This window comes from Frankia sp. AiPa1, assembly GCF_023243075.1.
GTDB lineage: Bacteria > Actinomycetota > Actinomycetes > Frankiales > Frankiaceae > Frankia.
Map to the genome: position 1 here is coordinate 1 of NZ_JALKFZ020000176.1, position 57671 is coordinate 57671.

Sequence of the window (57671 nt, forward strand, 5' to 3'; positions counted from 1 at the left end):
CCCCCCCCCCCCCCCCCCCCCCCCCCCCCCCCCCCCCCCCCCCCCCCCCCCCCCCCCCCCCCCCCCCCCCCCCCACGTTCGGTCAGGCGAGGTGCCAGCGCTGGCCCTCGCGGGTGTCCTCGATGGTGAGCCCGGCAGCCTCGAGCCGGGCGCGGATCGCGTCGGCCTCGGCGTAATCCCGCCGGGAACGCGCCGCCGACCGCAGGTCCAGCACGATCTGCATGACCGCGTCCAACGCCGGGCGAAGTTCCGCCCCGGCCATCGGCCACTGCTCGAGCGGATCAAGCCCGAGCACAGCGAGCATCCGCCGCGTCACGTTCACCCAGCCGGCCAACGCCCGGCTGTGCGACTTCGACAGCACCTGGTTTCCCTGCGCCACCGCCCCGAACAGGGCGGCCAGGGCCCGACCAACGGCCAGGTCGTCGTCGAGGGCCGCGGCGAAGTCCGCCCAGGCCCGCGCCCCAGACACCGCGCAAGCCCCGTCCCGCCCGCCGGACCCGACGCTGCTGGTCCGCTCTCGACCACCCGGCTCCGGACCGTCGTCGGCGCCGAGCGCGGCGGCCTCACCCGGGCCGCCGAGGATGTCCAGCGCGTTGCGGACGAACGTCTCCACCCGGTCATGGGCCGCGGTCGACTCGGCGAGCGCCTCCGCGGTGTACTCCAGCGTCGAGCGGTAGTGCGCCGACAGCAGGTGGTAGCGCAGAACCTGAGGCCGCACCGCCTCCAGCGCATCGGCGACCAAGACCGAGTTCCCGAGCGACTTGGACATCTTCGTGCCACCGGTGGTCAGTAGACCCACGTGCATCCAGTACCGGGCCATCTCGTCCGTGGCGCCAGCCGCGCACAGGGTCTGAGCCCGCTCGTTCTCGTGATGGGGGAAGACCAGATCGAGTCCACCGCCGTGGATGTCAAAGGTCGGCCCCAGGTACTTGCCGGCCATCGCCGAGCACTCCAGGTGCCAGCCAGGCCTCCCGACGCCCCAGGGTGAGGACCAGGCCGGCTCGCCCGGACGGGCGGCCTTCCACAGCGCGAAGTCCCGCGGGTCGGCCTTGCCCGGCTCCGCCTCGGACGAGGGCAGCATGGACTCGGGCCGCTGGTGGGACAGCGCCCCGTAATCCGCGAAGCGACCGACGCGGAACCACACCGACCCCTGCCCGGGATAGGCGTAGCCGGAGTCGATGAGCGCGGCGATGAGCGCGATCATCTCCGGGATGTGGCCGGTCGCCCGCGGCTGGATGGTCGGCGGGAGGATACCCATCGTCCGGTACGCCTCGTCGAAGGCCCGGGTCTGCCGGGTCGCGAGCTCCCAGACTGAGGTGCCGTCCCGCCCGGCATTGACGATGATCTTGTCATCGATGTCGGTGACATTCTGGACCAGCGTCACGTCCTGCCCGGACTGCTCCAGCCAACGGCGCAGCAGGTCGAACGGCAGCGCCGTGCGCAGGTGCCCGACATGCGGCGCCGACTGCACGGTGGGCCCACACACGTAGACGCCCACGTGACCGGGGCGTAGCGGCTCGAATGGCCGCACACGCCGCCTGCGCGTGTCGTAGAGGTGGAGACCCATCTGTCAAGGGTACGGCTCCGGGCGGGCAGCCGAGCGGTCAGGCCGCGCCGAGGGGATGTCAGCCGACCGTCAACACCCGGTCCGCGACTACCCGGATGACCACTCGGGTCTCCTCAGGATCGTCCCAGCGGTAGATGTCCCCGGTGTACTTCAGCGACAGCCGGTTGATCAGTTCCCGGCCCCCCTCCTCAGCCAGCGTGGCGGTGCCGCGCACCTCCACATAGCTGTAGGGATCGTTCTGGTCGAGAAACATCAGACCCACCCGCGGATCGCGGGCGATGTCACGTTCCTTTGCCCTGCCACGCGCGGTCGACAGCAACAGGTCGTCCTCGTCACGATCCACCCAGAGCACGGTCATCCGGGGCGAGCCGTCCGCCTGCACTGTGGCCAGAACGACATAGGTCCGCGCGTCGGCAAGCGCCCGCAACGGCTCGGGAAGGCGTTCAGCCATGAGACTCCTCGGGAGCAGCCAGTCACCGCCCACCCTTTCACCCCGCCACGGCACGCCGCCGTCCGATGCCCGATCGGCATACCCGATCGGGTCATTGGTCCCTCTTTCAGGCCCGCACGACGAGCGCGGTGGCGATCGCCGCAAGGCCCTCGCCACGTCCGGTCAGCCCCAGGCCGTCGGTGGTGGTCGCGGACAAGCTCACCGACGCGCCGAGCGCGGCCTCCATGGCCTCCTGCGCCTCCAGCCGGCGGGCAGCCATCCGCGGCCGGTTGCCGATGACCTGCACCGAGACGTTCCCGATCACCCAGCCGGCGTCGGCCAGAAGCCGCGCGGTCTCACCGAGCAGCACCGCGCCGGAGGCGCCGGCGTACTCGGGCCGGTCGGTACCGAACACCTTCCCGAGATCTCCCAGGCCAGACGCGGTGAGCAGGGCGTCGCAGGTCGCGTGCGCCGCGACGTCGCCGTCCGAGTGCCCGGCGAGGCCGGTCTCTCCCGGCCAGCGCAGACAGGCCACCCAGCACGGACGCCCCGCGGCGAAGGGATGCACGTCCACCCCGATGCCGACGCGGGGCAGAACCGCCGTGGTGACCGTGCCCGGCGCCGGCGCCGGCGCCGCGCGACCGGCGGGGATCACCGCGTCCCGTCCCCGGCTCCCACCGCTGCCTGCGTCACTACCCGAATCCACGCTGCTGCCACCGCCCGGAACCACACCGTCTCCGCTCGACACCACGCCGCCCGAAACGGCGCCGCCCGATCCGTGCGCCGTGCCCGCGCTCATCCGAGCCTCCGCGCGTCCGTACCCCCGTAGGCCTCCACCGCGCCACTGTTGTTCCCCGTGGCGCTGTTGTTCCCCGTGGCGCTGCCGTCCGCCGCGGGCAGTCGGGCCAGCAGCGCCTCCGCGAGGACCAGATCAGGTGGCCGGGTCACCTTGAACGCCTCGTGCGCGCCGGGGATGGTCGTCACCCGCACGCCGAGCGCCTCCACGAGGCCCGCGTCGTCCGTCACCGGAACGTCCCGCAGGGCGTACGCGGCGGCCAGCACATCCCGACGGAATCCCTGCGGGGTCTGCACCGCGCGCAGGCCGTCCCTGGGCGGGGTACGGATCACCCGGCCGTCCGGGTCCACCTCCTTGATGGTGTCCGCAAGACCGAGTACGGGGATCACAGCCGGATGCCCGGCGATCACCGCCGCGGCCACCGCGTCCACGAGGGCGGGCGGAGTCAGTGGCCGGGCCGCGTCATGCACCAGGACCACCGAGATGTCCTCATCAACGGCGCTCAGGGCCCGGCGCACCGAGTCAACCCGCTCCGCCCCGCCGGCGATGACCCGCACGTCCCGGCCGAGTAGCTGGGCAACCACCTCGACCAGCGTCGGCGGCGCTGCCACGACGATCTGGGTCACCGACTCCGACCGGCGCAGCGCCTCGACGGAACGCACCAGCATGGGCCGGCCGCCCAACGGCCGCAGTGCCTTCGGGGTACCCCCGCCCAGCCGCTCCCCACGGCCCGCCGCCGGCACGATCGCCGCGACCCGAGCACCTCTCGCCCCCAGCTGGGGACTTCCGCCCATCACCAGACCTCCCGTGTGCCATCCACCACGAGAGCATCGCCTATCCCGCCGACCCCATGCGAACCGGCCGACCGCGAAGGGCGTACAAACATGCGTGGCCGGACTGTTCGGCTACGCCATCTGGACTGGCCCACGATCCCCCCAGGCCAGACCAAGGGGAATCGCCGCATCGGACGACGTCACTCGGCTGGACCTCGCGTCCGCCTATGGCGAGGAGCCGAAACCCGCGGTCGCCACCGCGTGCGGCGGGCCGCCGGGCAAGATCCGGCCGCACAGGCCACCGTGGAGAAAATTCTGGGCATGATCAGCCCCAGGAACACCCTTTGGGATCTTGAGGCCGCACGGCCCCAGGATCGCCGTCACGAACCGTGACCCAGATCGACTCCGGCCGACCGATGGCACTGCGCCATCCGCTCGACACTGCGCCATCCGCTGGAACTACCGTCCGCCGGCAGCGCCATCCACCGAACCTGGCTACCCCACCGAGCATGCCAGCGGAGTCCATCGGGCCGTCGAAACCGGCCGGGCCGGACGACTGCGCGCCCGAACCAGCCGGCCAGGACGGCCACAATGAATTTCTGTCTGGATATTCAGACCGATCAGCCGGCGAGAACCTCGTCGAGCATCGCCTCGGCCTTGTCCTCGTTGGTGCCCTCCGCAAGCGCGAGCTCACTGACCAGGATTTGCCGAGCCTTACTCAACATCCGCTTCTCACCTGCGGAAAGGCCGCGTTCACGATCGCGCCGCCACAGGTCACGGACGACCTCGGCAACCTTGTTCACGTCACCCGAAGCGAGCTTCTCGAGATTCGCCTTATAACGCCGGGACCAGTTTGTGGGCTCCTCGGTGTGCGGTGCACGGAGCACCTCGAACACCCGTTCCAGCCCGTCCTGCCCGACGACGTCGCGCACCCCGACCATGCCGACGTTGTCGGCCGGAACCCGGACTGTCAGGTCGCCTTGCGCGACCTTCAGCACGAGATAGAGTCTTTCCTCGCCCTTGATGACGCGGGTTTCAATCGCGTCAATCAGAGCAGCACCATGATGCGGGTAAACAACGGTCTCGCCGACTTGGAACGCCATGTGTCACGTGCCCCTTCCGCCTCTACCAGCGTAACACGCACGCATCGCCGCAGGTCAGACGCGCGCGGCGAGGGGCAACGCCTGCAAGGCCATGGTCATGACCACGACCGCGTCTTCCAGCACCGTTCGCTGCCACGGCACAGCCAGCCACAGATCGGCATCAGATCCACATCTGCGGACAGCAGCCACATCCCGCACTCGGTGGCCGACGGCGCTACCAGGTAAAACAGGACCCGCCAGGGTGAGGAGGGTTCAGTCAGACGCCCCGCCGTGCCAACCTGGGAAACGGTAGCGCGGGCCCGCCCCGACCACCCGCCGACACGGCGACACGGCGACACGGCGACGGCGACGGCGACGGCGGCGGCGGCCCGGCCCAGCCCAGCCTGCGGGTATGCCGCCCGCGGACGTCGCCAGCCGCCATACCGCGCACCCGTGACATCCCCGCGACATCCCCGTGACGTCCCAGCCATAGCGCCCCAGCCCCGAACCGAACGGGGCCGAACCCGCCAACCGACGCGCCGGTACGGCCGGTACGGCCGGTACGGCGGGTTCGGCCGGGGTGAGACTGCCCACGTCCCTGACCGGCCCATCGTGGCCGGTCGAGCCGGTCAGGGAGGTGCTCCGGCCCGTGCTGGACACCCGGGGACCCCCAGACCGGCCCAGATGCGAGCGGAACCCCTGCGCGGCCTGGGCACGTCCCGGTTCCGGATGGCTAGTGTTAGCCCCGCACGGAGACCCGCACCGGCCGACACCCGATCATCGCGATCATCAGGTCGTCACCGACCGGGTCTCCGCGTCCCGAGGGTGACCCGGCGGGCCGGTCCGACACGCCGGCGCCGGAATCGCCGTCGGGTGGGCCGTCCCCGCGACGGCTGTCGACCAGCACCGGTGTCTCCAGGCGCCGGTCTTGTGCATGAGGAGCCACCGAGCTGTGAGCCGCCGTCCGGGTGCCCGTATCTCGTCCGTCATCGCCGCCGGCGGCGCGCCGGCCCACCACGCGGCAGTCGGCGTCGGCACCGACGCCGCCCGGCCCGGCGAGTTCCGCCGCCGGATGGCCTCCCGTCGGGTGGGCGTCGCCCTGCTCGCCTCGGTGATCGGCGCGGCCGGCCTGACCAGCTGCGCCGCCGGAACCGACGCCCTGACCAACTACGCGCGCACCACCACGAACAGCACCGCGGGGGCCATCGGCGCCATCTCGCTGCGCAACGTCTATCTCGCTGGCCCGGTCAAGCAGGGCGGTTCGGCCCCGATCGTCTCGGCGTTCTTCAACTCGAGCGACTCGCCGGACACCCTCGTCTCGGTCACGTCGCCGAGCGCCGGCTCCGGCCGGGTGTCGTCACCCGCCGAGATCCCGGCCGGCGGCGGCCACGTCTTCATCGCCGACGGCTCGGCGCCGAGCCTGCAGGGCGTCCCCCGCGACCTGCTGATCGGCGCCCAGCTCCCGATCACGTTCACGTTCGCCAAGGCGGGCAGCATCACACTGCAGGTTCCGGTCGAGCCGGCCGCTCCGGGCGCCTCCGTCTCCCCCTCCGCGACCGAGGCCGCCCTGAGCCCGACATCGGCCAGCCCGCTGTCGACGAGCTCCGCCTCGCCGTCGACGTCAGCTCAGCCGGGCGCGTCCCTGAGCGCCGGGCCGACCACGCCTGCGTCCCCGGCGGCCGGGGCGAGCGTGCCCTCACCGTCCGCTGGCTGATCAGGCAGCGGACGCGGAGCCCCGAGCGAGCTTCATGATCTGGGTCCTGTCGAAGGCTGGAGAAGGGTCCGGCCCCCGGGTCCGCACCTGACTCTCGGCGTTTTTTCGTAGTCGGCTCGACCACAATCTGACGTCGCCGGCGGCCTCGCTATCACCGCGAGATCGCTACCTTTGGTGACCGAGATACGGAGATGACCGCGCGACAGCGGTGGCCGCGAACTGGGGTCACGCGGCATGCGACGTCCGGCACCGTCGGGCGGGCGCGGGCGCGGCGTGGACGCCGCGGTGGCAGCGAGGGCGCCGAAGTGTCGGACGCGGCGGCTAACGTGGCGGCCATGACATCGAGTCGGGCCTCCGGTGCGCCGCGTCCGTCAGCGCGGGCGGCCACAGGAGCGTTCCGGTGCGGCAGCTGTGGGGCGGAGTCCGTGCGGTGGGCCGGTCGCTGCGTCCGGTGCCAGGCGTGGGGGACGTTGGAGGCCCAGGCGCCGGCGCCGCGGCGCGGATCGGCGCTCGGCAGCAGGCGGGGTGGGCTCGGTGGTGGCGCCGGCGGCATGGCTGGCGCCGCCGCGGTCACCGCCCCGGCTCAGCCAGTGATGGAGGTCGATGTCTCGGCGGCCCACCACCGGCCAACGGGGGTCGACGAGCTGGACCGGGTGCTCGGCGGTGGGCTCGTCCCCGGCGCGGTGATCCTACTGGCCGGTGAGCCGGGGGTGGGCAAGTCGACCCTGCTGCTCGAGGTCGCGGCGCGCAGTGCCGCGGGTGGGGCGCGGGCACTGGTCGTCACCGGTGAGGAGTCGGCCGCGCAGGTGCGGCTGCGAGCCGGGCGGACGGGCGCACTGCACGACGACCTCTGGATCGCCGCCGAGACGGATCTCGGCGCGGTCCTGCGCCACGTCGAGGAGGTCGCCCCGGCTCTGCTGGTGGTCGACTCGGTGCAGACGATCTCCGTGGCGGGGGTGGAGGGCGCCCCCGGCGGGATCACTCAGGTCCGTGAGGTCACCGCCGCGCTGATCCGCACGGCGAAGGCGCTCGGGCTCGCGACGGTGCTTGTGGGGCACGTCACCAAGGACGGCGCGGTCGCCGGGCCACGGCTACTCGAGCACCTGGTGGACGTCGTGCTCCACTTCGAGGGCGAGCGGCACTCGACGCTGCGGCTCGTGCGCGCCGGCAAGAACCGGTACGGGCCAGCGGACGAGATCGGCTGCTTCGAGATGGACGACGCCGGCATCCACGGCATCGCCGACCCGAGCGGTCTGTTCCTGTCTCGTTCGGGCTCCGGCGTCGGCGCGGCGGTGCCCGGAACGTGCGTGACGGTGACGATGGAGGGGCGCCGGCCGCTGGTCGCCGAGGTGCAGGCACTGGTTGCCGACTCGTCCGCCCAGGTGCCCCGGCGCGCGGTCTCCGGGCTCGACCCGGCTCGGGTCGCCATGATCCTCGCCGTCGTCGAACGCCGGGTCGGGATCCGGCTCGGCCGCAGTGACGTCTACACAGCCACCGTCGGCGGGGTGCGCCTCGCGGAACCCGCCGCTGACCTCGCGACCGCGCTCGCGGTCGTGAGTGCGATGCGGGACCGGCCGCTGCCCGACGACCTGATCGCGCTCGGCGAGGTGGGGCTCGCCGGCGAGGTCCGGGCCGTGGGTGGGGTGCCGCGCCGGCTCGCGGCCGCGGCCAGGCTGGGGTTTCGCCGGGCTCTGGTGCCCGCCGGCTCCCTGCCGTCCGGTCTCGGCCCGGCGTCCAGTTCCAGGGCGGGTTCCAGCTCCCCGGCCGGGGCCTACTCGGGGGCAGGTCCCGCACAGGGCGCGCCGGGTCGCGAAGGAGCAGGCACGGGTGCTTCGGGCTCGACAGGTCGCCCCCTGCGTGCGGTCGGCCCGGACGACCAGGCCCGGGGGCGTACCGGCGCGGGGGCTGCCAGCACGGGGGCGGTCTTCGAAGGCATGACCGTCACCGAGGTGCCCGATCTGGTCGCCGCTATTACACATATGTACAAAACGTAGAAATTAAAGATGTCGCTTTCGTGGACTTTCGTTACCTTATGATTGCGGACCCCCAACTCCGTTCGCCCCGATAGCATCGCGGCAGAGGCGGAGACGGCGGGGGAACCATGGAGCTGAGGGAGCCTGATGGCAGGACCACCCGGAGACGACATCTTCCGGGCGACACTGGCCGCGGTCGCCCCAGGAACCCCCTTCCGTGACGGTCTGGAACGCATCCTGCGCGGCCACACCGGCGCCCTGATCGTGCTTGGGCACGACAAGGCTGTCGAAGGCCTGTGCACCGGCGGCTTCGAACTCGACGTCGAGTTCTCGGCCACCCGGCTGCGGGAGCTGGCGAAGATGGACGGCGCGATCGTGCTGTCATCGGACCTGCAACGCGTTGTGCGGGCCGCGGTCCATCTGGTCCCGGACCCGACGGTGCCCACCGAGGAGTCGGGAACCCGACACCGCACGGCGGAGCGGGTCGCGAAGCAGACCGAATACCCCGTCATCTCGGTCAGCCAGTCGATGCACATCATCGCCCTGTACGTCGCCGGGCGGCGCTACGTGCTCGACGGATCGGCCGCGATCCTTTCCCGGGCGAACCAGGCACTGGCCACCCTCGAGCGCTACAAGCTGCGCCTCGACGAGGTGGCGGGCACCCTGTCCGCCCTGGAGATCGAGGATCTCGTCACGGTCCGCGACACGATCTCCGTGAGTCAGCGTCTCGAGATGGTGCGCCGCATCGCCGACGAGATCGAGGGTTACGTCGTCGAGCTCGGCACCGACGGACGGCTGCTGTCACTGCAGCTTGAGGAGCTGATGGCCGGGGTCGAGACCGAGCGCGAGCTCACCGTGCGCGACTACCTGCCCGCCGGGTCCCGGGCCGGGTCGGCCACGCAGGTGCTCACCGAGCTGTCGGCGATGTCTCCCACCGACCTGCTCGACCTCACCGTGCTCGCCCGCGTGATCGGGTTCTCCGGCGGGGCGGACATTCTCGACCGGCAGATCAGCCCACGCGGCTATCGGATGCTCGCAAAAGTCCCCCGGCTGCCCCGGCTGGTCGTCGATCGGCTTGTCGAGCACTTCGGCACCCTGCAGAAACTGCTGGCCGCCGGCGTCCACGACCTGCAGATGGTCGACGGCATCGGCGAGGGGCGGGCCAGAGCCGTGCGGGAAGGGCTGTCCCGGCTCGCCGAGTCCAGCATCCTCGAGCGCTACGTCTAGCCGCCGCGGCCGGGTGCGCCCCGGGCCACGGGGACCTGCACAGGGATGGCACCATGGCCGGGATGACCAGCGTGACCCATGAGGTTGAGGCGGAACCGGCCGCGCACCACGCTCTGATGAATCCGGTCGCCCGCACGGACCCGGCGGCGCCGAGCACCCCGGTGGAGCGCGCCGTCGACTCTGCGGGGCTTGGCGGGCTGGTGCTGGACTGGTTCGCTGGGGCCGCGCGGGATCTGCCCTGGCGTCATCCCGGGACGACGCCGTGGGCGGTGCTGGTCAGCGAGGTGATGCTGCAGCAGACGCCAGTCAGTCGGGTGCTGCCCGTGTGGGGGACGTGGCTTGCCCGCTGGCCGACACCGGCGGCCCTGGCCGCGGAGGCATCCGGCGAGGCTGTACGGGCCTGGGGGCGGCTCGGCTACCCGCGGCGCGCACTGCGGCTGCATCAGGCGGCCAGCGCCGTCGTCGAGCGGCACGCCGGGGAGATCCCAGCCGACGTTGACGCCCTGCTAGCCCTGCCTGGCATCGGCACGTATACCGCTCGCGCGGTCGCGGCGTTCGCCTTCCGCCAGCGGCACCCGGTCGTCGACGTCAACGTGCGCCGGCTGTACGCGCGAGCCGTGGAAGGCCGGGCCGATCCGCCCACCACCGTCAGCCGCGCAGACCTTGCCGGCGTCGCCAAGCTGCTCCCCGCCGACCCCGAGAGCGCAGCACGCACCAGCGCCGCGCTGATGGAACTCGGTGCGCTGGTGTGCGTGGCCCGCGCGCCGCGATGCCCGGCGTGCCCGCTGCAGGAACAGTGCGCCTGGTTGCGGGCCGGCAGCCCCGCCGGCACTGGCCCGGCCCGGCGGCCGCAGGGCTACGCCGGCACCGACCGCCAGGTCCGCGGCCGGCTGCTTGCCGTCCTGCGTGACGCGGACCATCCCGTCGACCGGCACCTGCTCGACCAGGTCTGGGAGGAGCCGATCCAGCGCGACCGGGCGCTGGCCGGGCTGCTCGACGACGGCCTCGTCGTGCGGATCGCCCCGGGCGTCTACGCCCTGCCGTCCTGAGGCTCAGGACGAGCCGGAGGCGGCGCGGAAGCGGTAGCCGACGCCGCGGATGCTCTCGATGATCGTAGGTTCGCCGGCGGCCTCGCCCAGGCGACGACGCAGCCGACGGATGTGGACGGCCAGGGTGTTCGTCTCGGTGTGCGCCGAGCCCCAGACCTCGCGGAGCAGGGTCTCGCGTGGCACCACCCGCCCGGCCTGTTCCAGCAGCAGGGCGAGCAGCCGGAACTCTCGCGGGGGGACCGACACCAACGCGCCGTCGAGGCGTACCTCGTGCGCGGCCCGGTCGAGGAGCACCGGGCCACCACGCAGGACCTCGAAGCCGCCCCCGCGTGCGTACGCCGCCCCGGCCCGGTACGGACGCAGGCCGCCGACCATCGCCAGGACCTCGGTGACCCGGTACGGCTTGCTGACACAGGCGCTCGCCCCGGCGTCCAGACCCGCCGCGGCGGCCGGCCGGTCGTCGGGGCCGACCGCGAGCAGGATCGGTATGTCGTCGTGGCCGGCGGCGCTACGCACGGTACGCACCACGGTCACCCCGTCGACGACGGGCAGCCGGGCGCTGATCAGCAGGGCGTCGGGCTGGCGCAGGCCGATCTCCAGCAGGGCCAGGGCCCCGTCCGCGACCACGCTGACCGCCACACCGCCGCCGACGATGGCGGCGAGCATGCCGTCCTCGACCTCGGAATCGGCGATCAGCAGGGCCGGGCCGAATGGCCTTCCCGCCGCCCCGGCCGCCGCGTGCTCGCCCGGGCGCCCACGCTCTCCCGTCGACCTGTCCCTGCCCAACAATCCGTACTGACCCGATGGCACATGCTCGCCCGCGAACGGCGCACGTTCCCCCGCCGGCCCGCGGTCTCCCACCGGCCCGTGCTCCGCCGCTGACAGACCGGGGCCCGTCCGCGTCGGAACCATTCTTCCGACTCTCTTCTCCGGTCCGTGTATCCCGCCGGCGGTCAGCCGAACCGTCCGGAGACGTAATCCTCGGTTCGCTTCTCCGTCGGGTTGGTGAAGATCTTCGAGGTCTTGTCGAACTCGACGAGCCGGCCAGGGTCGCCGGTCTTCTCCAGCGAGAAGAAGGCGGTCGCGTCGCTGACCCGGGACGCCTGCTGCATGTTGTGCGTGACGATCACGATCGTGAAGCTGGACTTCAGCTTGTTGATGAGATCCTCGATCGCCAAGGTCGAGATCGGGTCGAGCGCCGAGCAGGGCTCGTCCATGAGCAGCACCTGCGGCTCGACGGCGATCGCCCGGGCGATGCACAGCCGCTGCTGCTGACCGCCGGACAGGCCGGCACCCGGCCGGTTCAGCCGATCCTTGACCTCGTCCCAGAGATTGGCGCCCTTCAGCGACTCCTCGACCCGCTCGTCGAGCAGCGCCTTCTTCCGCACCCCATTGAGCTTCAGGCCAGCGATCACGTTCTCGTAGATGGACATCGTCGGGAACGGGTTCGGCCGCTGGAACACCATTCCGACCGTGCGGCGGACGTTCACCGGGTCCATGCCGGCCCCGTAGAGGTCCTCACCGTCCAGGAGTACCCGCCCCTCGACCCTGGCTCCCGGGAGCACTTCATGCATCCGGTTGAGCGTGCGCAGCACCGTGGACTTTCCGCACCCGGACGGCCCAATGAATGCGGTGACGTTCTTCGGCTCGATCGTGAGGTTGACGTCGGACACGGCCTTGAACTTGCCGTAGTACGCCGTCAGCCCGGTTACCTCGATACGGGTGGCCATGACAACCTCGACTCACGCTCTGTGCTGGACGCTGCTCGGTGGACGGACGGTGTTCGCTGTACTAACGGTGTTTGCTGTACGGATGGTGCTCGACGAGCAGCAGGAGAGGCAGCGGACGGGCCGGCGACGGCGACGGCATCGGCGCGGCCGCCGGCCCGGGTCAGGATCACTTCAACCGGTTACGTCCGGCGAACAGCCGGGCGATGAGGTTGAGCACCATGACGATCACGATCAGAACGAGCGCGGCCGACCAGGCCCGGTCGATGGCGGACTGCTGCGGCTGACCGGCCTGCGAGTAGATGTACAGCGGCAGCGAGCTCTGCGGGCCGGAGAACGGATCGCTGTTGATGAGGTTCGACCCGAAGACGGTAAGCAGAACCGGGGCGGTCTCGCCGGAGACCCGGGCCACCGCGAGCATGACTCCGGTCACGATACCCGGCAGCGCGGTGGGCACGACCACCCGCAGGATGGTCCGCCACTTGGGCACCCCCAGCGCGTAGCCGGCCTCGCGCAGCTCGTTGGGCACGAGCTTGAGCATCTCCTCGGCCGAGCGCACCACCGTCGGGATCATCAGGACGACCAGGGCCAGCGACCCGGCGAACCCGGAGAAGCCCTGGTCCAGCGCCAGCACCCAGAAGGCCAGCACAAACAGACCGGCGATGATCGAGGGTAGGCCGGTGAGCACGTCCACGAAGAAGCTGATCACCCGACTGATCCGGCCGCGGCCGTACTCCACCAGGTAGATCGCGACCAGCAGGCCGAACGGCACGGCGATCACACTGGCCAGCAGGACCTGCTCGACCGTCCCGATGATCGCGTGGTAGATGCCACCACCGGCGTCGCGTGCGCCGATGCCGTTCATCGAGTGGGTGTAGAAGGACGCGACGTGGAACCGCTTCCAGCCCTTCATGACCACGCTGGCGATGATCGCGATCAGGGGAACGACCGCCAGCAGGAACGTGGTGTAGACCAGCGTCGTCGCGAAGCGGTCCCGGGCCCGGCGCGAACCCTCGATGGAGATGGAGCTCGCGGTCATCGCGATCACGAAGATCAGCGCGGCCATCAGTACAATCTGGATCTCGCTGTCGACCGGCGTCAGCAGGTAGATCAGCAGCGAGACGACCACGGACCCGGCGCCGACGGCGAGGGGGGTCCAGCGGGGCAGGGTCCGGCCGCGCAGGTTCAGGCGGTCCTCGCCCGCCACCGCGGGCTCGGGAACGGTCGCGGTGCTCATGCGGAGCTCCCGGAGAATTCACGGCGGCGCGCGACGATCGCCCGCGCGGCGATGTTGACGAGCATGGTGACGATGAAAAGCACGAGACCGGACGCGATGAGTGCGCCACGGCCGACGGTGTTGGCCTCACCCCAGCCGTTCGCCACGTTGGCGGCGATCGTGTTGCCGGCGGGTTCGAGCAGGTGTCCGGAGATGCTGAACGAGGCCGGCAGAACCAGTGCGACGGCGATCGTCTCGCCCATGGCCCGGCCGAGGCCCAGCATCGACGCACTGATCACGCCTGGTCGGCCGTAGGGCAGGACCGCGGTGCGGATCATCTCCCAGCGGGTGGCGCCGAGGGCCAGGGCTGCCTCCCGGTGCGCGATCGGCACCTGGAGGAAGACCTCACGGGACAGCGCCGCGACGATCGGAAGGATCATGATCGCGAGAACCACACCGGCGACGAAGTACGAGCGCCCGACCGAGTCCGCGTCGAACAGGGGGATCCAGCCGAGGTAGTCGTTCAGCCAGAGCTGGACGCCGGTCATGTGCGGGGCGAGCACGATCAGGCCCCACAGGCCGTAGACGACACTCGGGACCGCGGCGAGCAGGTCGACGACGTAGCCGAGCGCCGAGGAGAGCTGGCGGGGCGCGTACACGGTGATGAACAGCGCGATCCCGACCGCGATCGGCACCGCGAGGATCATCGCGATGGCCGCGGTGACGACCGTGCCGAACAGCGTGGCGCCGACACCGAACTTCGGCGTGGGGTCGTTCGGGAACCATTCCTTGGTGGTGAGGAAGTTGCCCTTGTTGACGTCCAGGGCATGGGTGGCCTTCAGCACCAGGAACAGCGCGATCGCGACGATCAGCGCCAACAGCGCGAACCCGGCCGCTCTGGTGAGGTTCTTGAAGACCACGTCGGCCGTACCGACCTTGGCATTTCCGATGGGGGCCTTACCGGTAGGACCCTTACCAGCAGGCTCAGTCAACGCGTTGGGTGACGCCGACGGCGACTCACCGCTCGGCGGCCCGTCTGTCGGCGGCCCGTCTGTCGGCGGGACTGTCGCCGAAGCGGCCCCCCGCGGCTCGGCGGTGTCCGCCGAGCTGTCCGGCTCCGTCGTCATGGTCCTCTCCTTGGTACCCGAACGGGACTTCCGATCAGGTCCCGGTCGCGCGGGTGCGGCGGGACGTCGCTGCCATGGCCGCCGTACATCGACGAACCCGCGGTGGGGCTGGTGCAGCCCCACCGCGGGTGCCGGCCGGGCCGGTCAGGTGGTACTTCAGGTGGTGCTCGGCCGCCGGGGCGGCGGTTCCGGCACCGCGGTCAGCGGAGTCCGGACCGTGCCCCGCCGGTGGCCGTCGGTGGCTCAAGGCTCAGCTGGCCGAGGGCCTGTCGGGCCGGGGATCAGGCGGGCCGGGGATCAGTCGGACCGAGAGTCAGGACAGCTTGGCGACGGCGGCGCGGACCTGGGTCGCGACGCTCGACGGCAGCGGCGCGTAGCCGAGCTCGGTGATCGACTTCTGGGCCTCGTCCGACGCCGTGTAGGTCAGGAACGACTTGACCAGGGCGGCCTGGTCGGCCGGCAGGCCGGAGGTGCAGGCGATCTCGTAGGTGACCAGGTAGATCGGGTAGGCACCCTTGACCGAGCTCGAGTAGTCGAACTTCAGAGCCAGGTCGCCGTTCGTACCCGCCACCGTCGCGGTGCTCAGGCCCAGCGAGGCGGCGTCGGTGCTCGGCTCGACGTACTCGCCGGCCGCGTTCTTGACCTTGACGGTGGACAGGCCCGCGTTCTCCGCGTAGGAGAGCTCGGCGTACCCGATGGAGTTCTGGGTGGACTTCACCGTCGAGGTGACGCCGTCGCTTCCCTTGGCACCCTGGCCGCCGGGAGCCTTCCAGTCAGAACCCGAGTCGAAGGTCCAGGCGCTGCCGCCGGCACCCTTGAGGAACTTGGTGAAGTTGTCCGTCGTGCCGGAGCCGTCGGAGCGGTGCACCGTGGCGATCTTGGCCGAGGGCAGCGAGGCTCCGCTGTTCTCCGCCTTGATCGCCGGGTCGTCCCAGCTCGTGATCTTACCGGAGAAGATCCCCGCCAGCGTCCCCGCGGACAGCTGCAGGTCCTTCACGCCGGACAGGTTGTACATCAGCGTGACCGGGCCCGCGGCCATCGGCAGGTCCACCGCCGAGCCGGGCGCGCAGCGCGCGCTGGCCTGAGTCGCCTGCGGGTCCTTGAGCGCCGAGTCGGAGCCGGCGAAGGAGACCTGCTTGGAGATGAACTGCTGGCGCCCCGTCGACGAGCCGGTCGACTGGTAGTTGATCGTCGCGCCGGAGCACTTGCTCTGGTAGTCCTTGACCCACTGGTCAACGGCGTTCTTCTGCGCCGACGAACCCGACCCGGTGATCGAGCCCTTGGCACACGAGATGGTGCTCGCGCTGGACGTGGCCGTCGTGGACCCGCCCGTGTCGTTGTTGTCGTCAGTTCCACATGCTGCCGCCACGGTGAGTAGAGCCACCATCGCGGCCCCGGCTGCGGCCTGACGCCTGCCTAGCTTCACAAGCAACCCTTCGTCCCAACGCCATGATCGGCGCCGAATGTTGTCCGCCCCCCGGACCGGGGTGCCGGCGAGAATCGAAGCGATCCAGAGTGAACGAAGGATGAACGGGCGCATACGCCAACTGGTCACCAACCAGAACACATCCATGTCGGAGGATTTACGACCCGGTGGCATCCGTCACCTCCCGCGTCACGACGACAAAAAGTATAATTAATCTCTACGGAGGGTTACATTCAAGCGCCGCACGCGGTCCCGACCGGCCGCAATCGAGCTCCAGCACGAGGGCGGTCCAGGCCGTCGCCTCGTCGGGATGATCACACCGCCGGACAATTCGCGGACTAGAGAGTGACAAGTAGGCGTGGCGTCGCGGACAGTGCCGATGTGGCGCCGCACAATTAGGCCGTAGGCAGCCAGCCACCGTCGAGATTCGTCCGCAGGCCGCTCTCCCACGCCTCGGCACCGACCGGCCACGCCGGCCGCACGTCCTTTTTGTCTACTTCATGGTCATGAAGGGACATCGAGACGGTCGAGCCGGATGTTCTGGCAGCACCGAATGTTCACCCACGCGCCACATGCCCACGCCTGGCCCACTGCGTCCGGCCGCACAGTGGGACGCAGCCGGCGAAGCGGCCAAGCCGCGCGCAGCGCTACGCAGATGATCAGGATGTTCGACTGCGGTTACCCGACGTCCGTTCTGCCCCCAGATCTCCCGTAGCCTTTCCCGCTCTTCCATGATTTGCTGTCAAGCAACATCGAAGTTGCTGAAAGTATTGTGGAGATATCCGCTGGGCTTATCCAGCGCGCTCATCAGTCGAATTAATCACTGAAAGGAATCATCCAACAACCGATAGCGACATATGGTGGCGCTGTCGGCGCCGGCACCTTCCTCGGCCGCCTTGCCGAGGCACCACGCCATTCGGCACCGCACCGGCTGTCACTCCGCCTGCACCGCACCGCCTGCGCCACCGCCGGTACACACCAGCCCGGTACACACCAGCCCGGTGCAGACCTGACCGGTGCAGACCTGACCGGTACAGCACCGCCCCCGCTACGCCCTGCCTGGCACAACCGATCTACAGGAGGACAGCCGAAAGATGAACACCGTCGACAGCGACGATCTCCTGCCCGAGCCTCGCCCAGGCTTCGGTGGTCGCCCCCCGTCCCTCGCCGAGGTGACCACGGTCGATGACGGCGGGGCCGTGCGACACGAGCTGACCCTTGCCCCCGGGGCCACGGCGGCGGACCTGACGACCGCCATGATTCTGGTCCCGCCGGCGGCGAGCCTGGTGAGTCACCATGGGGATGTCGACGTCTCGCTGGTGTTCCGGGAGGCGCCGGTCGGCCCGGACCGCTCCTGAGCTTGGCCCGGCCCACCGTCCCGGTCCTCCCATATCGCCGACCGGGCCGGGATCGGGCCCGGCCCAGCGCAGAACTGTCGTGCCGAGGCAATATCGTGGAGCGGTGGCTGTACTGACTCCCCGAGCGACCGACTTCCCGCGCTGGTACCAGGATGTGCTCGCCAAGGCCGAGCTGGCCGAGAACGGCCCCGTCCGCGGCACCCAGGTCATCCGACCGTATGGCTACGCGCTCTGGGAACGGATGCAGGCCGAGGTCGACGCCCGGATCAAGGCAGCGGGCGCGCAGAACGCATATTTCCCGCTGTTCATCCCGGAAAGCTACCTGCGCCGGGAGGCCGAGCATGTCGAGGGCTTCAGCCCGGAGCTCGCTGTCGTCACCATCGGCGGCGGGAAGGAGCTCGAGGAACCGGTCGTCGTCCGGCCCACCAGCGAGACCGTGATCGGCGAGTACCTCGCCAAGTGGACCCAGAGCTACCGGGACCTGCCGCTGCTGCTCAACCAGTGGGCGAACGTCGTCCGCTGGGAGCTGCGTCCGCGGTTGTTCCTGCGTAGCAGCGAGTTCCTCTGGCAGGAGGGCCACACCGCGCACGCCGACGAGGCCGACGCCAGCGCCTACGCCCGCCGCATCGCGCTCGAGGTCTACCGCGACTTCCTGACGAGCGTCCTCGCGATCCCGGTGTACGTCGGGGTGAAGACCCGACGGGAGCGGTTCGCCGGCGCCACGAACACCATGACCTGCGAGGGCATGATGGGCGACGGCAAGGCCCTGCAGATGGCCACCAGCCACGAGCTGGGCCAGAACTTCGCCCGCGCCTTCGACATCGATTTCCTCGGTGCCGACGGCGCCCGCCATCTCGCCTGGACGACGTCCTGGGGCTGCTCCACCCGCATGGTGGGCGGCCTGATCATGGCGCACGGGGACGACGGCGGCCTACGCGTCCCGCCACGCCTAGCCCCCACCCAGGTGGTGGTGCTCCCGGTGCGTGACGATGAGGCCGTGGTGAGCGCGGCGCGGGAGCTGGTCTCCTCGCTCACCGGCGCTGGCGTTCGCGTCCAGCTCGATGCCCGGCCCGGCCTGTCCTTCGGGCGACGGGTCACCGACGCCGAGATCAAGGGCATCCCCGTTCGGGTGGAGGTGGGCCCGCGCGATCTGGCCGCCGGCACCGCCACCCTGGTCCGCCGCGACATCTCCACCAAGACACCGGTCCCACTGGCCGAGGTCACCGTGCGCGTTCCGGCCCTGCTCGACGAGGTCCAGGCCGCTCTGTACGCCGAGGCCGTCCAGCTGCGCGAGAACCGCACCACGGACGTCACCACCATCGCCGACGCCGCGGCGGCCGCCGCGACCGGCTTCGCCCGCATCCCCTGGTCGACGGTGGGTGAAGAAGGTGAGTCACGCCTCGCCGAGGATGCCCTCACCATCCGCTGCCTACAGACCGCCGACGGCGAGATCCCCACCCCCGGCGCCTCCGCCGACGACCTTTTCGCCCTGGTCGCCCGCTCCTACTGACGCCCTCCCGGCCCGGCACCCATCCGCGGCCCAGGCCCACCAGCCCCCAGGGGGCCCCGCCCCCCGCCCGGGGGGGGGGGGGCGGGGGGGAGGAACTGGCGACCCCCTGCCCCCCCCGGCCCCCCCCGCCGGCCCCCCCCCGCCCCCCCCGCCCCCCCCCCCCGGGGCGGGGGGGGGGGGGCCCCTGGGCACCATCCCCGGCGCCGGCCGCCGGCCGCCGGTCACCCCGCAGGCGCAGTCTGCTCCCCGGTCCGGCCCGGCCCTCCGGTCCCGGCCGGACGGCCGGCGCACCCGCCGGTGGGGACCCACCCGGTCCTCGTCACCCGCGGCGCGCCCCGCGCAGAGCGTTAGCCGAAACGGGTCAGCGACATTGCGGTCGTTCCGCTGCCTTGCTAGCGTCACCAATGTCCCACCTGTCCGAAATCGTCATGACGTTTTGCCTTTCGCGCCCGCAGAACAGGTAGCATGCTCCGACCAGACGAATTCGAACAGCTCGTTGCCGGCAGGCTCGGATTTCCTGGCTCCACGGTGACCGCCGGCAGCCGACTGCACGCTGATCTCGGCCTCGATTCCTTCCGACTGCTCGATCTATGCCTTTACGTCACGGAACTGGGCACCGACCTTTCCGAGGCCAACTGGCTGGAGGTCGAGACCATCGGTGAGCTGTACGACCATTACCGCGCCGGGCGGCCCACCGATTCCGGCACCGCTCCGGCCGGCCAGGTCGCGACGGCCAGCGGGTCCGATGCGATGACGCCCGCGCCAGCGGCGGGAGTCGCACCGCTGGGATCTGTGGGACCGACAGCAGTGGGACCAGCAGCAGTGGGACCAGCGGCGACGCGGCCGGACGTGGGCATGACGGGCGCCGCCGGTCAGTCGCCGCCGCCACCCCGGCTCGCCGGGCGCTACCTGCGGCTGATGCCGGTGCTGCCGTCCTCCACGCCGTTTCTGTACGAGCTTGCCGTGACGCCCGACGTCGGCTTCCGCTGGCGCTACCGGGGATCCGTGCCGTCCTACCCACAGTTCGAGCAGGAGCTGTGGCAGGGTGTGCTGACGCAGTTCCTGATCGAGTCGGTTGAGTCGGGCCGGCCGGTGGGGCACGCCATCTGCTACAACCCGGAGTTCACGCTCGGCTTCGCGTATGTCGGCGCGGCGGTGGCTGCCGACTACACCGGTTCCGGCCTCGCGGTCGAGGCGCTGGATCTTTTCGTGCGCTACATCTTTGATATCTGGCCGTTTCGAAAACTTTACTTCGAGGTGCCGGAGTTCAACTATCCGCAGTTCTCCGGCGCCGACCGGGCGAATGCGGTGGGCGGTTCGCTCGAACTCGAGGGACGCCTGCGCCGCCACGACTTCTACCGCGGCCGTTACTGGGATCGCCTGGTTCTCGCCGCCTATCGGGATGACCCGGACGGGCCGGACGGGCCGGACGGAACCGGCGACAGCCGTTGACCACCGCGACCGTCCCCTGGTGCCTCGACCGTCCCGCCAAGGTCTGACCACCCGTCCAAGGAAAGCCGGCAACGATGGTCTATCTGCTGGATCGCATGAAACGCGCGAGCACGGGCCCGAACGGAGTGACGTTCCTCGCGCCGGACGGCGGTGAACGGGTCGGCTGGGCCGTGCTGCACAACGACGCCCGTCGCGTCGCTGCCGACCTGCAACAACGCGGGGTGCGGCCGGGGCGGCCCGTCGTCGTGCTGGCCGCGACCAGCCGCGCCACGGTGACCGCGGCGATGGCCGCCTGGCTTGCCGGCGGGAGCGTCACCATGGCCCCGACGCCGGCACGCACCGTCGGGCTCGCCCGGTATCTCGCCGACACCCGCGATCGCCTGCGTGCGCTCGGCGATCCGCTGGTGCTGGTCGGCGCCCCTTGGGAGCAGGCGATACCGATGCTGTCCGGCGGGTCCACATCGGTGGCTCCGCTGGCCGACGTGATCGCCGCACAGCCGGGCACGCCGTGGCGTCCACCGGCGCTGACCGTCGACGATCCGGCGATCCTGCAGCTCACCAGTGGCACGACCGGAGCGCCGAAGATCGCCCGGATCAGTCACGGCAACGTGGCCGCGAACATCGAGGGCATCCGGGTGGCGACCGGCCACGAGACGGTGCATGGCCGGATGCTGTCGTGGCTGCCGCTGTCCCATGACATGGGCCTGATCGGTGGGCTCATTCTGCCGATGGTGTGCGGGCGGTGCGACACCCTGCTGTCCTCCCCCGCCGACTACCTCGCCCGGCCGGCGAGCTGGATGCAGCAGATCTCCCAACATCGCGTCACGAACACGGTCGGACCCAGCTCCGCCTACGCGGTGGCGGCCAGACTGCTGCGTGCCGGTCCGCGCCTGGACCTGTCCTGCCTGAGCTACGCCGTGTGCGGAGGCGAGCCGATCGATCCGGCCATCGTCGACGACTTTCTGGCCGCCGCGGGCGAGCACGGGTTCCACGCGGGCGCCTTCATGCCGGCCTACGGCCTGGCCGAGGCCACCGTCGCCGTCACCTTCTCGGCCCTCGGCCGCGGGCCGCGCTACGACACCGTCGACGCGGACGTCCTCGCCGCCGGCACCGCACGCCCGGTCCGTACCGACAGCTCGGAGGGCGACGGCGCCGTGATCGGGCGGACCCGACGGCTCGTGCTGCTGGGCGAGCCGATCAACGGGCTGTCCGTGCGGGTGGTCGACCCCGACACCGAGACGGTGCTGCCCGAACGGACCGTCGGGGAGGTGCAGGTTCGCGGGACGTCGGTGGCGTGCTACCACGACGATCCGCGAGCGCCGGCCGACCTGCGTGCCCCGGACGTCTGGCTTGCGACCGGCGACCTCGGTTATCTGGTGGACGGGGAGCTCGTCGTCTGCGGCCGACACAAAGATCTGATCATCCTCGGTGGACGCAACATCTATCCCGAGGAGGTGGAACGCGCGGCTGCCCGGGCGCCTGGCGTCCGTCTCGGCAACATCGTGGCCTTTCGCCACGACCGGCGCGGCCATCCAGGCGGCGAGGGGCTTGCCGTCGTCGTCGAGACCCGAAGGGATGATCATGCGTCTCTGGAACGGGCCGTCGCCGACGAGGTGCGCACCACGCTCGGGGTGGCGCCACACCAGGTGATCGTGGTGGGACCCGGGTCGGTGCCGAAGACCCCATCCGGCAAGGTGCAGCGCGCCGAGGCCCGCCGCAGGTTCGCCCGATGAGCCGCCTTCCCCCCGCCCGGCAAGCTCCGTCCGGTGCCGGACTGCCGGGCGACGATCTGCACGCGGCCGAGGACGCACAGGTCGCCGCCCACGTCAGCGGGCTCGCCGACCGCCTTTATCACGCCTGGGCCCAGCCGGACCCGGTCCTGCGGAGCCGGCAGCTCGCCGAGTGCTGCGTCGCCGGCGTGAGCTATGCGAACCCGTTGGGCGCGGCGGTCGGCGTCGAGCGGTTCAGCGATCTGATCGGCGAGTTCCTCGCGCCCTATCCGGGATACCGCCCGTTGCGCACCAGTGCCGTCGACGTGCATCACGACCGCGCCCGCTGGGAATGGGGGCTGCGCGACAGCATCGGCCAGATCGTGCTCGCGGGCCTGGACGTGACCACGTTCGACGCGGAGGGCCTGGTGTCCATCAGCACCTTCTTCGGTCCGCCGCCCCGGCTGACCTCGACCATCACCTACGGCAGCACGCTGACCTGACCTGACCTGACCCGGCCTGCGACCCCTGTCCGATCTCGGCGCACCGGTATTCCCACCGGCGTCCAACCGTGCCTTTCGGCACCGACCCCACTCAGGAGGACACCTTGCCCCGGACCCGCACCGCACTGCGAACCGCGGCCATCGGCGCCACGGGCACCATGGCAGCGGCCTTCCTCGGCACGGCCACACCCGCGTCCGCCGTGACACCTGTCGGCGCGACCGGATGCAACGTCACCGCCTGGCCGCCCACCGGAGGCTCGACCGTTTTCGGCAACGGCTCGGTCACCTGCACCACCTGGTACAGCGGCTCGATCACGATCACCAACCAGCTGCGCAAATACGCGAACGGGAAGTGGTCGAGCGTCGGCGAGCCCGTCAGCAAGCAGTTCTGGGGCGGCACGGGAGTCGGTGACGGCGCATCGATCCCCTGCGGCATCTTCGGTACCCAGAGCCAGTTCAAGACGCTGACCACCGCGAAGGTGGACGGGGCGACCGCCTCGGACGCCTCCGGAGCCGCCGGCTACTCCTGCTGACGAGCGCTCTGGGCGGTCTCACCCGCACGGGTGTGCCCGTACCAGCGGTGTATCAACACCCATCGCGGCGCCGTCCGTCCGCCCCACGGGCGCGGGCGGACGGTGCCGGCAGGCGGGCGCCATCACCCCCCGCGGGGCGGCTCAGCCTACCGATTCGGTGGAGCCGGCCAGGGCCGCCGAGTTCGCGTCGCCGTCGACGCCGGTGCTGGTGATGACGGTGCCGCGGTGCTCACCCTGACAGATCGCCGTCATCGCGCCACGCTGCTCGATGTCGAAGATGTGCAGGGGAATACCAAAGTCGCGGGCGAGGATGAACGCCGACTGGTCCATCACCCGCAGCCCACGACTGATCACCTCGTCGTAGCTGAGGTGGGAGAACCGCTGGGCGTCCGGGTTGACCTTCGGGTCGCTGTCATAGACGCCGTCGACGCCGTCCTTGGCCGCCAGAACCGCGTCGGCACCGAGCTCGAGTGCCCGCTGGACCGCCGGGTAGTCGGTGGTGAGGAAGGGCTGCCCGTTGCCGCAGGCAAGAATGACGGTCGCGCCTTTTTCCAGCAGATGCGCGGCGCGGAGTCGAATATAGGGCTCGGCCACCGCGGGTACCGGCACAGCGGTCATCACCCGCAGGTTGTCCTCGCCGAGGGCGGTCAGTTTGCCGCGCAGCAACAGGCTATTGATCACCGTGCCGAGCATGCCGATGTTGTCGGCTTCGACCCGGTCGATACCCCAGCGTTCTGACTGGTTGCCGCGGAAAAGATTTCCTCCGCCCACGACGATGGCCACCTCGACGCCGGACTGGCGTACGGCAATAATTTCCCGGGCGAGATGCTCCAGCGCACCGGAGTCGAACCCGAATTCCTCGGCACCGGCAATTGCCCGACCGCTCAGCTTCACGACCACCCGACGGTATTTGGCCACAGTCTCCCGCTTCCCCTTTTCCATCGTGCGATCCTAACGCGCCGGACACCATTTTCGATCATGGGTCAAACGATCATGAACCTCGCCGGTGCTGGGTACACGGTAGAGCACTGGGGCCCGACCTTCGCCGACCGTCCCGCCCGGCGCGAACACCCTTCTCGATCACCGCGGCGCCTCCACCACGGCCGACCGACCGGAAACCGTGATACCGGGACATATCGTGTCAGAGCGCGCAGCCCGCCCGATTGTCACCATCCGGCCCGCACGAGGCCAGGCCGGACTCCGGTCTCGACCCCTGGGTCCGCGCGGATCGCCACCTCACACCCGCAGCGCAGCCAGGCCGGTCGCGACCGGTCACCTCGACGCGACCCACCCATACCTCCCGCATCCCTACTGCGACATCACCTGCGACGACACCGCGCATGCCACTTCCGTTACCGGCAATTCACCCCAACATCTAGACAGAGAGCTCTCAAAGTTGAGATTTTGTTGTTCTGCAGGTGTCTCATTCGCGGACGAGGTCGTCGAACATCTGATCCAAGTCGCTCCACGTGGGTGTAGCCGAACGAGGCTGGGCGACTGGCTTTCGATCGAGAACGGTGACTCGCACCGCGATGTGCCATAGCTGATCGGGCAGCCAGTTTGGCAGGTCAGAGGCACCGCTGTCGCACGAAGTGAGCTCCTGGCGTGACGAACGACACGTTCACTGATCTCACCGAGCCGACTCCCTTCCAGAGCCTCCTCATCGCCCACGTCGGCGCGGGGAACACGGCGAGCAACATCCTCGACACGGTAACCGGAATCCATCTCAAACGGGATGTGCGGGCCGAAAGGCACGGCACCAGGATCAGCGGCGAGACTGCGCTTTCTACTTCGACGCCGCATCGACCAGTGGTCGCCACTTCGAGGCTACGATCCACAGTCGGGGTTCCGTCATCGGGAAACTCGACTGCGAGGTCGTCAGGCCCGCAGTCGGCAGTGACGACTGGCCGTCACAGGTACATCTGGCAGACGAGACCCTGAGCTCTTCGGCAGAGTTCTAAAGCTTCTCCAAGATCCGGATCTCGTCACCGTCCATACGATTCCGGCCACACCCTCGCCGGCGGAGTCCTCTACAGCTCCCAGGTACCGCGATATTCCGTTCTCCAACTGGACCTGGGGCTCTCCAACTGGACCTGGGGCGATTTTAGCGAGTATGACATTTTCCGGGAGAAGCCAAAGCAGAAACCCCTGCGGACGGCCAAGCCTGGTTCCGGAAGATCACTGTTCGACTGGGTCGTACCTCGCCGGCCCATCGAGCGCCCCAGAACCGGGTGGCTGGCCTGCGACGACGGCGCGATGGAGGTCGCCGACTTTGTTCATCTGGATCTGGCAGGCAAGCGGCCGGTCCTCACCTTGCTGCACGTAAAGGGTGCTGCCAGCACCAGCTCTGGCCGTCGACTGTCCGTTGCGTCGTATGAGGTCGTAACAAGTCAGGCGGTGAAGAACCTGCGACATCTGGAAAGCGAACTGCTACGAGAGGCATTGACCCGAGGAAGGAAGCGGGAGGCCAGCGCACATGTCTGGTATGACGGCAGGGCGGCGGACAGAGACGGATTTACCCGAGCGCTGCGGGGGCTGGGGCGCGGCTACGAGCGCCGGGTGGTCGTCCTGCAGCCACATTGTTCTCCGGGCAAAGTACGATCAGGCCCGCTCCGCTGCGGGCAGCGGGGACCGGAGAATTCTCCGGCAGCTCGACGCGCTTCTTCTCAGTGCCGACGCCAGGCCGCCGCATATGCGTCAGGGGCATGATCCTCAACCTCGGATCATGCCCCTGACCTGGGTCGGGGTGGCGGGATTCGAACCCACGACCTCTTCGTCCCGAACGAAGCGCGCTACCAAGCTGCGCCACACCCCGCGACCGAGGAGAAGCATACCCCGACGCGGCGGTAGAGCGATGGGTGGGGTGGCCCAGATTCGTCAGGTTGTCGCGCCGACCAGCGTGAGCAGGGTCGCCTCGGGACGGCAGCCCAGGCGGATCGGGGCGAACGGCGAGGTCCCGAGGCCAGGTGAGACGTGCAGCCAGGCGGAGGTGCCGCCGCCGTACCGGGACAGACCGCGGGCCCGGGAGCGGTCCAGCCCGCAGTTGGTCACCATCGCGCCGACGCCGGGCAGACGGATCTGCCCACCATGGGTGTGGCCGGACAGGACGAGCCGCACCCCGTCCGCGACGAACGCGTCAAGGACTCGGGGCTCGGGGGTGTGGGACAGACCGACCGCCAGATCGGTGCCGGGGCTGGGGGGCCCCGCAATCGCACCGACGCGGTCACGGCGCAGCCTGGCGTCGTCCACCCCCCGCAGATCCAGGCGCAGTCCACCGGCCTCACTGACGGCCCGGGTGTTGGTGAGATCCAGCCATCCGCTGGCGGCCGTGAGCTTGCCGGCCAGGGTGGACCAGTCCAGCGACCTGCCGTGCGGATCGGCCGGCGCCGCCCGCCGCAGGTAGCGGTGCGGACTGCGCAACGTCGGGGCGAAGTAGTCGTTGTTTCCGGGAACGAACACGCCGGGGAAGTAGAAAAGCGGCTCCAACGCGGCCAGGAGCGGGTCGCGGGCATCGTCGGCGCAGACGAGATCCCCGGTCACCGCGACCAGGTCGGGGACAAGCCGCGCGAGCTCGGACAGCCAGGCCAGCTTGTCGACCTGACGAACGGTGATGTGCAGATCAGACAAGTGCAGCACCCGCACCGGCCGGGTCCCGGGCGACAGGACCGGGACCCGCACCCGGCGCAGCGTGTAGGACCTGCGCTCGTAGAGGCTTCCGTACGCCAGCGCCGCGACGCCCGACGCCGCAACGACGCGCAGAGCTCCGAGCGCTCTGCCTGAGCCCGCCCATGGACGCCGGACCGACCCCTGAGACCCACGACGCATCCAGATCAGACCTTTCCCGGGGAGCCCGATTTCGGGGATCCCCGACCTCTAGCGGCATCTGCGATGTGCCGGCACCTTTGGGCCTCGCCCCGTCCGTGCCGGTGTCCCCACCGTCTCACCCCGGCCACCGCTCGGCCCGCCGGGCGCGGCCCGGACACCGACGCGGCGCCCGGCCTGACACCATCGTCGTCGCCGACCCGTGGTCGAACGTGACCAGCCCGCCGCCCGGACCATAGGCTGCGTTGACTATGAGCACCCCGACGGAGCCCGGCCCACGTGCGGAGCCCGGCCCACTGCAGCAGCGCCTGCGCGCCGATCTGACGGTCGCGATGAAATCCCGTGACGAGCTACGGACGGCCACGCTGCGCCTGACGCTCGCCGCCGTGAAGGACGCGGAGGTCGCCGGCGACACCGCACGTACCCTCGACGACGCGGAGGTCCTGAAGGTCCTCACCCGCGAGGTGAAAAAGCGCCGCGAGGCTGCCGATGCCTATGCCGCGGCCGGACGGGACGAGGCCGCCGAGCGGGAACGTGCCGAGGGCGAGGTGCTCGGCGAGTACCTGCCCCGCCAGCTCGGCGAGGACGAGCTGGCCGCGATCATCGACCGGGTACTCGGCGAACTGGGGCTCACCGGTCCAAGGGCGATCGGGCCCGTCATGAAGTCGGTGCAGGCGGAGGTCGCCGGCCGGGCCGACGGCGGACGGGTTGCCGCCCTGGTCAAGGCCCGCCTCGCCAGCACCTGAACACAGCGGCCGGACGCCGTCGTCAGGCCGCTCGCTCGGGCCGCGCTCAGCGCGGACGGTTGCGCCGGTTGGGACTCAGGGCCGGCTGGGCCCCACCAAGCGTGGCCCCGAGCTGGGAGCGGGGGAAGAACTGCGCCAGGATGCCGGGCCCGTCCGGCGCGGCGCCGAGGCCGATGCCGCCGGACGGCGCGCCACCGGGCAGCACTGGGGCGCCGGTAAGTCCGCCGGAGATCGCCAGGTGAATCTCGGTGTTCAGGGACACGACGCTGCCGGCGGCCGGCGTCATGGACACCACGATCCCCGGCTGGGCGGGCCAGACCACGGGCTGCGAGGACACGTGGAAGCCCTGCTGGACCAGAATCTGCTCGGCCACCGACTGCTGCTGGCCGACGACGTTCGGGACCGGTTTCGTCGGGACCTGCGGCTGGGTGCCGTCCTCCGGCGGGAGGGGCGCGACCGGGAGGTTGAGCCCGCTGATCGTCCGCGTCATGGTGCGGGCCCAGATCTGGGCCGGATAGCCGCCGCCGAACACGTTGCGGCCGAGCACGTCCGTCAGAGGATGAGCGGTCGGGCCACGCGGGTCGGCGAGAGTCACCGCGGTGGCGAGCTGCGGGATGTAGCCGGCGAACGAGGCGGTGCTGAAGCCCTCGGCGGTACCGGTCTTGCCCGCGGCCGGCCGGCCGATCTGCGCGTTGCCGCTGGCGGTGCCGTGGCTGATGACGCCCTCCAGCACCGAGCTCACCGTGTCGACGATCTTCGGGTCGAGCACCTGTTCGCAGGGTGCGCCGGCATTGAACGGCAGCGGCCGGTCGGCACCGCCGACCCGCTGGCTGATCGCGGTGACGGTGCGGGGATCGCACTTGCGGCCGCGGGCCGCGAGCGTCGAGTACGCGGTCGCGAGGTCAAGCGTGCTGATCTCGTTCGACCCCAGGATTGACGACCCGTCCGACGGGCTGATGCCGTTGACGCCCTTGCAGGCGGGATCGTCGTTGCCCTGCTGGCGGATCCGGCAGGAGGTGACACCCAGGTCGCGGGCGATCTGCGCGGTGCGTAGGACGCCGAGCTTCTCCGCGAGCTGGATGTAGTAGGTGTTGACCGAGTTCCAGGTCGCGGTGGTCAGCGAGTAGAAGCCGTCCTCGCTGGGATCGGCGTTCCCGTAGCAGTCGTCCGGCTGCGGGTTCGGGAAGACGTTGGAGTGATAGCAGACCGGGGCGTGCAGCGTCGTCGACAGCGGCATTCCGGCCTTGAGCGCGGAGATGAGTGTGAAGACCTTGAAGGTGGAACCGGGGCTGAACGAGTCCTCGTCGGTCGGATAGACCTCCTTGGTGTGGACGAAGTCGGTGGACAGGCTCGACGGTTTGCCGTCGTCGGTCGGGCCGTACTCCCGGTTTTCGGCGACGGCGAGCACCTGGCCGGTACCCGGCTGCATCATGACGACCCCCGCCGCGACCCGGTTGCCGACCGGGATGACCTCGCTCGCGGCGGACTGGGCAGCCTGCTCGGCGACCGGATCCAACGTGGTTCTGATGGTCAGGCCGCCCTCGAACAGCAACCTTCGCGCGCCGTCCTCGGTCGGGGCGAAGGTTCTGTCGTTGAGGAGATCGTCGCGGACCATCGCGCAGAAGAACGGGGCGGTGGAGTCCGCGCACGGGTCGGCCGAGCGGGCCGGCCGGTCGAGTGCCACCGGGCTGTTGTGCGCGGCGCGGAAGTCGGCATCGCTGACATGGTGCAACTCGCGCATCCGGTCGAGCACCACGTTGCGCCGTTCCCGGGCCGCGTCCGGGTGCAGCACCGGGTTGTAGGCGGTGGGGTTCTTCACCAGGCCGGCGAGCAGCGCCGCCTGCGGCAGGGTGAGCTTGTCGACGTCGACGTTGAAGTAGTGCTTCGCGGCGACCTGGATGCCATAGGCGCCGTCGCCGAAATAGGCGATGTTGAGATAGCGCTCGAGGATCTCGTCCTTACTCAGGTGTGCTTCCAGGTAAAGCGCGTAGCGGGCCTCGCGAAGCTTGCGTTTCACCGTCTGCTCGGTGGCGGCGTGGCGTTGCGCGGCGGTGCTCGCCGACATCAGCAGGACGTTCTTGACGTACTGCTGGGTCAGTGTCGACCCGCCCTGGGTCACCTCGCCGCTCTCCCGGTTGGTGAGGTAGGCGCGAATGAGGCCCTTGTAGTCGAGCCCGTCGTGCTCATAGAACCGCGAGTCCTCGATGTCGACGATCGCCTGGCGCATCACCTGCGGCACCCGGCCGAGCGAGACGACCTCTCGGTCCTGCTCGCCCGACAGCACGGCGATCTGGTTTCCCCGTGCGTCCAGGATCCGGGACGCCTGCGCGAGCGGGGGCACGACCAGGTTCTCCGGCAACCCGAGGAAGTCATCGGCGCCATGCTTGGCGGTCAGACCGACCGCACCGACCACCGGCAGCGCGAGCAGGCCGACGAGCACGCCGGCCACGATGCTGATCAGACCGGCGCCGGACAGCCTGCGGGCCAGGGTCACCGCGGGGTGCCGACGCAGGCCCGTGCGGCCCTGTGCGCCGTAACCGGGACGATAGAGCCGTCTTGCTGACCCGTCGGGCGCCGCCGACCCGGGGGGCGTGGTCATCGACGGACCTCCGTCCAGCCAGGCCGGGACACCAGTCGAAGCATACGGGCCAACATCTGATCAACCACGCCCGGCCCGGAGAACAGGCCGGTACAACTACGGATGAACGTCCCGCCTGAGCCGCCAAAACCGACCTGACCTGGGACAGGATCACTCCTGACAGTCGGGGCACCGGAGGCCGACGCGGGCGAGCCTCGGACCAGCGTGACGACTTCCACATCAACCATTCCCTGAGCGCCTCTCGACGAGCCACCATCGAGCCATCCCCGCCGACGCCCCGCCGCGCGTGATCACATGTCCGGCCGGCCGCGGGGCGATGGAGTCGCTACGGCGACACGGTGGAGACATCCGATCGTCACGCAAGCGACATACGGCTGTCACAGACAGCACTACCGCCGCGATCGGGATCAATGGCCCGGACTAGTCATTTGGACAACCACCCGTGTGGGGTCTGGGCCGTGGCCACGCCACTCCGTACGGTTTCGGGTCAACGCCACGTCACCACCCGCACGGGCCCCCTGACCCGGACTCGAGAAGAAAGGCAGGTGGCATGACCAGAAGCCTGGCCCCCGCCGTCAGTCCCCTTCGTGCCAACCCGACCCGCCTGGTGGGCTCCACCGTCGACGGCGACTGGACGGCCCATGCCGCCTGTCGCGACCTCGACCCGGATGAGCTGTTCGTCCAGGGCGCCGCCCAGAACCGGGTGAAGACCCGGTGCTTCGGCTGCGCCGTCCGTACCGAGTGCCTCGCCGACGCGCTTGACAACCATGTCGAGTTCGGTGTTTGGGGTGGTATGACCGAACGGGAGCGCCGCGCGCTGCTGCGTCGCCGCCCGGACGTCACGTCCTGGCGCAAGCTGCTCGCAGACGCCCAGGCCGATCACCGGTCCGCATCCGCCGGGTAACGGCCGGCCGCGCCCGACCCACCCGCGCCCGGTTCCGCCCGAGGACAACGACGTCCCGGACCGGACCGCAGGACCCCCGCTCAGTATCGCGGTCGCCTGCCGCCTGACCAGCCACGTGGCGCCTGGTCAGCTGTACGTTCACCGCCGAGGCCTGATCGCGATCCGCCCCCCTGCGGGCTGGTCGCATCCCCGCCTGGCCCACCATCAGCTCAGCCGGCCTGGTCCAGCCGTTCCACGCGAGCGAGCGCGTCACCGATCTCCCGAAGGCCCTCGAGGTCGTGCACGTCCTCGGCCAGCGCCTCCACCTCCACCAGCGGGGTGTCCGGATGGGCGCTGGTGAATCGCTCCCGTAGCCTGGCCTCCCGGCTGGCGAGCCGGACCCGTTCCGCATGGATACGCAGGACCGCCGCTGCCAGGGGATGCTCCCGATGCTCGTCGAGGTTCTCGGCGGCGGCGAGGCTGCGCTCGACCGTAAGCGTCGACGCGTTGCTGTGATGTGTCCGGTTGACCACCAGACCCGCCAGCGGCATGCCGTCGGCGTCGAGCCGGTCGACGAAGTAGGACGCCTCGCGCAACGCCGCGGCCTCGGGGGCGGCGACCACCACGAAGGACGTGCCCTGCTCGCCGAGCAACCGGTAGGTCTGCTCGGCCCGAGCCCGGAACCCGCCGAACATCGTCTCCAACGCGGCGACGAACTGGCTCAGGTCGGTCAGCAGCTGTGCCCCGAGCACTTTCGTCAGCACCTTGGTGAACATTCCGAGGCCAGCTCCGACGATCTTCGCGTAGGCCCGGCCACCGGCCTTCGCCGGTACCAGCAACACCCGCAGCAGGCGCCCGTCGAGGAACGTGCCGAGCCGGGTGGGCGCGTCGAGGAAGTCGAGCGCCGAGCGGGTCGGCGGGGTGTCGACGACGATGAGATCCCACTCGCCGGTGGCATCGAGCTGGCCGAGCTTCTCCATCGCCATGTACTCCTGCGTCCCGGAGAAGGACGAGGACAGCGACTGGTAGAAGGGGTTGTCGAGCAGGGCCCGGGCCCGCTCCGGCGAGCTGTGCGCGAGGACGATCTCGTCGAACGTCCGTTTCATATCCAACATCATCGCGTCGAGGCTGCCGCCGGCGGAATCGTCGATCCCGGCCACTTCACACGGCGTGTTGTCCAACGCCGTCAGACCCAGCGACTGGGCCAGCCGGCGCGCCGGGTCGATCGTCAGTACGACGACGATGCGCCCGCGTTCGGCCGCCCGCAGCGCCAGCGCCGCTGCCGTGGTGGTCTTGCCCACACCGCCAGAGCCGCAGCAGACGATGATCCGCTCGGTGTCGAGCATCTCGTCCACGTCGAACAACGGAACCCCGACCGGATGTGGACGCATCGGGCGGGCGGCTCCCGGCGAGCCCTTCGCCGCCCGTCCTGCCGACGACCCTCCGGCTGACGGCCCTCCGGCTGACGATCTCGATTTCACGGCCACCGCGCTCACCCAACCATCTGCTGGGCCCGCAGCAGCTCGGCGAACCGGTAGACCGTGCCAAGATCGACACCATCGGCCATCAGGGGCACCTCGTAGACGGGGCGACCAAGCGCCATGATCTCGGCCCGCTGGCCCGCCTCGAGCGCGACCCGGTCCGCGTGCTGAGCGGCCTCCCAGACCAGCGCCTCGACCAGCTCGGACGTGGGTTCCACGCCGGTTTCCTTGATACCCGCGGCGATCTCCTCGCGGTCGAGCTCACCCCGCCGGGCCAGCCTGGACTCCTTGGCTCTGAGCATCGGCAGGCGGGCCATGTTGACGATGACCCCGCCCAGCGGCAGCCCGGCCGCGGAGAGCTCGGCCACGCCGTCCACGGTCTCCTGGACCGGCATCTCCTCCAGCAGCGTCACCAGGTGCACGGCCGCCCGCTCGGGCCGCAACACCGCCATCACGCTGTCCGCCTGCGCGCGGATCGGCCCCATCCTCGCCAGGCCCGCCACCTCCGCGGTGACGCCCAGGAACCGGGCGATCCGACCGGTGGGCGGGGCGTCCAGCACGACCGCGTCGTAGGCCATGCCGCTCGGCCGGGTGCCGTCCGGCCGGTTGACGGCCTCCTTGACCTTGCCGGTGAGCAGGACGTCGCGCACCCCGGGCGCCACCGTGGTCGCGAAGTCGACCGCGCCGATCCGACCGAGTGCCCGCCCGGCCCGGCGCAGGTTGTAGAACATCTCGAGGTACTCCAGCAGCGCCTCGTCCGCGTCGATCGCCAGCGCGAACACCTCGCCGCCCCCAGGGGCGCTCGCCACCTTTCGCTCCTGGTACGGCAGCGGCGGGGTGTCAAACAGCTGAGCGATCTGCTGGCGTCCCTCCACCTCGGTGAGCAGCACCCGCCTGCCGCCTGTGGCCAGCGCCACGGCGAGCGCACCCGCCACCGTCGTCTTTCCCGTCCCGCCCTTGCCGGTCACGATGTGCAGCCGACGTTCCCAGGGTCCGTCCGCGTCGTCGCCGTCCTCGGCCGCGCTGCGCTCGCCGCTCACCGGTCGACCGTACCCGGGCCGGCGCGCACTGCCACGCCACCGGGCCCGGGTCACCCCCATCGGCGTGACCGTCCGTGCCGGTGCGTCCAGCCCTCCGGGGACGCCGCGTCGAGCCGTCCGAGGACCCGCCGGTGGATGCTCTAATGTCCGGTGTCATGCAGACGAAGTGGGAGTACTTCACGGCTCCGTTGCTGATCCACAACACCAAGCAGATCCTCGACACCTTCGGCGAGGATGGCTGGGAACTCGTCCAGGTCATCCCGGCCCCCAACAACCCCGAGGGTCTTGTCGCCTATTTCAAGCGCCCCAAGGCCCAGGGCTGAGGTGACGACCGCGAGCGAGCGACTGGCCGATCTCGGCCTGGCCCTACCGCCGGTCGCGGCTCCGGCCGGCGCCTATGTCCCCGCGGTGCGCGACGGGGACCTCGTCTGGAGTGCCGGCCAGCTTCCCCTCGTCGACGGTCAACTGTTGGCGACTGGTCTGGTCGGCGAGGCGGTGACACCCGAGCGGGCCGCCGAGCTTGCCCGGGTCGCCGCGTTGAACGCCCTGGCCGCGGTAGCGGCCCAGACCGGCGGGCTGGACGGGATCGGGCGGATCATCAAGATCGTCGGATTCGTCGCGAGCGCCGCCGGGTTCACCGCCCAGCCGAGCGTCGTCAACGGCGCCAGTGACCTGTTCGTCGAGATCTTCGGGGACGCCGGCCGGCATGCCCGCTCGGCGGTCGGCGTCGCCGTCCTGCCGCTGGGCGCCCCGGTGGAGATCGAGGTGATCGCCCGAGTCGCCGCCACCACACCTGCCTGACCACACCCGCCGACCGCACCCGCCCAGCCGCACCCGCCCGGACCGCACCCCCTCAGACCGCACCCGCCCTAGCCGCACCCCTCCGCCCGCACCACCACCATCCATGCCAGCTCCCATGATCACGCCCCGCGGCGGGCTACCCAGCAAGATCCGGCCACGTAGGTCGCCGTGGGGGATAAATCGGGCACGAATGCCCCCACGACGACCTGCTTGGATCTTGCCTGCTGGAATCGGCCATGATCGCGCTCACACGACGTGAGCGCCGGGCTCGAGCGGCTTGCGGCCGGGGCGGGTCGGAGCGGTCCCGGTCGAGGACACGTGACGGGGACACGTGACGGGGACGGACAGCGGGGACGTCGGGCCGGATGGGGAGTAGACCGTCCGGCGCCCGGTTGAGCGGGCTGCGACCTGGCTCGCGTGGAGCCGCATGCGACGGCAGGTCGAACTAGCATCAGCGGCATGGTCGACCACAAAGCCGAGCTGATCACCCGGCTGCGCCGGCCGACAGCGCGGGTCGACGGCATGCTCGACAACTCCACCCACGATGGCGACGCGGCGGGCCGGTCGTGACCGCGCTCCGACCGCCGACTGGCACTGTTCGCCAGGTGACCCCGTTGGCCGCCGTCCTGCTCGCCCCGAACCCAGGCCCGATGACACTGGAGGGGACCAACACCTGGCTGCTGCGGGCGCCGGGCAGCGAGGGCTGTGTCGTGGTCGATCCGGGGCCGGATGACCCCGGTCATCTGGCCGCGGTCGCCGCCACCGGGCCGGTCGAGCTCATCCTGCTCACCCACGGTCACGCCGATCACAGCGCCGGCGCGGCCACGTTGCACCGCCTGACCGGCGCGCCGGTGCGGGCGCTCGACCCGGCGCACCGTCTCGGCGACGAAGGGCTCGCTGCCGGGGACGTCGTCGCCCGGCCCGGCCTCGAGCTGTGCGTCCTGCCCACCCCCGGCCACACCGCCGACTCCCTGTCGTTCCTGCTCACCGGCGACGCGGTGGAGGCCGGGGCGGCGGTGCTCACCGGAGACACGATCCTCGGGCACGGCAGCACGGTGGTGGCCCATCCGGACGGTCGGCTCGACGACTATCTCGCCAGCCTGCGGCTGCTGCGGGACCTGGGCGCGATGACGGTGCTGCCGGGGCACGGCCCGGAGCTACCTGCCGCCGGCGCCGCCGCGCGGCGGTACCTGGCCCACCGGGAGGCACGGCTCGCACAGGTGCGCGAGGCACTCGTCGAGGCGGGCGTCGGACCAGGGCAGGCGGACCCCGCTGCCGTGGTCCGACGGGTCTACGCGGACACGGATCGGGCGCTGTGGCCCGCAGCCGAGCTATCGGTGCGGGCGCAGCTCGACTATCTCCTGGAGCTCGATCCCTGAAAACTCGATCTCCGGGGCATCGATCTCCGGGACGTGGGCCCGCGGGCACGCGACGACCGCCGGGAACCTCCGGCCGGCCATCGCGACGCCCCCCTGAACGGGCCAGGCAGGGCGCACCGCCCCGCGCGGTGGGCTGTGGAACCCTACCCGCCGCCCACGCGGCTCGGTCCGGATCCGGGCCGTGCGGACCGACGTGCCGCGATCCGTCCTGGCCCCGCCGGGGCCGGGCCCTCGATGGGCGGCCCGATCGCCTCCCCCCGCCGGCCTGGGCGGGCGTGCCCGAGGTCGAACGGACCCGTCCCCACCTGCCCGGACATATCCTGCCGCAGTCGGTCATCCGATCGCTTGGGGGCGGGGAAACGAGACCCAGGCCACTAAACTCGGCGCTGGAGGCAACCGCTCGTGCGCAGGATGACGACTTCACTCGACCGGCCCGAGGCCGAGCTGCCGGTCCGCGGCGGGCACTGCCCGCCCCGCCCGGATGCCCGGCCCCGGCGAGGTCCCACACCTCGGGAGGCCCGACGATGAGGGTGCCCGCGCAGTCCCGTCCTACCGGGCCGTCATCATGGTGATCCCCACCCTGGTCACCGGGCCGCTGCAGTGCCCGCGCTGTCACTCTCCGGCCGTCCCGGGCGGCCGGTTCTGCTACAACTGCGGCCTCGAGTTCGGCTCGATCGACGCGGCGGCGTCCGATGTCCCGGAGCGGCGCGTGGTGACCGTGCTGTTCGGCGACCTGTCCGACTTCACCGGCTGGGCCGAGAACCGCGATCCCGAGCGGGTCGGCGAGATGACCGACCGTGTCCTCGCCGCGCTCGCCCACGAGATCGACGAGGTCGGCGGCCGGGTCGACAACCTGACCGGCGACGGCATCATGGCCGTCTTCGGCGCTCCCACCGCCCACGAGGACGATCCGGAACGGGCCGTGCGGGCCGCGGCCGCGATGCAGGAGACCGTGCGCCGTCTGGTCGAGGAGACCGCGGGCGACAGTGCCGAAGGTCGCCTCGGCCTGCGGGTCGGCATCAACACCGGCGAGGTGCTCGCCGGTGTGCAGGCGGCGCTGTCCTACACGGTCATCGGGGACACGGTGAACACCGCGGCACGGCTGTCGGCCGCCGCCTCCGTGGGCACGGTGTACGCCGGGCGGGAGACGGCGCTCGCGACCCGCACGGTGGCGAGCTGGCGGGAGCTGCCGGACCTCGCGCTCAAGGGCAAGCGAGAGCCTGTGCCCGCCTACGAGCTGATCAGCCTGCGCCCGTCCAACGTCGAGCGGCCAGGTCTGGCTGACGACGCGCCGTTCCTCGGCCGCGACGCCGAACTCCGCGATCTGCAGGCGCTGTTCGACGATGTCGTGACCCGCCGGGCGCCGCAGGCGGCGCTGCTCGTCGGCGAGGCCGGCATCGGCAAGACTCGGCTGGCCAGCGAGCTCGCCGACCGGGCGGCCGGGGCCCCTGGCGCGGTGGTGCTGTGGGGACGCACGGTCCGTCACGGCGATGGGCGGGGGCTCGCTCCGCTGGTCGACGTCGTGCGCAACGCCTGCCGGATCACCGACGGTGATTCGCTGGACCGCGTGGCCGACCGGGTGCGGTCGACGGTGGCCGGGCTCGCCCACCCGCTGACCGGCATCCAACTGCCCCCCGGCATCGCCGACCGGCTGTTGCTGCTGCTCGGCGTACCGCTGGACCGGCGCTCGACCGGTGCGCCCGCGGCGACACCGGGTGATCCGGCGGCCCGTGCGTCGCGCATCGAGGAGGCCGAGAACCGCGCGGTGGAGGCGACTGTCGAGGCGGTCGCACTGTTTCTGAGCGCCCTTGCCCGCTGCGGTCCCATCCTGGTCGTCATCGACGACCTGGAGTGGGCGACCAGCCAGCTCTCCGACGCGATCAGCCGGCTCGCCTCCCGGCTGTCCGGCCCGGTGCTGCTCGTCCTGGTCGACCGGGCCGGCCCGCGGCTGGCCACGCTGCCGAACGTGCATCGGATCGACCTCGCGCCGCTGGGCGCCGAGGCGTCCGGGCAGCTGCTTACGAACCACCTGGGCGGACGCACCCTGGAACCGAAGACCCGCGACGATCTGCTCGCCCGGGTACACGGCAACCCGTTCTTCCTGGTCGAGCTGCTCAACCTGCTCATCGACCGGCGCCTGCTGCACCCGGCGGGCGAGCCGCCGGACGGCGCGCACGCCGAACTGGTGCTCGACGGCGCCCTCGCGGACTCCCCACTTCCCGCCGGCGTGCAGTCGGTGCTCGCCGCCCGGATCGACGACCTCGACCCGATCGCCAAGGCGGTGCTGCGGGCGGCGGCGGTGCTCGGGCGCAGGTTCCCCGCCGAGGCGCTGCCGATGGTCGACGAGCGGCCCGCGGACGAGGTGACCCGGGCGCTGGAGGGACTGACCGAGCGGCAGCTCGTCCGCCCGCCCCGGGCGCACGAGGCCCGCTGGCGCTTCGTGCATCCGATGGCCCGTGACGTCGCCTACGCCGGACTGCCCAAGGTCGAGCGTGCTCGCCGGCACGCGACCGCGGCCCGTTGGGGCGTCACCGCGATGATCGGCACCTCCCGGTCCGTCTCGACATTCGTGGCCAGTCACGCGCTGCGCGCGTTTGACCTCGCCGCGTCCATGAGCCTGCCGCCGAACGACCCGGCCTGGGCGGCCCGGATGTCCGGATTCCACGCCCACGTCCGGCTGGCCCGGGCGGCACTGGCCCGCGATGACCACCGCGCCGCCGCCGAGCTGCTCGCCAACGCCCGCCGGCTGGGCCGTGACCTGGTCGACCGGCGCGAGGACAACGTGGTGCGCGTGCTGCACGCCGAGGCGCTCGTCGCGCTGCGTCACCTGGATGAGGCCGAGCGGACGTTGCGCCCGGCGCTGCGGGCGGACGCCCCGGCCCGCCGGGCCGCCGCCTTCTCGGTGCTCGGCGAGCTCCGCCAGAAGCAGGGGCGGGCCGAGGAAGCCGCCCAGTGCCTGCTCACCGCACTCGAGTCGGCCCATGAGGCCGGTGACGAGCGGGCCATCGCGGCCGTCCTGCGCCGCCTGGGCATGCTCGAATACAACGCCGGGCGGATCGGCGCCGCCGAGGAGCGCTACCGCGAGGCACTCGCGATCGCCCAGCGGGTCGACGACCCCCGCGGCGTGGGCTGGGCCTTACAGCATCTCGCCTGGAGCGCCACCACCCGCGGCGACTACCCGCGGGCCGAGCGGACGCTGCGAGAGGCCTCCGCGGTCTTCGAGCGGCTCGAGGACACCGGCGGGCTCGGCTGGTGCCGGGGAACCGAGGCGCTTGTGCTGCTGCTGTCCGGCCAACTCACCCGGGCGCGCAAGCTCACCCGCGAGCTCATCGAGCTCGCCGGGTCCGTCGGCGAGCAGTGGGGGATGGCGGTATGCCTGACCATCGACGGGATCGCCGCCGCCGAGCTCGGTGACATCGCCGTCGCCGAGTCCGATGCGCAGCGGGCCGCGGACCTGTTCGCGTCGTCCGGGGACACCTGGGGCTCGATGCTGGTCCTCGTCGCCCGCGGGCTCGCCGCCCGCGGCGCCGGCGAGCCGGGGCGCGGGGTGCACCATCTCGAGCAGGCCTGCACCCAGGCCACCGAACGCGGACATGTCGTCGTCGGCGCACTCGCGCGGGTGCTGCTTGGGCTCACGCTGCTCGACGCCGGTGAGATCGACCAGGCCGCCGAGGCCGCCGAGGCCGCCCTGCGCGACCTGGAACATCTCGACCTGCGCCCGCATGCCCAGCTCGGGGCGAAAGTGCTGGTGGCACAGATCGCGCGAGCCCGTGGGCGGCTCGACGCCGCCCACGATCTGCTCCGCGAGGCGCTGGCGGCAAGCGAGCCGGCAACGCTGCTGTTCCCCCGCCGGCAGGCCTACGCCCATCTCGCCGGAATCCTGCTGGACGCGGGGCAACCCGCGCAGGCCCTGGACGTCGCGCACCGCGCGGTCGCGGTGGACGCCGAGGATGTCCGCGCCCAGGTGCTCGGCTACCGCGCGCTGGGCACGGCGCTGGTGGCGAACGGCGATCTCGAGGGCGGTCGGGCCGCCTACCTGCGCGCGCTCGCCGCGGCAACCGCGACCGGCGCTGTCAGCGAGGCACCGCAGACCCGCCGGCTGCTGGCCAGCCTGCCCCCCGGCGGCGGCCAGCCGGGCCCGCCGCCGCCTTCCGGTCCCACGGACGGAGGCGGCACGGACAACGGCCCTGGCAGCGCACCAGCCTCGCCCGAGCGCGCTGCCGGCGACGCCCTCGCCGACGCCGCCGGCTGGCCCCGAGCCTGACCAGGGACCAGTTCTCCCGGGCGAGACCGGCTCCGACCGAGGCGAAGGTCAGCGGGCGCGGCGGGACAACCGTTCGCGGTCCAGCAGGACCACGGCGCGCGAGTCCAGGCGAAGCCAGCCGCGCGTCGCGAAATCGGCGAGGGCCTTGTTCACCGTCTCTCGGGACGCACCGACGAGCTGGGCAAGCTCCTCCTGCGTCAGCCCGTGCTCGACCCGGACGCCGGCCGCCTCGTTGCCGGGCTGCGCCGGCTCTCCGAAGCGTTCGGCCAGGTCCAGCAGCGCCTTGGCCACCCGGCCAGGCACGTCGGTGAACACCATGTCCGCCACGCTGTCGTTGGTGCGGCGCAGCCGACGCGCCAACACCCGCAGCAGCATCGCGCCGGCCTCGGGCCGGGTACGCAGCCAGGGGCGCAGCGCGGTGTGCTCCAACGAGAGCAACGACGCATCGGTGACAGCCGTAGCGGTGGCGGTGCGTGGGCCGGGGTCGAACAAGGAAAGCTCGCCAAACAGGTCACCTGGACCCATAACAGACAGCAGGTTCTCCCTACCGTCGGCAGACTGGCGCCCTATCTTCACCTTTCCGGACAGGACGACGAAAACCCGGTCACCCACGTCTCCTTCACGGAACAGCACGTCGCCTCGGGTGACGTCCTGCCGATCAAGATGGTCTGACAGAGCCAGTCGATCCTGCTCGGACAGCCCCACGAACAGCGGTACGCGGGCAAGCAGATCCTCCACGGATCTGAGCATGCCAGGACTGGCGGTGGAGGGCACGGGCAGGGACCCCCAGGGTCTAAATTGCTCGGTCGCCATCAACATACTGCAACCACACGCGCACTGATGGCGAGAATCTGGGCCTGATCAGGCACTGTTGGATGACACCTCCGGGGAGTTCGGTCGCCCGGGGGGACCGTCTCCCGTGGGCCCACGGGCCAGATCCGCTCGGAGGGGCCAGTGGCGGGCGGGCCCAACGTCCCGGTCGCGCCAGGGCCGATCGGCCCCCTACCGCCATCAGGCCACCCGGGAGGCGGCCCCAGGGCCGACCGTCCCGGCCCCGGCAGGCCAGCGCGAACGCCGTTGTCGCGGCCGTCCGGCCGGTCACCGACGCCCACGAGCTGCGAACAGCGCCGTGTGCCCGCGGACGGCCAGCCACGCGGGCTGGCACCTACGCAGATCTCACCGTCGTGCGGACCACACCCGGACAGGGACCCACGGCGATGCCGGCGGCGTGTGATATGTGCCCGGGTGCCGCCCCGCGAAGGCGGCTGTCGGCGCCCGCCGCGCACGGCAGGCAGCACGGGGTGGCGGGCACCTCTCACACCGGACCACCCGGGCGCCCGTGCACCCGGGTGGTCCGGTGGTCCGGTGGTCCGGGCGGTCAGATGGCGCGGTGTTTGCCGGGCGGCGGGCGGAGGCGCCGGCGATAGCGCTCGAGCGCTTCGGGCAGGCCTTGGTGCATCAGGGTGTCGACCTCCTCCGGCCGGGCGTTGTCGAGGAAGCCCTCGAGCCCCTTGCCGGTGTCGGCGGCGTTCAGCGGGCGTTCCACCCGCTCCATCGCCAGCAGGAGCGCGAGCAGCAGGACGGGAAAGCAGATCGCGGCAATGACAAACATGGCCCCTCTATGGTGGCCGACCCACGCCGCCCGATCGCCAACGGGGTGGACGTGTCGCGCGAATGCGGCCGTCCGGGTGACACGACACCGCCCCCCGGGACAGGACGCCGCCTTGCCCGGACACGATGCGGTCCACGCGGCGGGATGCCCAGGCGCACGGCCGATCGGCGCTGGCAGGCCGGTCGGCCGGATACGCTGCCAGACATGCCCGCCATCGCCGACGTCGCCGCCGAGACGCCGCTGGCGCGCACGCGGCGGGCCCGGCGGATCATCCGACTGTTGGGCGAGATCCATCCGGATGCGCGGATCGCGCTGCATTTCCACAACGCGCTTGAGCTGCTGGTCGCCACCGTCCTGTCCGCCCAGTGCACGGACAAGAAGGTCAACGAGATCACGCCGGCGGTGTTCGCGCGCTACCGTCACGCGGCCGACTACGCCGGTGCCGACCGCGCCGAGCTCGAGGTCATGCTGCGCCCGACGGGCTTCTTCCGGGCCAAGGCGAACTCGCTGATCGGCATCGGCTCGGCGCTCACCGAACGCTTCGGTGGCGAGGTTCCGCACACGTTGGACGCCCTGGTCACCCTGCCCGGCGTGGGGCGCAAGACGGCCAACGTGGTGCTCGGGCACGCCTTCGACACCCCCGGCATCACCGTGGACACCCATGTCGGGCGCCTCTCCCGCCGCTTCGGCCTCACCGAGCAGACCGACCCGGTCCGGGTCGAGGCGGATCTCGCGGGCCTGATCGAACGCCGGGACTGGACGATCGCCTCCGATCGGATGATCTTCCATGGCCGGCGCTTCTGCCACGCCCGCCGACCGGCCTGTGGGGTCTGCGCGCTGGCGCGGCTATGCCCGTCGTACGGCGCCGGTCCGATCGAGACCGAGGTGGCCGCTCGGCTGGTGCGGGGCACCCAGGGCGACATCGAGGCGCTGCAGTGATCGGCGCGCCGCTACGGATGGCCGGCATGACATCATGATCGATGTACCCCGATGATCGGCATGTCGCGATGATCGAGTCCGACATCCCCCTGCCTGGTTGGCCACCCGAATCCGATGATCTCCCAGGTTCCCCGCCGGCTCTGGGCGACCCGGGCTCGCCGAGCGGGCCGGACGTTCCCGACTGGCTGCGCACGCTCGCCGTCGCGGCGGACGAGGCGCTGCGGCGCAGCCCGCTCAGCTGGGGAGAGCCCGTGGCCGGGGCACGCCCGGCGGCTGTGCTCGTCCTGTTCGGCCAAGGCCCGCAGGGCCCGGACGTGCTGCTGATCGAACGCTCCGCGGGCTTGCGCCGCCATGCCAGCCAGCCAGCCTTCCCGGGGGGCGCGGCGGACGACACCGACGCCAGCCGGGCCGAGACCGCCCTGCGCGAGGCCGCCGAGGAGGTCGGCGTCGACCCACGGGGCGTTCAGGTGCTCACCACGACGTCGCCGTACTACCTGTGGGCGAGCCACTATCTGGTCTCAGTGGTGATCGGCTGGTGGCACACGCCCTGCGAGGTGACACCGGTCGACCTCGCCGAAACGTCCTTCGTCGCCCGGGTGCCGCTGGCAGAGCTCACCGACCCGGCGAACCGGCTGCTGGTGCGCACCCCCACCGGACGCACGACGCCGGCGTTCCGGGTGCGCGGACTGCTGGTCTGGGGGTTCACCGCGGGCATCCTCGACGTCCTGCTCGGACTCGGCGGCTGGGAACGCCCGTGGACGCCCGCCGAGACCGTGGACTTCCCCTTCCCACCGCGTAGCGCCGACGCACCGGGCGCGGTCCGACCCGAGAGAGACCCGTTGTGATGTCCTGTGCTGCTGTCCCCGCCCACGCGAGCCGACCAGCACGGCCGGCACGGCCGGCACAGGCGGCACAGGCGGCACGGTCGGCGGCGTCCAGCCTGCTGGCCCTGCTGGTCCTCGTGGCACTGGGCGTCACCGGCTGCGGCGGAAACGGTGGGTCGGCTCCGTCCGACGGCCCCACGCTGTCCGCTCGGCAGGCGGCCGGCGGCGTGCAGGTGTTCGCGGTGTCTGGCCTGCCGGCCATGAAGTTCTCCGCCAGCGAGCTGGTGGCCAGGCCGGGAACCATCCGGGTGGACTTCTCCGTCCCCGAGGGTTCGGCACCGCACAACTTCGTCATCCCCAGCATCCCGACCGCGCACACCCCGATCGTGTCCGCCGGAAGCTCACAGAGCGTCACATTCACCGTCACCCGGCCAGGTGACTATCAGATCGTCTGTACCATTCATGCAAACATGACGGCAACACTGAAGATCACCTGAGCCGGGCCGGGGGAGCCGCGTGCCCAACCTGCTCGACCTGATCCTGCTGCTGGTGGTCGTTGCCTTTGCGATCTCCGGCTATCGGCAGGGCTTCATCGTCGGTCTGCTGTCGTTCGTCGGCTTTCTCGGCGGTGGCGTTCTCGGCGCGAAGGTCGCGAAGCCGTTCACCGAGGCGATCGGGCAGCAGGCGCATGGTGCGCTCATCGGCCTGCTGGTGGTGCTGGGCCTCGCCATGACCGGGCAGATAGCCGGTACGGCCCTCGGCGTCGCCCTGCGTACCAGGCTGACCTGGCAGTCGGGCCGAACGGTGGACGCCGCCGCGGGGGCGGTGCTCTCCGGCATGTCGGTCCTTCTGGTCGCCTGGCTGCTCGCGACCGCCGCGCAGCGCTCCCCGATCACCTCACTCGCCCGCTCGGTGCAGGACTCCCGAGTGCTCGCCGCGGTGGACGCCGAGATGCCCGACGATGTCCGTCAGACCTTCGCGGACCTGCGCCAGATCGCCGACAACAACGGGTTCCCCGAGGTCTTCTCCGGCCTGCATGGAAAACGTGTCCTCGCTGCCTCGCCACCGGACCCGGCCACCGTGGGGGCTCCCGGCGTGACGAGCGCGGCCGCCAGCATCGTCAAGATCCTCGGAGTGGCCCGCTCATGCGGCGAACGCGTCGAGGGATCGGGGTTCGTGTTCGCCCCGCAACGGGTGATGACCAACGCCCACGTGGTCGCCGGGGTGCGCCAGCCCACGATCGTGCTCTCGAGTGGAACCCTGCCAGCCACCGTCGTCCTGTTCGACCCTGACCGGGACATCGCCGTGCTGAGCGTGCCCAGCCTGCAGCGGCCACCGCTGCAGGTGCGTGCCTCACCGGCCGCCGACACCGAGGACCCGGCGGTGATCGCCGGCTACCCCGAGGACGGCCCGTACACCACGGTCGCCGCCCGGGTCCGACAGCACCAGCGGGCCGAGGCGGCGAACATCTACGAGCACGGCTCGGTGGTACGCGACATCTACTCGGTACGCGGCAAGGTCCTGCCCGGCAACTCCGGCGGCCCGTTGCTGGCCCCCGACGGTTCGGTGCTCGGCGTGGTGTTCGCCGCCGCGATCGGCGACTCCGACACCGGCTACGTGCTCAGTGCCGCCGAGGTCGCCTCCGCCGCGACCGTGGGCAGGGTCGCCTCGGACCCGGTCAGCACCCAGGGCTGCGCCTGAGGTTCCGCTTTCCCGCCGGATCAGGCCGGATCAGATGTGGGCCGGGTCGAGCCAACGCAGCAGCTCCGCGTTGACGGCGTCCGGTGCTTCCTCGTGTGGGAAGTGCCCCACGCCCTCGTACAACCGCCAGGTGTAGCCACCGCTGATGTAACGCCCGGAGCCCTGGGCCGTTGCCGGCAGTTGGACGCGGTCCAGCGTGCCATGGATCTGCAGGGTGTCGACCTGCGACGAGCGGCGCAGGGCGGCGGCGAAGCGCGCCCCGTCCGGGCGGAACAACGAGCGGAACACCCACCGGTGGTACTCCAACGCGCTGTGTGCGACGCCGGGAATGCGCATCGCGCCGCGGTAGCGCCGTTCCGTCCCGGCATCGGGATAGCCCGGTCCGCCCCAGTCCCGCAGCAACGTCGCGACATGCGCGGCATTGGCGGCTACCAGCAGCCGTTCCGGGTGCCAGGGCAGCTGGAAGCCGAGCAGGTAGCGACTGGCCATGCCCTGCCCACGGGGATCAGCGGCGATCTGGTGCCGCAGCCGCAGCGGGTGGGCCATGGCCAGTACGGCCAGGCGGCGCACAACCGTCGGGTGGCGCGTCGCCATCGTCCAGCCGAGCAGGCCACCCCAGTCATGGCCGACGACGGCGGCGTCCCGTTCCCCGAGGGCGCGGATGAGCCCGGCCATATCGTCGGACAGGGTGAAGGGGTCATAGCCTCGCGGCGGTTTGTCGCTCGCGCCGTATCCCCGCAGGTCGGGGGCGACAACGCGGTAGCCCGCGGCGGACAGTGCCGCCATCTGGTGCCGCCAGGCCCACCAGAACTGCGGAAACCCGTGCAGGAGCAGCACGAGTGGACCGCTTCCCTGCTCGGCGACATGCAGCCGCGTCCCGTTGGCCGACACGTCACGATGCCGCCACGGCCCGTCGATCAGCACGCTGGCGGGCTCGGGAACGCTGTCCTCCATTGCCTGTCAGGATGGCAGACCCGCCGTACCGGACGACCGGTGGGACCCTACCGGCCGCCCGGGACAGCGGACTGGCCCGGGACGGAGCGCGGCACCGGATGCGCAGCCGCGCTTCCCGACCCCGCGACCGGTGTCGGGGCCGGCGCCGAGGTCGTGGCGACGGAGCCCGGCGCCACGGTGGGCCGACGCAGCCAGGCGATGTCGTCGCGGACGGTCTGGATGGTCCGTTCGGGCGGGGACAACTTCCGAAAACGGGTCGCCCCGAACAGCGCGATCACCCCCGCGACGGCCAGGTACAACCCGGCGGTGAGCAGGTAGGACCAGAACCGTTCCACCCCGGCCCAGGTGAACAGCTCCCCCAGGAAGATCGTCACGGCGATCAGCGCGCACAGGCCGAGCCCGCCTGCCACCGCGAGACAGGCGATCCCCACCGCGGCGGCGGTGGCCGTCCGGGTGAGTTCGGCCTTGGCCAGATCGAGCTCCTGCCGGACGAGCAGTGAGACGTCGCGGGTGGCCAGGGCCACCAGCTCACCCAGCGAAGGCTCGCCGCCCTCCCCAGCCTTCACACCAGTAGTCGACGACACCCCGCGCCCTCCCTCTACCCATACCCGACCGACCGCTGGCGGCATCGGACCGAACGGTCCGGGTCGTACAGCCGATCGACCCCTCAAGCGCAGTCTGCCCCGCCCGGGCGACCACGGGGGCGAAACAACGCGGCCGCGATCGGTGTGACCCCGCTGACCTCGACCGCCGTGCTGGTCCGCCCGGGCCCGGCGACCGCGCCCACCTGCCGGTCCGCCCTCGCCGCGCGCCTGCGCGGGCCGGGCCGCGCCGAGCGAGGACCGCCTGCCCCGGGTGGCCCATGCCGGTAGCGTTGCCCACTGTGAACCCCCGCCCGTCCGGATCAGTACTCACCGACGATCCGCTGGCCCGCGTCGCCGCACTGCCAGGCGTCCGCGATGCCGCGGATGCCGCCCGTGCGGCGGTCGACGCCCTGCTGCGGCACCGCATCCTGCGCCGGCGCAGCGCCGAGGTCACCACGGAGGCATCCCTGCGTGCCGCCCGGGCCTCGGCCAGCCTCGAGGGCCACGACGTCGACCTCGATCTGCTGCGTCAACGGCTCCAGGACGGCGGTGCCGGCAGCCCCGCCGGCCACGACGTCGCCGCCGGCGCCGGGTCCGGCCAGGGCGTGATCGAGGCTGTCGGCGCGGACCCCGCGTCGGCCGCGGGGGGTGACAGCGCGGGGGGTGACAGCGCGGCGGGCCCGGCCGAGCTGTCGGTCGTGCTGGGGACGGTCCGGCTGTACGGCGAGCTCGGGGTACTGGCTCCCGCCTGGGAGCGGGCCCCGCGGCAGGCACTCGCCCGCATGCACGTTCTGCTCGGGCGCGGCGCGCTGCCCGACGAGGTGCTCGGCCGACCACGGCCGGATGCGGGCGGCCCGCCACAGCTCGATCCGCTTCGGCTGGGACCTCCCCCGGCCACCATGGAGGCCTCGGTCCGCCTCGACGGCCTGACCGGCCTCCTCGTCGCGCCGACCGCGGCCCCGGCGATCATCGTTGCCGCGGTCGTGCACGGCGAGCTGCTCGCTCTGCGCCCCTTCGGCGCCCTGGACGGCGTGATCGCCCGCGCGGCTGCCCGGCTCGTGCTGATCAGCCGCGGTTTGGACCCCAAAGCACTCACCGCGACGGACGTCGGTCATCTCGAGGCCGGCCTGGCCCGATCGGGCCAGACGTCCAACAACGACGCCCATGCCCAGCAGACACCCGTACTCGACTACCAGGCCGCGGCCGACGCCTACGTACACGGCGGTCGAGACGGGGTGATCGCCTGGCTGGCGCACTGCTCCCGGGCGCTGGAACTGGCCGCGCGAGAGTCCCTGGCCATCTGCGAGGCGCTCTCCCGCGCCTGAACCTCGGCGGGGACACCACGACGCCCACCCTGGCCTTCCACTGCCCGCCAACCCAGACAGGCCCCGAACAGATCCGGGGGATGGAACGCAGCCCCACGTCTGGAAGATGCTCGACCGCCGCCCGTGATGCACGCCGCATCTGGAATCCACCCCAGATCCGCGATCGGACGGTCGGCGCATCCGCCCATACGTCCCGACCGCCCACGAGGCCGATTCGCTCCGGTCCGCCACAGGTCTGGTCTGGTCACTGTCCCGCACGGCGGCACGGCGGCGCTGATCACGCGCATTGCCCGGCGGACACGTCGGCCAGCACGTTAGTCGACAACGTGCCCTGTGGATAACAGTCATCCACAGGCCACTGGATGGCGCATGGTGGGCCGGTCCACTTCCATCCGACCGGGAACCGAGGCGCCATGTCCCCCGCGCTGCCCCCGCCGACCACCACTCCGCCCCCCGGTGCGCACTCGCCCACCGGCGCGCCTCCGCCCATTGGCTCACCCCCGCCGTCCGACCGGGGCGGCGACGAGCAGCCGCACCGGCCGCTGTTGGTGACCAGCCGGCCGGATCTGCTGGACGACCTGCTGCGGATGACCGTGGTAGCCGGCGTCAGCGCGACCGTCGCCGTCGAGCCGGCCGCGGTCCGCCGCAGCTGGGTCCAGGCCCCGCTGGTCGTGGTCGGGATGGACCGGGCGTCGGCGTGTCTCGCGGCCGGTCTGCCGCCCCGACCGCAGGTGATCCTCGTCGGGGACGAGACCACGGACAGCCGGGTGTGGTCGTACGGCACTCGACTCGGCGCCGATCATGTGATCTTCCTGCCCGCGGCGGAGTCCTGGCTTACCGGGATCTTCGCCGAGCTGGGCGGCGCCTGTCGGTCGCCCTGTGTCACGATCGGGGTCGTTGCCGGCCGGCGTGGGAGCGGATCCTCAACACTCTCCGTAGCCCTCGCCCTGGCCGCGCTGCGCAACGAGCTGCGCACCATGCTCGTCGACGCCGACCCGCGGGGCGGTGGGCTGGGCCCCGGTTTCGCCCGCCTGCTGCCGGGTGCCGACGCGTCTCCTTCGCACTACGGTCCGCGGGCGCTACGCGGGGCGGACGCCGCGTCATTGCCGGACCAGACGCATCGGGGCGAGCTCTCGGTGATCACCTGGGATGAGGCGACCGGTCCCGAGATCTCGCCGCTGGCCATGACCGAGCTGCTGTCCACCGCCCGCGCCACGTCCGACCTCGCCGTGTTCGACCTGCCCTGGCAACCGGACGCGTCGGCCGCCATGGCCGTCGCCGCCTGCCGCACGATGCTGATCGTGCTGGCCGCGGACCCCCAGGCGGTGACGACGGCCCGGCGGGTCCGCGCAACGATCGCACGGCACTGCGCCGACATCCGCGCGGTCATTCGTCTCGACGACACACCGATGCGCGATCCCGCGCAGATCGGTAAGGCACTCGGCGTTCCGGTCGCCGCGGTGCTGCCCGAGGGCGCCACCGCGTTCGACGACCAACTGCTTGCCGCGCTGGATCTCGTCGACCTCCCGTCTGCTGGAGGCCGTGGCCCGGGTACCCGGGCATGACGCCCGAGTCGTCCGCGCACGTCGCGCCGATTCCCGGTGACGTCGGCGCCGGCCCGCTCGAGGAGTTCCTCACCGACCCGCACGTGACCGACGTCCTCGTCAACTCCCCGGAGGAGGTCTGGGTCGAACGCCGCGGCCGGCTGACACGCTCGGCGGTCACCTTCGCCGACGAGGAGTCCGTGCGTCGCCTGGCGGTACGCCTGGCCGCCGCCGCGGGCCGGCGTCTCGACCTGGCCATGCCGTTCGCCGACGTCCTGCTGCATGACGGCACCCGCATGCACGCCGTGCTGGCGCCGACCGCCGTACGCGGCACCTGCCTGTCGCTTCGGCGACCGCGGCGGCATCCGTTCACCTTCGACGAACTGCTCCTCGCCGGCACGATCAGCCCGGCAGTGGCCGCCGTCCTGCACGCGATGCTCACCGCCCGGCTCGCGATCGTCGTGACCGGCGGCACAGGTACGGGCAAGAGCACCCTGCTCGCCGCCCTGCTGGGTGCGGTGCGGCCAGGAGAGCGCATCGTTCTGGTGGAGGACACCGCGGAGCTGGTGGTGAACCGACCGGGTCTCGTCCGGCTGGAGGCGCGCCCACCCAACATCGAGGGCGCCGGTGAGGTCACCCAGCGGGATCTGGTCCGCCAGGCACTGCGAATGCGTCCAGACCGCCTGGTCGTCGGGGAGGTCCGCGGCCCGGAGGTCCTCGATCTGCTGGTCGCCCTCAACACCGGGCACGAGGGCGGGCTCAGCACCGTGCACGCGAACGACACCGCCTCCCTGCCCACCCGGCTGGAGGCCCTCGCCGCCCTCGCCGGCCTGTCCCGGGCAGCCGTCCACAGCCACGTCGCGGCCGCCCTGCACGCTGCCGTCCATCTGCGGCGCGACGTCCAGGGGCGCCGCCGGGTCCAGGCGATCGGCGTGTTCCACCGCATGGCGGACGGTCTGGTGCGAGTGCTCCCGGCACTCGTCACACCACCCGGGCCGCACGGCCGGCGGGGCGCCGGTCCGGTGGCCACAGCCGGGTTGCCGTTGCTGCGTGCTCTGCTCGATGCCCGCGGTGTCCCGATGCCCAGTGTGGCCGAACTGCCCGCGGTGGCCGAACTTCCCACGTCCGGACGCCGGCAGGCATGAGGAGCCGACCCAGATGAGAAATCCCGGATGAGAAGCGCGGTGCTGTTCGCCGTCACGCTCGGCGTCGGCGCCGTCGCCTGGCTGTTCGTCGGGCCAGTCGCCGCGACGGCCCTGGCCGCGGGCAGCTGCCCCCTGGCTCGCGCAGCTCGCCGTGCCGGGCATCGACGCCATCAGGCCGAGGAGCGCGCACAGGCCGAGGATTTCCTCGGCGCCTTCGCCGCCGAACTCGACGCGGGCGGACCACCCAGTCTCGCTCTGCACGCCGCGGCGCGCTCCACCGCGCGAGCCCCGTCCCGGGCCACCACCCGGACTCGACCCGCAGCGCGGAGCCGGACAGCGTGGCTACCACTCGACCGGCTCGTGGCGGACATCGCGGATACGGACGATCCCGGCCAGGTGCTGTGCCTGGCCGAGGCAGGATCCATTCGCCAGCTGGGCATCGCCTACCGGGTCTGCACCCGGGCCGGCGCCCGGCTCGCACCGGTCGCCGAGATGCTGGCCTCGCTCGCCCGCGCGGATGCCGTGCGCGCCGGGGAGCTCGCCGCGGCTCTGGCCGGGCCACGGTCCTCGGGACGACTCGTCGCCGCCTTGCCGGCCGTCGGTCTCGCGTTGGGTTCGCTGGCCGGCGCCGCCCCCCTGCACGTGCTGCTGACCACCCCGGCCGGTGCCGCCTGCCTGCTCGGCGGCGGCATTGCCGACCTTGTTGGCCTGCGCTGGCTGCGCGCCTTCGCGGACGGGGTGGAACGCCGGGCGGCGCCGGTCGCCATGGACGCCGCTCGCCCACACGGTCAGGGCGGTGCACCGGAGAAGCCCAGCGCCGCGCAGCGGCGGACGCGCCTGCTCGCCGATCTTCCGCTCGCGCTCGATCTGATTGCGGCCCACCTGCGCAGCGGCGGAACGATCAGTTCGGCCCTCGCTACCGTCGGCGCGGCGAACGGTGGCGCGCTGGGCGAGCATCTGGTCGGTGCGGCCCGCGCCCTGCAGGCCGGCGCGGACGTCCACACCGCCTGCGCCCGCCTCGTCGCGGTCGCATATCCACCTCGGTGGAGCGACCGGCTTGGCCGGCTTGGCCGGCTGGCGGCGCGTGCCTCGCACGCCGTCCCGCACACCCGTTGGCCGGCCCTGACGCAGGCGGCAGTCGCGGCCTTCGACCGGGCGCATCGTTCCGGTGCCCGACCGGCCGCGGCGCTGACCCACCTGGCCGAACGAGCCCGCGCCGAGGCCCACGCAGAGATCATCACGGCCGCCCGCCGCGCTGGCGTGCTCGCCGTGGCACCGCTGGGACTGTGCTTCCTGCCTGCCTTCCTGCTACTCAGCGTCGTTCCCGTGGTGCTCGGCACCCTGCCGGGCCTGCTGCCTCCCGGTTGAAACCCGCCCCCGCTCCGCCACCCGCCTTCGCCCTGCCACCCGCAAGGTCCTGACCCCACCTGGAGGAACTCCATGTCGACGTCGCCCGGCACGCGTGCCCGCCAGTCAAGCGCCCACACCGTGCTGCGCCGAGCTTTGATCGCCTGGTGGCGCGGTCCCCGTGGATGGCGCGACCGCGGAATGTCCACCGCCGAGTATGCGGTCGGCACCCTTGCCGCAGTCGCGTTCGCCGGTCTGCTATACGCCGCAGTGACCAGTTCCGCCGCCCGGACAGCAGTCGACTCGCTCGTGCAGCGCGCGCTGTCGGGGTCGTTCTGAACCGGCAGGCCGGCGGCGCCGCCAGGCCAGACCGGCCGCCGCCGCCGTGGCAATCGTCTCCGTCACTCGCATCCGCGGCCGATCGCGACCATGCCGACGACCAAGGTCAGGCCACGGCCGAGCTTGCGGTCGGGCTTCCATCTCTGGTCATGGTGTTCCTCCTTGCCGTCTGGATGCTCGCTGTCATGTTCGGCCAAGGTCGTTGTGCCGACGCGGCCCGTATCGGCGCCCGCCTCGCGGCCCGCGGCGAATCGGACTCGGTCGTGGCCGCCGCGGTGGCCCAGGCCGCGCCCGCACACGCCGCCTTACGGCTGACCCGCCACGATGGCCTCGTCGATGTCCAGGTGTCGGTGGTCATCGGTTCGACCGTCCTCGGCCAGCTCATCCCCCGGCGAGCCGTGTCAGCGCACGTCGTCGCACCCGCCGAACCAGATCTCCCCGTCGCCGCGCCCGACCCTGCACCCGCCGCTGCCACTGGTGCTGGTGCTGGTGCTGGTGCCGAGGTCTCCGGCCGATCGGACGGCCCGTGACCGCGCCCCGGTGGCCACGCGGCTGGCGGTCGACCGGCGACGTCACCGTTCGCAGCGGCGCCCGATCAGATGCCGGTTCGGCGACTGTCTGGCTACTGGCAGTGATGTTCGCGCTGATGTGGCTGGCCGGCGTCGCCTTCACCGTCGTGACGATCGGCGCCGTGCGGGCCCGGGCAGCAGCCGCTGCCGATCTTGCTTCGCTGGCTGCGGCGAGCATGGCTCCCGCCGACGCGCGGGCTGCGTGCGCGCACGCCGCGCAGGTGAGCGAGGCCAACGGGGCACGGCTGGTCGGGTGCCAGGTCGTCGCCGATGCGGTCGAGGTGCGCGTCCGGGTCGCGGTGCCGACCGCGCTGGGGCTGCAGGCTGGTGTGACCAGCCGGGCCAGGGCCGGGCCATGGGGACGCGCGCCCGGCGCCTACCAACCACCCTCCGCAACTTCGGCGCCGTGACATCGCTCTACTCGGGGTCACGGCCCCGGATGACTCCGGGCGGCAAGTGGCGGCTCAGGACCGTACGTCGGCCGAGGTCGCGGAGTTCTGATCCGCGGAGTCGCCACGGTCGCGGCGGGCCAGATCCGCGACCCGGGCCACGATCCGATCCCCGCGGCGAGGATGGGTGTTCGTCCGCGGCCGCATCTGGACGCCCTCCGAGCTCACGCCCCCCGCACCCGGGGCGTCGGGCCGCGCATCGGACCGCGACCCGGACGGGGTCGCAACCCGCTCGGCAGCCCGGCTCTCGGCGGGCCCGCTCTCGGCGGAGCGTCGAACCCCGTCACGCCCGGCGTCGGAACCCGGGGCGGCTGCCGGCGCCTTCGGGTTCGCCGGGGCTCCGACCGTGATCGGAGCGGTCGCGACCGGACCAGTCGCGACCGACGCAGTGGTCGCGGGCGCAGGAGTGGCCGTGCCCGCCGCAACCGGCGCGATCGGGGTCGCGGTCGCACGCACGGGGCGAGACGGGCCGGCGGCGGGCGCACGCGACGCCTGCGGAGCAGTCGTGGAAGCCGAGGGCGCCGTGGAAACCGAGGGCGCGGGAGAAACCGAGGGCGCCGCGGGACCGCGCGGCGCCGACGGCGGCACCGCGCGCGTCATCGCGGCAAGGTCCCGCTCACGCTGGCGCTGCACCCGCTGGCGGGCCCGGTCACGCGTCAGGCCGTGCAGGAGCAACTGCACGCCAGCAACCACCAGCACCCCGGCGGCGAGCCCGAGCACGAACAGCCCCCAGATGTCGAACGAGAGGGTCTGGCCCATCACGACGACATCGGTGTGGCCGCTGTTCTCCAGGACGAGATCCGCGGTGAAGACGCCTGCCACCAGCAACACCACTACACCGATGGTTACCACCGAGACCTCCAGGTCCATCCGCGGGGGGACCCGCAACGCAGAGCTGACGATCTCGGCCTACCCGCATCCCACGCCTGCGCAACCATCAACTCACTCGGGAACTGCCGACGGCTCAGGGTGATCCGCGATTCACTCCACCAGCGCGGTAATCGCCGCAAGCAGGCGCGCGGCGGCCGCCTTGTCGAGCGGCTCGTTGCCATTGCCGCACTTGGGCGACTGGACGCAGGAGGGGCAGCCAACCGGGCACTCGCACGCCCGCACCGCGTCCCGGGTCGCCGCCAGCCACGATCCGAACCGCAGGAAGCCGCGCTCGGCGAAACCCGCCCCGCCGGCGTGACCGTCGTAGACGAACACGCTCGTCCGCTCGGTGTCGGGATGCAGTTCGGTCGAGACGCCACCGATGTCCCAGCGGTCGCAGGTGGCGAACAGCGGCAGCAGGCCGATCGCGGCATGCTCGGCGGCGTGCACCGCCCCCGGCACCTGCGCGGGAGTCACGGCGGCCTCGGCGAGCAGCTGGTCGGTGACCGTGTACCAGACGCCGCGGGTCCGCAGCTGCCGGGGCGGCAGGTCGAGCGGCTCCTGGCCGAGGACCTCGCCGGTCGCGACGATCCTGCGCTGGTAACCGACCACCTGGCTGGTCACCTCGACCACGCCGAGATGCACCGCAAGGTCCGGCAGGACCCGCTCACGGGTGGAGGCGATGATCCGGATGTCCGTGTGCTCGCGGGCGATCGTCGTCCACTCGGGCGACTCCTCGTGCACAAAGGCGACCGACTCGGTGAGGTCGAGCTCGTCGACCACATAGCTCGAGCCCTGGTGCAGGTACACCGCGCCGGGATGTACCGAGGAGTGCGACGCCGCGGCGTCGACGGTCCCGAGCAGACGCCCCGTCGACGTCTCCACGATCCGTACCGGCGGTCCGCCCGTGCCGCGGATGTCGACGTCCGGACGGGCCCGCTGGGTCCAGTACCAGCCGGTGGGACGACGGCGCAGACGGCCGCGGCGCACCAGGTCATCGACGACCCGCGCCGTCGCCGGGCCGAACAGCTCAAGATCGGCATCGGCCAGCGGCAGCTCAGCGGCCGCGCATTCCAGGTGCGGGCCCAGCACGTACGGATTGTCCGGATCGAAGACGCTCGCCTCCACCGGCCGGCCAAAGACCGCCTCCGGGTGATGGACGAGGTAGGTGTCCAGCGGGTCGTCCCGCGCGACGAGGACGGCCAGCGAGCGCTGTCCGTCCCGGCCGGCCCGGCCCGCCTGCTGCCACAGCGAGGCGAGCGTCCCGGGGAACCCCGCGGTGACGGTCGCGTCCAGGCCGCTGATGTCCACGCCGAGCTCGAGTGCCGAGGTGGCCGCGACGCCGAGCAGCTCCCCGGAGCGCAGCTGGCGCTCCAGCTCCCGGCGTTCCTCCGGCAGGTAACCGGCCCGGTAGGCGGCGACCCGGTCCGCCAGGTCGGCCGCGACCAGGCCGAGTTCCCGGCGGGCTCCCACGGCCACCACCTCGGCCGAGCGGCGGGACCGCACGAACACCAGCGTCCGCACGCCCGCGGCGACGAGGTCCGCCAGCAGATCCGCCGACTCGGCGGTGGCGGAGCGGCGCACCGGCGCACCGTTCTCCCCACCACCGCGGGCCTGGTCACTCTCGTGGTCACGCGTGCGCCCGCCGTCATGGGCGCGGGTGTCCGCGCTGGCGTGGGCCTGCTCATCCGCACCGCCGTGGGCGGGCCGCCCCGTCCACAGCAGTGGAGGCTCGTAGAGCACGAAGTCCATCGGGCCGCGGGGTGCGCCGTCGGCGTCGACGACCTCGACCTCCAGGCCGGTGAGCCGAGCGGCGGACACGCCCGGCTCGGCGACGGTCGCGGAGGCGAGCAGAAACACCGGATGGGCCCCGTAGCGGGCGCAGATCCGCCGCAGCCGACGGATCACCGCCGCCACGTGCGCCCCGAAGACACCCCGGTATCCGTGACACTCGTCGATGATCACGAATCGCAGGCCGCGCAGGAACTGGGCCCACTGGCGGTGCCGCGGCAGGATCCCCCGGTGCAGCATGTCCGGGTTCGTCAGGACGAGCCCGGCGTGCGCCCGCACCCAGTCCCGCTCGGTGGGCGGCGTGTCGCCGTCGAACGTCGCGGCCCGCACGGCCAGCCGCAGCGCCCGCACCGACCGCAGCTGGTCGTGAGCGAGCGCCTTCGTCGGAGACAGGTACAGCGCCCGGGCGGACGGCTCCGCCAGCAGCCGGGACAGCACCGGCATCAGGTAGCCCAATGACTTGCCGGATGCGGTACCCGTCGCCAGCACGACGCTGCGCCCCGCGTGGGCGGCCTCGGCGGCGGCGGCCTGGTGCGTCCACGGTTCGTGGATGCCCGCGCTCGTCCACCGACCGCGTAGCACAGGGTCAACCCACTGCGGCCACGAGGCGCTCTGCCCAGGCCGGGCCGCGACCGCCTCCACGTGGGTCATGCACCTGGACCTGCGCGCGTCACGACGCAACTCGGCGAGGACGGTCTCCTCGCCGCCCACGTCCGCCGGCGATCCCACGATCGCCGAGAATATGCGCCCTCGCCACCACCGTCGCCGCGAAGGAGGACGACGGGACACCACTCCCGGGACAATCTCATCCACCGCGGCGAGCCCGCACCGCAGACCGCCCCCCTGAGGGACAAGATCGGGGATAGATTCCAGCAGACGTCGTCGACGACGCCGCGACGACGTTGGGATCCGCGGCCCGTGTCGTGGGCCATGGGGTTGATCCTCCTCGTGGGAGGGTAATGGCGCCGTGATGTCGGTCTCCCGAACCACGGGAGCGCCGGAGACACTGTGCCGCTGAGGCATCTCAGTGGCACTGAGGCACCAAGGAGGATCCGTGGACCTGTCCCTCACGACTCGCCAAGAAGGCAACCACACGGTCGTGGTGGTGGGCGGCGAGATCGACGTATACACCGCACCGAAGCTGCGTGAACAGTTGATCGATCTGGTCTCCGGAGGGTCGTACAACCTCGTCGTGGACATGGAGGGCGTGGAGTTCCTCGACTCGACCGGTCTCGGCGTTCTCGTCGGCGGCCTCAAGCGGGTCCGGGCGCACGACGGGTCGCTGCACCTGGTCTGCACCCAGGAGCGCATCCTCAAGATCTTCCGGATCACCGGCCTGACGAAGGTGTTCCCGATCCATTCCTCCGTCGAAGATGCCCTTGCCGCGAACGAGTGAGCTACCCGGACATCACGCCCCCGGAAAGGCAGGCACGCCGTATGCCCACCGTTGAGCTGCGGTTCGCCGCCCTGAACGGGCACGTCCGCACTGCT

49 protein-coding genes, 1 tRNA gene and 1 pseudogene (1 of these 51 running past the window's edge) are annotated in these 57671 nt (G+C 71.6%); 29 read left to right on the top strand and 22 right to left on the bottom strand.

Annotated features, from left to right (window positions below; genetic code table 11):
• Positions 1-82 precede the first annotated feature (82 nt).
• The 5 genes from cysS to MXD95_RS21775 all read right to left on the bottom strand — a co-directional run bounded on the left by cysS (position 83) and on the right by MXD95_RS21775 (position 4669).
• Positions 83-1567 (bottom strand): cysteine--tRNA ligase, encoded by a 1485-nt coding sequence (cysS, locus tag MXD95_RS21755; RefSeq protein WP_250642543.1) that lies wholly within the window; start codon positions 1565-1567, stop codon positions 83-85.
• A gap of 58 nt (positions 1568-1625) precedes the next feature.
• Positions 1626-2018, bottom strand: a complete 393-nt coding sequence (locus MXD95_RS21760) for a PPOX class F420-dependent oxidoreductase (RefSeq protein WP_250642544.1) — start codon at positions 2016-2018, stop codon at positions 1626-1628.
• 106 nt (positions 2019-2124) lie between these two features.
• Positions 2125-2649 carry a 2-C-methyl-D-erythritol 2,4-cyclodiphosphate synthase gene (gene ispF / locus MXD95_RS21765; protein ID WP_250642637.1) on the bottom strand — a complete coding sequence of 175 codons (525 nt, stop codon included), beginning with the start codon at positions 2647-2649 and terminating at the stop codon, positions 2125-2127.
• Between the two features lie 143 nt (positions 2650-2792).
• Positions 2793-3587 carry a 2-C-methyl-D-erythritol 4-phosphate cytidylyltransferase gene (ispD, locus tag MXD95_RS21770; protein ID WP_250642545.1) on the bottom strand — a complete coding sequence of 265 codons (795 nt, stop codon included), beginning with the start codon at positions 3585-3587 and terminating at the stop codon, positions 2793-2795.
• A gap of 599 nt (positions 3588-4186) precedes the next feature.
• Positions 4187-4669, bottom strand: a complete 483-nt coding sequence (locus MXD95_RS21775; protein WP_009741775.1) for a CarD family transcriptional regulator — start codon at positions 4667-4669, stop codon at positions 4187-4189.
• 931 nt (positions 4670-5600) lie between these two features.
• Here MXD95_RS21775 and MXD95_RS21780 point away from each other — a divergent pair.
• The 4 genes and pseudogenes from MXD95_RS21780 to MXD95_RS21795 all read left to right on the top strand — a co-directional run bounded on the left by MXD95_RS21780 (position 5601) and on the right by MXD95_RS21795 (position 10611).
• Positions 5601-6362, top strand: coding sequence for a copper chaperone PCu(A)C domain-containing protein (locus MXD95_RS21780; protein WP_250642546.1), 762 nt, complete (start codon positions 5601-5603; stop codon positions 6360-6362).
• Positions 6363-6697: 335 nt separating this feature from the next.
• A pseudogene (radA, locus tag MXD95_RS21785) lies at positions 6698-8086 on the top strand (DNA repair protein RadA); the annotation flags it as partial.
• Positions 8087-8482: 396 nt separating this feature from the next.
• Positions 8483-9562, top strand: coding sequence for a DNA integrity scanning diadenylate cyclase DisA (disA, locus tag MXD95_RS21790; RefSeq protein WP_250642548.1), 1080 nt, complete (start codon positions 8483-8485; stop codon positions 9560-9562).
• A 62-nt stretch (positions 9563-9624) separates the two neighbouring features.
• On the top strand, positions 9625-10611 hold the full coding sequence (locus tag MXD95_RS21795; protein WP_374122106.1) for an HhH-GPD family protein: 987 nt from the start codon (positions 9625-9627) through the stop codon (positions 10609-10611).
• Between the two features lie 3 nt (positions 10612-10614).
• Here the strand turns inward: MXD95_RS21795 and MXD95_RS21800 are convergent, their stop codons facing one another.
• From MXD95_RS21800 to pstS, 5 genes are all read right to left on the bottom strand, one after another.
• On the bottom strand, positions 10615-11472 hold the full coding sequence (locus tag MXD95_RS21800; RefSeq protein ID WP_374122103.1) for a winged helix-turn-helix transcriptional regulator: 858 nt from the start codon (positions 11470-11472) through the stop codon (positions 10615-10617).
• A gap of 92 nt (positions 11473-11564) precedes the next feature.
• Positions 11565-12341, bottom strand: coding sequence for a phosphate ABC transporter ATP-binding protein PstB (gene pstB, locus MXD95_RS21805; protein ID WP_250642550.1), 777 nt, complete (start codon positions 12339-12341; stop codon positions 11565-11567).
• Positions 12342-12507: 166 nt separating this feature from the next.
• Positions 12508-13575: a phosphate ABC transporter permease PstA gene (gene pstA, locus MXD95_RS21810; RefSeq protein ID WP_250642551.1), complete on the bottom strand. Its 1068-nt coding sequence runs from the start codon at positions 13573-13575 to the stop codon at positions 12508-12510.
• Positions 13572-14681: a phosphate ABC transporter permease subunit PstC gene (gene pstC / locus MXD95_RS21815; RefSeq protein WP_250642552.1), complete on the bottom strand. Its 1110-nt coding sequence runs from the start codon at positions 14679-14681 to the stop codon at positions 13572-13574. Before pstC ends, pstA begins: the two co-directional genes overlap by 4 nt.
• A 313-nt stretch (positions 14682-14994) precedes the next feature.
• Positions 14995-16107: a phosphate ABC transporter substrate-binding protein PstS gene (gene pstS / locus MXD95_RS21820; protein ID WP_250642553.1), complete on the bottom strand. Its 1113-nt coding sequence runs from the start codon at positions 16105-16107 to the stop codon at positions 14995-14997.
• Between the two features lie 1094 nt (positions 16108-17201).
• Between pstS and MXD95_RS21825 the strand changes: the two genes are divergently transcribed.
• From MXD95_RS21825 to MXD95_RS21850, 6 genes are all read left to right on the top strand, one after another.
• Positions 17202-17465 (top strand): frankia-40 domain-containing protein, encoded by a 264-nt coding sequence (locus tag MXD95_RS21825; protein ID WP_250642554.1) that lies wholly within the window; start codon positions 17202-17204, stop codon positions 17463-17465.
• Between the two features lie 103 nt (positions 17466-17568).
• Complete coding sequence (gene proS, locus MXD95_RS21830) at positions 17569-18975, top strand: proline--tRNA ligase (protein ID WP_250642555.1); 1407 nt, start codon at positions 17569-17571, stop codon at positions 18973-18975.
• Between the two features lie 465 nt (positions 18976-19440).
• Positions 19441-20427: a phosphopantetheine-binding protein gene (locus MXD95_RS21835; RefSeq protein ID WP_250642556.1), complete on the top strand. Its 987-nt coding sequence runs from the start codon at positions 19441-19443 to the stop codon at positions 20425-20427.
• A gap of 74 nt (positions 20428-20501) precedes the next feature.
• Positions 20502-22160, top strand: coding sequence for a long-chain-fatty-acid--CoA ligase (locus MXD95_RS21840; protein ID WP_250642557.1), 1659 nt, complete (start codon positions 20502-20504; stop codon positions 22158-22160).
• On the top strand, positions 22157-22639 hold the full coding sequence (locus tag MXD95_RS21845) for a hypothetical protein (RefSeq protein ID WP_250642558.1): 483 nt from the start codon (positions 22157-22159) through the stop codon (positions 22637-22639). The genes MXD95_RS21840 and MXD95_RS21845 overlap by 4 nt, the downstream gene beginning before the upstream one ends.
• A gap of 104 nt (positions 22640-22743) precedes the next feature.
• Positions 22744-23172 (top strand): hypothetical protein, encoded by a 429-nt coding sequence (locus tag MXD95_RS21850; RefSeq protein WP_250642559.1) that lies wholly within the window; start codon positions 22744-22746, stop codon positions 23170-23172.
• A 141-nt stretch (positions 23173-23313) separates the two neighbouring features.
• Here the strand turns inward: MXD95_RS21850 and pyrH are convergent, their stop codons facing one another.
• From pyrH to MXD95_RS21865, 3 genes are all read right to left on the bottom strand, one after another.
• Positions 23314-24114 carry a UMP kinase gene (gene pyrH / locus MXD95_RS21855; protein ID WP_250642560.1) on the bottom strand — a complete coding sequence of 267 codons (801 nt, stop codon included), beginning with the start codon at positions 24112-24114 and terminating at the stop codon, positions 23314-23316.
• A gap of 1799 nt (positions 24115-25913) precedes the next feature.
• Positions 25914-25987, bottom strand: a tRNA-Pro gene (locus MXD95_RS21860).
• Between the two features lie 62 nt (positions 25988-26049).
• A complete protein-coding gene (locus tag MXD95_RS21865) occupies positions 26050-26997 on the bottom strand; it encodes a metallophosphoesterase (RefSeq protein ID WP_250642561.1) in 948 nt (315 codons plus the stop codon).
• 248 nt (positions 26998-27245) lie between these two features.
• Here MXD95_RS21865 and MXD95_RS21870 point away from each other — a divergent pair, with 248 nt between their 5' ends.
• Entirely contained in the window at positions 27246-27740 is a 495-nt protein-coding gene (locus MXD95_RS21870) for a GatB/YqeY domain-containing protein (protein ID WP_250642562.1), read from the top strand.
• A gap of 46 nt (positions 27741-27786) precedes the next feature.
• On the opposite strand, the gene MXD95_RS21875 is transcribed toward MXD95_RS21870, so the two are convergent.
• On the bottom strand, positions 27787-30339 hold the full coding sequence (locus MXD95_RS21875) for a penicillin-binding protein (RefSeq protein ID WP_250642563.1): 2553 nt from the start codon (positions 30337-30339) through the stop codon (positions 27787-27789).
• A 550-nt stretch (positions 30340-30889) separates the two neighbouring features.
• Here MXD95_RS21875 and MXD95_RS21880 point away from each other — a divergent pair.
• Entirely contained in the window at positions 30890-31243 is a 354-nt protein-coding gene (locus tag MXD95_RS21880) for a WhiB family transcriptional regulator (RefSeq protein WP_250642564.1), read from the top strand.
• Positions 31244-31452: 209 nt separating this feature from the next.
• On the opposite strand, the gene bagB is transcribed toward MXD95_RS21880, so the two are convergent.
• Both bagB and bagA read right to left on the bottom strand, forming a co-directional pair.
• Positions 31453-32613, bottom strand: coding sequence for an ArsA family ATPase (gene bagB, locus MXD95_RS21885; protein WP_250642565.1), 1161 nt, complete (start codon positions 32611-32613; stop codon positions 31453-31455).
• 101 nt (positions 32614-32714) lie between these two features.
• Entirely contained in the window at positions 32715-33803 is a 1089-nt protein-coding gene (gene bagA / locus MXD95_RS21890) for an ATPase BagA (protein ID WP_374122104.1), read from the bottom strand.
• A 95-nt stretch (positions 33804-33898) separates the two neighbouring features.
• On the opposite strand from bagA, the gene sp36 reads away from it, so the two are divergent.
• From sp36 to MXD95_RS21910, 4 genes are all read left to right on the top strand, one after another.
• Positions 33899-34066: a Sp36 family protein gene (sp36, locus tag MXD95_RS21895; RefSeq protein WP_250642639.1), complete on the top strand. Its 168-nt coding sequence runs from the start codon at positions 33899-33901 to the stop codon at positions 34064-34066.
• 1 nt (position 34067) lies between these two features.
• Entirely contained in the window at positions 34068-34544 is a 477-nt protein-coding gene (locus MXD95_RS21900) for a RidA family protein (RefSeq protein WP_250642567.1), read from the top strand.
• 650 nt (positions 34545-35194) lie between these two features.
• Positions 35195-35923 (top strand): MBL fold metallo-hydrolase, encoded by a 729-nt coding sequence (locus MXD95_RS21905; protein ID WP_374122107.1) that lies wholly within the window; start codon positions 35195-35197, stop codon positions 35921-35923.
• Between the two features lie 565 nt (positions 35924-36488).
• On the top strand, positions 36489-40187 hold the full coding sequence (locus MXD95_RS21910) for an AAA family ATPase (protein ID WP_250642569.1): 3699 nt from the start codon (positions 36489-36491) through the stop codon (positions 40185-40187).
• A 48-nt stretch (positions 40188-40235) separates the two neighbouring features.
• Here MXD95_RS21910 and MXD95_RS21915 read toward each other — a convergent pair whose 3' ends face one another.
• Positions 40236-40937 (bottom strand): Crp/Fnr family transcriptional regulator, encoded by a 702-nt coding sequence (locus MXD95_RS21915; RefSeq protein WP_251078815.1) that lies wholly within the window; start codon positions 40935-40937, stop codon positions 40236-40238.
• 628 nt (positions 40938-41565) lie between these two features.
• A complete protein-coding gene (locus MXD95_RS21920) occupies positions 41566-41799 on the bottom strand; it encodes a hypothetical protein (protein WP_250642570.1) in 234 nt (77 codons plus the stop codon).
• A 204-nt stretch (positions 41800-42003) separates the two neighbouring features.
• Between MXD95_RS21920 and nth the strand changes: the two genes are divergently transcribed.
• The 4 genes from nth to MXD95_RS21940 all read left to right on the top strand — a co-directional run bounded on the left by nth (position 42004) and on the right by MXD95_RS21940 (position 45263).
• The gene (nth, locus tag MXD95_RS21925) at positions 42004-42738 is read left to right on the top strand and encodes an endonuclease III (protein WP_250642571.1); all 735 of its coding nucleotides are present in this window, start codon (positions 42004-42006) and stop codon (positions 42736-42738) included.
• 68 nt (positions 42739-42806) lie between these two features.
• Positions 42807-43583 carry an NUDIX hydrolase gene (locus MXD95_RS21930; protein ID WP_250642572.1) on the top strand — a complete coding sequence of 259 codons (777 nt, stop codon included), beginning with the start codon at positions 42807-42809 and terminating at the stop codon, positions 43581-43583.
• A complete protein-coding gene (locus MXD95_RS21935) occupies positions 43583-44059 on the top strand; it encodes a cupredoxin domain-containing protein (protein ID WP_250642573.1) in 477 nt (158 codons plus the stop codon). The genes MXD95_RS21930 and MXD95_RS21935 overlap by 1 nt, the downstream gene beginning before the upstream one ends.
• 19 nt (positions 44060-44078) lie before the next feature.
• Positions 44079-45263, top strand: a complete 1185-nt coding sequence (locus tag MXD95_RS21940; protein ID WP_250642574.1) for a MarP family serine protease — start codon at positions 44079-44081, stop codon at positions 45261-45263.
• A 30-nt stretch (positions 45264-45293) separates the two neighbouring features.
• Here the strand turns inward: MXD95_RS21940 and MXD95_RS21945 are convergent, their stop codons facing one another.
• Positions 45294-46217 (bottom strand): alpha/beta fold hydrolase, encoded by a 924-nt coding sequence (locus tag MXD95_RS21945; protein WP_250642575.1) that lies wholly within the window; start codon positions 46215-46217, stop codon positions 45294-45296.
• A 47-nt stretch (positions 46218-46264) separates the two neighbouring features.
• Entirely contained in the window at positions 46265-46783 is a 519-nt protein-coding gene (locus MXD95_RS21950; RefSeq protein ID WP_250642576.1) for a phage holin family protein, read from the bottom strand.
• Between the two features lie 296 nt (positions 46784-47079).
• Here MXD95_RS21950 and MXD95_RS21955 point away from each other — a divergent pair, with 296 nt between their 5' ends.
• The 7 genes from MXD95_RS21955 to MXD95_RS21985 all read left to right on the top strand — a co-directional run bounded on the left by MXD95_RS21955 (position 47080) and on the right by MXD95_RS21985 (position 53480).
• Positions 47080-48126, top strand: a complete 1047-nt coding sequence (locus MXD95_RS21955; protein WP_250642577.1) for a hypothetical protein — start codon at positions 47080-47082, stop codon at positions 48124-48126.
• Positions 48127-48539: 413 nt separating this feature from the next.
• Complete coding sequence (gene ssd, locus MXD95_RS21960; RefSeq protein ID WP_250642578.1) at positions 48540-49691, top strand: septum site-determining protein Ssd; 1152 nt, start codon at positions 48540-48542, stop codon at positions 49689-49691.
• On the top strand, positions 49688-50815 hold the full coding sequence (locus tag MXD95_RS21965) for a TadA family conjugal transfer-associated ATPase (RefSeq protein WP_250642579.1): 1128 nt from the start codon (positions 49688-49690) through the stop codon (positions 50813-50815). The genes ssd and MXD95_RS21965 overlap by 4 nt, the downstream gene beginning before the upstream one ends.
• A 27-nt stretch (positions 50816-50842) precedes the next feature.
• Entirely contained in the window at positions 50843-52183 is a 1341-nt protein-coding gene (locus tag MXD95_RS21970) for a type II secretion system F family protein (protein WP_250642580.1), read from the top strand.
• Between the two features lie 72 nt (positions 52184-52255).
• On the top strand, positions 52256-52501 hold the full coding sequence (locus MXD95_RS21975; RefSeq protein ID WP_250642581.1) for a DUF4244 domain-containing protein: 246 nt from the start codon (positions 52256-52258) through the stop codon (positions 52499-52501).
• On the top strand, positions 52498-53031 hold the full coding sequence (locus MXD95_RS28660; RefSeq protein ID WP_285223714.1) for a TadE family type IV pilus minor pilin: 534 nt from the start codon (positions 52498-52500) through the stop codon (positions 53029-53031). Before MXD95_RS21975 ends, MXD95_RS28660 begins: the two co-directional genes overlap by 4 nt.
• Entirely contained in the window at positions 53028-53480 is a 453-nt protein-coding gene (locus tag MXD95_RS21985) for an Rv3654c family TadE-like protein (RefSeq protein WP_250642583.1), read from the top strand. Before MXD95_RS28660 ends, MXD95_RS21985 begins: the two co-directional genes overlap by 4 nt.
• A gap of 54 nt (positions 53481-53534) precedes the next feature.
• On the opposite strand, the gene MXD95_RS21990 is transcribed toward MXD95_RS21985, so the two are convergent.
• Entirely contained in the window at positions 53535-54371 is an 837-nt protein-coding gene (locus MXD95_RS21990) for a hypothetical protein (RefSeq protein WP_250642584.1), read from the bottom strand.
• 129 nt (positions 54372-54500) lie between these two features.
• The gene (sftH, locus tag MXD95_RS21995) at positions 54501-56831 is read right to left on the bottom strand and encodes a DNA 3'-5' helicase SftH (protein ID WP_250642585.1); all 2331 of its coding nucleotides are present in this window, start codon (positions 56829-56831) and stop codon (positions 54501-54503) included.
• A gap of 403 nt (positions 56832-57234) precedes the next feature.
• Between sftH and MXD95_RS22000 the strand changes: the two genes are divergently transcribed.
• Positions 57235-57576, top strand: a complete 342-nt coding sequence (locus MXD95_RS22000; protein WP_250642586.1) for an STAS domain-containing protein — start codon at positions 57235-57237, stop codon at positions 57574-57576.
• 41 nt (positions 57577-57617) lie between these two features.
• A protein-coding gene (locus tag MXD95_RS22005) for an ATP-binding protein (RefSeq protein ID WP_250642587.1) crosses the window boundary here: on the top strand, positions 57618-57671 show its 5' portion. The gene runs 477 nt beyond the window's last position; 54 of the gene's 531 nt are visible here — the first part of the coding sequence; its start codon is at positions 57618-57620; its stop codon lies beyond the right edge, outside the window.

Excerpts from the sequence above, each read along its gene's own strand:
- cysS (WP_250642543.1), bottom strand. The coding sequence starts at position 1,567 with ATGGGTCTCCACCTCTACGACACGCGCAGGCGGCGTGTGCGGCCATTC.
- MXD95_RS21760 (WP_250642544.1), bottom strand. The coding sequence starts at position 2,018 with ATGGCTGAACGCCTTCCCGAGCCGTTGCGGGCGCTTGCCGACGCGCGG.
- ispD (WP_250642545.1), bottom strand. The coding sequence starts at position 3,587 with ATGGGCGGAAGTCCCCAGCTGGGGGCGAGAGGTGCTCGGGTCGCGGCG.
- MXD95_RS21775 (WP_009741775.1), bottom strand. The coding sequence starts at position 4,669 with ATGGCGTTCCAAGTCGGCGAGACCGTTGTTTACCCGCATCATGGTGCT.
- disA (WP_250642548.1), top strand. The coding sequence starts at position 8,483 with ATGGCAGGACCACCCGGAGACGACATCTTCCGGGCGACACTGGCCGCG.
- MXD95_RS21795 (WP_374122106.1), top strand. The coding sequence starts at position 9,625 with ATGACCAGCGTGACCCATGAGGTTGAGGCGGAACCGGCCGCGCACCAC.
- pstB (WP_250642550.1), bottom strand. The coding sequence starts at position 12,341 with ATGGCCACCCGTATCGAGGTAACCGGGCTGACGGCGTACTACGGCAAG.
- pstA (WP_250642551.1), bottom strand. The coding sequence starts at position 13,575 with ATGAGCACCGCGACCGTTCCCGAGCCCGCGGTGGCGGGCGAGGACCGC.
- pstC (WP_250642552.1), bottom strand. The coding sequence starts at position 14,681 with ATGACGACGGAGCCGGACAGCTCGGCGGACACCGCCGAGCCGCGGGGG.
- MXD95_RS21825 (WP_250642554.1), top strand. The coding sequence starts at position 17,202 with ATGAACACCGTCGACAGCGACGATCTCCTGCCCGAGCCTCGCCCAGGC.
- MXD95_RS21835 (WP_250642556.1), top strand. The coding sequence starts at position 19,441 with ATGCTCCGACCAGACGAATTCGAACAGCTCGTTGCCGGCAGGCTCGGA.
- MXD95_RS21840 (WP_250642557.1), top strand. The coding sequence starts at position 20,502 with ATGGTCTATCTGCTGGATCGCATGAAACGCGCGAGCACGGGCCCGAAC.
- MXD95_RS21845 (WP_250642558.1), top strand. The coding sequence starts at position 22,157 with ATGAGCCGCCTTCCCCCCGCCCGGCAAGCTCCGTCCGGTGCCGGACTG.
- pyrH (WP_250642560.1), bottom strand. The coding sequence starts at position 24,114 with ATGGAAAAGGGGAAGCGGGAGACTGTGGCCAAATACCGTCGGGTGGTC.
- MXD95_RS21865 (WP_250642561.1), bottom strand. The coding sequence starts at position 26,997 with ATGCGTCGTGGGTCTCAGGGGTCGGTCCGGCGTCCATGGGCGGGCTCA.
- MXD95_RS21870 (WP_250642562.1), top strand. The coding sequence starts at position 27,246 with ATGAGCACCCCGACGGAGCCCGGCCCACGTGCGGAGCCCGGCCCACTG.
- MXD95_RS21875 (WP_250642563.1), bottom strand. The coding sequence starts at position 30,339 with ATGACCACGCCCCCCGGGTCGGCGGCGCCCGACGGGTCAGCAAGACGG.
- MXD95_RS21880 (WP_250642564.1), top strand. The coding sequence starts at position 30,890 with ATGACCAGAAGCCTGGCCCCCGCCGTCAGTCCCCTTCGTGCCAACCCG.
- bagB (WP_250642565.1), bottom strand. The coding sequence starts at position 32,613 with ATGCGTCCACATCCGGTCGGGGTTCCGTTGTTCGACGTGGACGAGATG.
- bagA (WP_374122104.1), bottom strand. The coding sequence starts at position 33,803 with ATGGGGGTGACCCGGGCCCGGTGGCGTGGCAGTGCGCGCCGGCCCGGG.
- sp36 (WP_250642639.1), top strand. The coding sequence starts at position 33,899 with ATGCAGACGAAGTGGGAGTACTTCACGGCTCCGTTGCTGATCCACAAC.
- MXD95_RS21905 (WP_374122107.1), top strand. The coding sequence starts at position 35,195 with ATGACACTGGAGGGGACCAACACCTGGCTGCTGCGGGCGCCGGGCAGC.
- MXD95_RS21910 (WP_250642569.1), top strand. The coding sequence starts at position 36,489 with ATGGTGATCCCCACCCTGGTCACCGGGCCGCTGCAGTGCCCGCGCTGT.
- MXD95_RS21915 (WP_251078815.1), bottom strand. The coding sequence starts at position 40,937 with ATGCTCAGATCCGTGGAGGATCTGCTTGCCCGCGTACCGCTGTTCGTG.
- MXD95_RS21920 (WP_250642570.1), bottom strand. The coding sequence starts at position 41,799 with ATGTTTGTCATTGCCGCGATCTGCTTTCCCGTCCTGCTGCTCGCGCTC.
- nth (WP_250642571.1), top strand. The coding sequence starts at position 42,004 with ATGCCCGCCATCGCCGACGTCGCCGCCGAGACGCCGCTGGCGCGCACG.
- MXD95_RS21930 (WP_250642572.1), top strand. The coding sequence starts at position 42,807 with ATGATCGAGTCCGACATCCCCCTGCCTGGTTGGCCACCCGAATCCGAT.
- MXD95_RS21935 (WP_250642573.1), top strand. The coding sequence starts at position 43,583 with ATGTCCTGTGCTGCTGTCCCCGCCCACGCGAGCCGACCAGCACGGCCG.
- MXD95_RS21945 (WP_250642575.1), bottom strand. The coding sequence starts at position 46,217 with ATGGAGGACAGCGTTCCCGAGCCCGCCAGCGTGCTGATCGACGGGCCG.
- MXD95_RS21955 (WP_250642577.1), top strand. The coding sequence starts at position 47,080 with ATGCCGGTAGCGTTGCCCACTGTGAACCCCCGCCCGTCCGGATCAGTA.
- ssd (WP_250642578.1), top strand. The coding sequence starts at position 48,540 with ATGTCCCCCGCGCTGCCCCCGCCGACCACCACTCCGCCCCCCGGTGCG.
- MXD95_RS21965 (WP_250642579.1), top strand. The coding sequence starts at position 49,688 with ATGACGCCCGAGTCGTCCGCGCACGTCGCGCCGATTCCCGGTGACGTC.
- MXD95_RS21970 (WP_250642580.1), top strand. The coding sequence starts at position 50,843 with ATGAGAAGCGCGGTGCTGTTCGCCGTCACGCTCGGCGTCGGCGCCGTC.
- MXD95_RS21975 (WP_250642581.1), top strand. The coding sequence starts at position 52,256 with ATGTCGACGTCGCCCGGCACGCGTGCCCGCCAGTCAAGCGCCCACACC.
- sftH (WP_250642585.1), bottom strand. The coding sequence starts at position 56,831 with ATGACCCACGTGGAGGCGGTCGCGGCCCGGCCTGGGCAGAGCGCCTCG.